Source organism: Acuticoccus mangrovi (assembly GCF_016411865.1).
Taxonomy (GTDB): Bacteria; Pseudomonadota; Alphaproteobacteria; order Rhizobiales; family Amorphaceae; genus Acuticoccus; species Acuticoccus mangrovi.
In genome coordinates this window covers 113,279-169,675 of record NZ_JAEKJA010000001.1, presented here as the reverse complement: position 1 = coordinate 169,675, position 56,397 = coordinate 113,279, and the positions used below count along the sequence as shown (strand labels likewise).

General features: G+C 69.2%; 52 protein-coding genes and 2 tRNA genes (1 of these 54 running past the window's edge). 35 read left to right on the top strand and 19 right to left on the bottom strand.

What is annotated here, in order from left to right; all coding sequences use genetic code 11:
* On the top strand, window positions 1–944 hold the 3' portion of the coding sequence (locus tag JCR33_RS00770) for an HlyC/CorC family transporter (protein ID WP_198880097.1). Its footprint begins 340 nt before the window's first position; the window shows 944 of its 1,284 coding nt (coding positions 341–1,284); its start codon lies off the left edge, out of view; it ends in the stop codon at window positions 942–944.
* A 57-nt stretch (window positions 945–1,001) separates the two neighbouring features.
* On the opposite strand, the gene JCR33_RS00765 is transcribed toward JCR33_RS00770, so the two are convergent.
* Window positions 1,002–1,892, bottom strand: coding sequence for a GNAT family N-acetyltransferase (locus tag JCR33_RS00765; RefSeq protein ID WP_408628745.1), 891 nt, complete (start codon window positions 1,890–1,892; stop codon window positions 1,002–1,004).
* Window positions 1,893–2,240: 348 nt separating this feature from the next.
* Between JCR33_RS00765 and JCR33_RS00760 the strand changes: the two genes are divergently transcribed.
* The 13 genes from JCR33_RS00760 (at window position 2,241) to JCR33_RS00705 (ending at window position 15,108) form a co-directional block, all read left to right on the top strand.
* Window positions 2,241–3,743 (top strand): YifB family Mg chelatase-like AAA ATPase, encoded by a 1,503-nt coding sequence (locus tag JCR33_RS00760; protein WP_198880540.1) that lies wholly within the window; start codon window positions 2,241–2,243, stop codon window positions 3,741–3,743.
* Window positions 3,744–3,802: 59 nt separating this feature from the next.
* Window positions 3,803–4,567 (top strand): SIR2 family NAD-dependent protein deacylase, encoded by a 765-nt coding sequence (locus tag JCR33_RS00755; RefSeq protein ID WP_232372054.1) that lies wholly within the window; start codon window positions 3,803–3,805, stop codon window positions 4,565–4,567.
* A 134-nt stretch (window positions 4,568–4,701) separates the two neighbouring features.
* The gene (locus JCR33_RS00750) at window positions 4,702–5,301 is read left to right on the top strand and encodes a cold-shock protein (RefSeq protein WP_332461087.1); all 600 of its coding nucleotides are present in this window, start codon (window positions 4,702–4,704) and stop codon (window positions 5,299–5,301) included.
* 2 nt (window positions 5,302–5,303) lie between these two features.
* Entirely contained in the window at window positions 5,304–5,795 is a 492-nt protein-coding gene (locus tag JCR33_RS00745) for a DUF192 domain-containing protein (protein ID WP_332461086.1), read from the top strand.
* A 66-nt stretch (window positions 5,796–5,861) separates the two neighbouring features.
* Window positions 5,862–5,938 (top strand) — tRNA-Pro (locus JCR33_RS00740).
* A gap of 225 nt (window positions 5,939–6,163) precedes the next feature.
* Window positions 6,164–6,469, top strand: a complete 306-nt coding sequence (locus JCR33_RS00735; protein WP_198880095.1) for an ETC complex I subunit — start codon at window positions 6,164–6,166, stop codon at window positions 6,467–6,469.
* A gap of 424 nt (window positions 6,470–6,893) precedes the next feature.
* Window positions 6,894–9,266, top strand: a complete 2,373-nt coding sequence (locus tag JCR33_RS00730) for an arylsulfatase (protein ID WP_198880094.1) — start codon at window positions 6,894–6,896, stop codon at window positions 9,264–9,266.
* A 941-nt stretch (window positions 9,267–10,207) separates the two neighbouring features.
* Entirely contained in the window at window positions 10,208–11,173 is a 966-nt protein-coding gene (locus JCR33_RS00725) for a nucleoside hydrolase (protein ID WP_198880093.1), read from the top strand.
* Complete coding sequence (locus JCR33_RS24695; RefSeq protein WP_211109985.1) at window positions 11,170–11,943, top strand: ABC transporter permease; 774 nt, start codon at window positions 11,170–11,172, stop codon at window positions 11,941–11,943. The genes JCR33_RS00725 and JCR33_RS24695 overlap by 4 nt, the downstream gene beginning before the upstream one ends.
* A gap of 49 nt (window positions 11,944–11,992) precedes the next feature.
* Window positions 11,993–12,745, top strand: a complete 753-nt coding sequence (locus JCR33_RS00720) for an ABC transporter ATP-binding protein (protein WP_211109984.1) — start codon at window positions 11,993–11,995, stop codon at window positions 12,743–12,745.
* Window positions 12,746–12,795: 50 nt separating this feature from the next.
* Window positions 12,796–13,596: an ABC transporter permease gene (locus JCR33_RS00715; protein ID WP_198880091.1), complete on the top strand. Its 801-nt coding sequence runs from the start codon at window positions 12,796–12,798 to the stop codon at window positions 13,594–13,596.
* A gap of 16 nt (window positions 13,597–13,612) precedes the next feature.
* Entirely contained in the window at window positions 13,613–14,680 is a 1,068-nt protein-coding gene (locus JCR33_RS00710) for an ABC transporter substrate-binding protein (protein ID WP_198880090.1), read from the top strand.
* Between the two features lie 351 nt (window positions 14,681–15,031).
* Window positions 15,032–15,108: transfer RNA gene (locus JCR33_RS00705), tRNA-Arg, on the top strand.
* Between the two features lie 89 nt (window positions 15,109–15,197).
* Here JCR33_RS00705 and JCR33_RS00700 read toward each other — a convergent pair.
* Window positions 15,198–16,331 carry a GGDEF domain-containing protein gene (locus tag JCR33_RS00700; RefSeq protein ID WP_198880089.1) on the bottom strand — a complete coding sequence of 378 codons (1,134 nt, stop codon included), beginning with the start codon at window positions 16,329–16,331 and terminating at the stop codon, window positions 15,198–15,200.
* A gap of 153 nt (window positions 16,332–16,484) precedes the next feature.
* Window positions 16,485–17,384, bottom strand: coding sequence for a LysR family transcriptional regulator (locus JCR33_RS00695; RefSeq protein WP_198880088.1), 900 nt, complete (start codon window positions 17,382–17,384; stop codon window positions 16,485–16,487).
* Between the two features lie 98 nt (window positions 17,385–17,482).
* On the opposite strand from JCR33_RS00695, the gene JCR33_RS00690 reads away from it, so the two are divergent.
* Window positions 17,483–18,484, top strand: a complete 1,002-nt coding sequence (locus JCR33_RS00690; RefSeq protein ID WP_198880087.1) for a YeiH family protein — start codon at window positions 17,483–17,485, stop codon at window positions 18,482–18,484.
* An 18-nt stretch (window positions 18,485–18,502) separates the two neighbouring features.
* On the opposite strand, the gene JCR33_RS00685 is transcribed toward JCR33_RS00690, so the two are convergent.
* Together JCR33_RS00685 and JCR33_RS00680 are read right to left on the bottom strand one after the other, a co-directional pair.
* Entirely contained in the window at window positions 18,503–19,036 is a 534-nt protein-coding gene (locus JCR33_RS00685; RefSeq protein WP_198880086.1) for a carboxymuconolactone decarboxylase family protein, read from the bottom strand.
* Window positions 19,037–19,136: 100 nt separating this feature from the next.
* Window positions 19,137–19,688: a peroxiredoxin gene (locus JCR33_RS00680; RefSeq protein ID WP_198880085.1), complete on the bottom strand. Its 552-nt coding sequence runs from the start codon at window positions 19,686–19,688 to the stop codon at window positions 19,137–19,139.
* Between the two features lie 143 nt (window positions 19,689–19,831).
* Between JCR33_RS00680 and JCR33_RS00675 the strand changes: the two genes are divergently transcribed.
* A complete protein-coding gene (locus JCR33_RS00675; protein WP_198880084.1) occupies window positions 19,832–20,746 on the top strand; it encodes a hydrogen peroxide-inducible genes activator in 915 nt (304 codons plus the stop codon).
* On the opposite strand, the gene JCR33_RS00670 is transcribed toward JCR33_RS00675, so the two are convergent.
* The gene (locus JCR33_RS00670; RefSeq protein WP_211110021.1) at window positions 20,740–22,035 is read right to left on the bottom strand and encodes a type I glutamate--ammonia ligase; all 1,296 of its coding nucleotides are present in this window, start codon (window positions 22,033–22,035) and stop codon (window positions 20,740–20,742) included. The two genes, JCR33_RS00675 and JCR33_RS00670, sit on opposite strands and share 7 nt — an antisense overlap.
* The gene (locus JCR33_RS00665) at window positions 22,035–22,898 is read right to left on the bottom strand and encodes a MurR/RpiR family transcriptional regulator (RefSeq protein WP_198880082.1); all 864 of its coding nucleotides are present in this window, start codon (window positions 22,896–22,898) and stop codon (window positions 22,035–22,037) included. The genes JCR33_RS00670 and JCR33_RS00665 overlap by 1 nt, the downstream gene beginning before the upstream one ends.
* A gap of 102 nt (window positions 22,899–23,000) precedes the next feature.
* On the opposite strand from JCR33_RS00665, the gene JCR33_RS00660 reads away from it, so the two are divergent.
* Both JCR33_RS00660 and JCR33_RS00655 read left to right on the top strand, forming a co-directional pair.
* The gene (locus JCR33_RS00660) at window positions 23,001–23,789 is read left to right on the top strand and encodes an N-formylglutamate amidohydrolase (RefSeq protein ID WP_198880081.1); all 789 of its coding nucleotides are present in this window, start codon (window positions 23,001–23,003) and stop codon (window positions 23,787–23,789) included.
* Window positions 23,786–24,451 carry an isochorismatase family cysteine hydrolase gene (locus JCR33_RS00655; RefSeq protein WP_198880080.1) on the top strand — a complete coding sequence of 222 codons (666 nt, stop codon included), beginning with the start codon at window positions 23,786–23,788 and terminating at the stop codon, window positions 24,449–24,451. Before JCR33_RS00660 ends, JCR33_RS00655 begins: the two co-directional genes overlap by 4 nt.
* 186 nt (window positions 24,452–24,637) lie before the next feature.
* Here the strand turns inward: JCR33_RS00655 and JCR33_RS00650 are convergent, their stop codons facing one another.
* From JCR33_RS00650 to JCR33_RS00620, 7 genes are all read right to left on the bottom strand, one after another.
* Entirely contained in the window at window positions 24,638–26,560 is a 1,923-nt protein-coding gene (locus JCR33_RS00650) for a hypothetical protein (protein ID WP_198880079.1), read from the bottom strand.
* Between the two features lie 11 nt (window positions 26,561–26,571).
* Entirely contained in the window at window positions 26,572–27,573 is a 1,002-nt protein-coding gene (locus tag JCR33_RS00645) for an ABC transporter permease (RefSeq protein WP_198880078.1), read from the bottom strand.
* Complete coding sequence (locus tag JCR33_RS00640; protein WP_198880077.1) at window positions 27,566–29,428, bottom strand: sugar ABC transporter ATP-binding protein; 1,863 nt, start codon at window positions 29,426–29,428, stop codon at window positions 27,566–27,568. Before JCR33_RS00640 ends, JCR33_RS00645 begins: the two co-directional genes overlap by 8 nt.
* Before the next feature lie 84 nt (window positions 29,429–29,512).
* Window positions 29,513–30,484, bottom strand: a complete 972-nt coding sequence (locus JCR33_RS00635; protein WP_198880076.1) for a substrate-binding domain-containing protein — start codon at window positions 30,482–30,484, stop codon at window positions 29,513–29,515.
* A gap of 80 nt (window positions 30,485–30,564) precedes the next feature.
* Window positions 30,565–31,320, bottom strand: coding sequence for a FadR/GntR family transcriptional regulator (locus JCR33_RS00630; protein WP_198880075.1), 756 nt, complete (start codon window positions 31,318–31,320; stop codon window positions 30,565–30,567).
* Window positions 31,321–31,503: 183 nt separating this feature from the next.
* Window positions 31,504–32,580 carry an alanine racemase gene (locus JCR33_RS00625; RefSeq protein WP_198880074.1) on the bottom strand — a complete coding sequence of 359 codons (1,077 nt, stop codon included), beginning with the start codon at window positions 32,578–32,580 and terminating at the stop codon, window positions 31,504–31,506.
* A gap of 75 nt (window positions 32,581–32,655) precedes the next feature.
* Window positions 32,656–33,864 (bottom strand): CaiB/BaiF CoA transferase family protein, encoded by a 1,209-nt coding sequence (locus tag JCR33_RS00620; protein WP_198880073.1) that lies wholly within the window; start codon window positions 33,862–33,864, stop codon window positions 32,656–32,658.
* 215 nt (window positions 33,865–34,079) lie between these two features.
* On the opposite strand from JCR33_RS00620, the gene JCR33_RS00615 reads away from it, so the two are divergent.
* From JCR33_RS00615 to JCR33_RS00580, 8 genes are all read left to right on the top strand, one after another.
* Window positions 34,080–34,847, top strand: a complete 768-nt coding sequence (locus tag JCR33_RS00615) for an IclR family transcriptional regulator (RefSeq protein WP_198880072.1) — start codon at window positions 34,080–34,082, stop codon at window positions 34,845–34,847.
* Between the two features lie 20 nt (window positions 34,848–34,867).
* Window positions 34,868–35,650 carry an IclR family transcriptional regulator gene (locus JCR33_RS00610; RefSeq protein WP_198880071.1) on the top strand — a complete coding sequence of 261 codons (783 nt, stop codon included), beginning with the start codon at window positions 34,868–34,870 and terminating at the stop codon, window positions 35,648–35,650.
* Between the two features lie 75 nt (window positions 35,651–35,725).
* Window positions 35,726–36,478 carry an SDR family NAD(P)-dependent oxidoreductase gene (locus JCR33_RS00605; RefSeq protein ID WP_198880070.1) on the top strand — a complete coding sequence of 251 codons (753 nt, stop codon included), beginning with the start codon at window positions 35,726–35,728 and terminating at the stop codon, window positions 36,476–36,478.
* Entirely contained in the window at window positions 36,475–38,190 is a 1,716-nt protein-coding gene (locus JCR33_RS00600) for an FAD-dependent oxidoreductase (RefSeq protein WP_198880069.1), read from the top strand. The genes JCR33_RS00605 and JCR33_RS00600 overlap by 4 nt, the downstream gene beginning before the upstream one ends.
* Window positions 38,187–39,137, top strand: a complete 951-nt coding sequence (locus JCR33_RS00595; RefSeq protein ID WP_198880068.1) for a DMT family transporter — start codon at window positions 38,187–38,189, stop codon at window positions 39,135–39,137. The genes JCR33_RS00600 and JCR33_RS00595 overlap by 4 nt, the downstream gene beginning before the upstream one ends.
* A 38-nt stretch (window positions 39,138–39,175) precedes the next feature.
* Window positions 39,176–40,210, top strand: coding sequence for a TRAP transporter substrate-binding protein (locus JCR33_RS00590; protein ID WP_198880067.1), 1,035 nt, complete (start codon window positions 39,176–39,178; stop codon window positions 40,208–40,210).
* An 80-nt stretch (window positions 40,211–40,290) separates the two neighbouring features.
* Entirely contained in the window at window positions 40,291–40,854 is a 564-nt protein-coding gene (locus JCR33_RS00585; RefSeq protein ID WP_198880066.1) for a TRAP transporter small permease subunit, read from the top strand.
* Window positions 40,851–42,188, top strand: coding sequence for a TRAP transporter large permease (locus JCR33_RS00580; RefSeq protein ID WP_198880065.1), 1,338 nt, complete (start codon window positions 40,851–40,853; stop codon window positions 42,186–42,188). Before JCR33_RS00585 ends, JCR33_RS00580 begins: the two co-directional genes overlap by 4 nt.
* Window positions 42,189–42,190: 2 nt before the next feature.
* Here the strand turns inward: JCR33_RS00580 and maiA are convergent, their stop codons facing one another.
* Window positions 42,191–42,817: a maleylacetoacetate isomerase gene (gene maiA, locus JCR33_RS00575; RefSeq protein ID WP_198880064.1), complete on the bottom strand. Its 627-nt coding sequence runs from the start codon at window positions 42,815–42,817 to the stop codon at window positions 42,191–42,193.
* Entirely contained in the window at window positions 42,814–43,254 is a 441-nt protein-coding gene (locus tag JCR33_RS00570) for a MarR family winged helix-turn-helix transcriptional regulator (RefSeq protein WP_198880063.1), read from the bottom strand. The genes maiA and JCR33_RS00570 overlap by 4 nt, the downstream gene beginning before the upstream one ends.
* A gap of 140 nt (window positions 43,255–43,394) precedes the next feature.
* Between JCR33_RS00570 and hmgA the strand changes: the two genes are divergently transcribed.
* The 5 genes from hmgA to JCR33_RS00545 all read left to right on the top strand — a co-directional run bounded on the left by hmgA (window position 43,395) and on the right by JCR33_RS00545 (window position 48,902).
* Window positions 43,395–44,756, top strand: coding sequence for a homogentisate 1,2-dioxygenase (gene hmgA / locus JCR33_RS00565; protein ID WP_198880062.1), 1,362 nt, complete (start codon window positions 43,395–43,397; stop codon window positions 44,754–44,756).
* A gap of 64 nt (window positions 44,757–44,820) precedes the next feature.
* Entirely contained in the window at window positions 44,821–46,074 is a 1,254-nt protein-coding gene (fahA, locus tag JCR33_RS00560) for a fumarylacetoacetase (RefSeq protein ID WP_198880061.1), read from the top strand.
* A 49-nt stretch (window positions 46,075–46,123) separates the two neighbouring features.
* Window positions 46,124–47,074 (top strand): MBL fold metallo-hydrolase, encoded by a 951-nt coding sequence (locus tag JCR33_RS00555; RefSeq protein WP_198880060.1) that lies wholly within the window; start codon window positions 46,124–46,126, stop codon window positions 47,072–47,074.
* A 68-nt stretch (window positions 47,075–47,142) separates the two neighbouring features.
* Entirely contained in the window at window positions 47,143–48,708 is a 1,566-nt protein-coding gene (locus tag JCR33_RS00550; RefSeq protein WP_198880059.1) for an FAD-dependent oxidoreductase, read from the top strand.
* Entirely contained in the window at window positions 48,708–48,902 is a 195-nt protein-coding gene (locus JCR33_RS00545) for a DUF2783 domain-containing protein (protein WP_198880058.1), read from the top strand. Before JCR33_RS00550 ends, JCR33_RS00545 begins: the two co-directional genes overlap by 1 nt.
* Window positions 48,903–49,004: 102 nt before the next feature.
* Here JCR33_RS00545 and rpmE read toward each other — a convergent pair whose 3' ends face one another.
* On the bottom strand, window positions 49,005–49,229 hold the full coding sequence (gene rpmE / locus JCR33_RS00540) for a 50S ribosomal protein L31 (RefSeq protein ID WP_198880057.1): 225 nt from the start codon (window positions 49,227–49,229) through the stop codon (window positions 49,005–49,007).
* A gap of 171 nt (window positions 49,230–49,400) precedes the next feature.
* Between rpmE and JCR33_RS00535 the strand changes: the two genes are divergently transcribed.
* From JCR33_RS00535 to JCR33_RS00525, 3 genes are all read left to right on the top strand, one after another.
* Window positions 49,401–51,233, top strand: a complete 1,833-nt coding sequence (locus JCR33_RS00535) for an ABC transporter transmembrane domain-containing protein (RefSeq protein ID WP_198880056.1) — start codon at window positions 49,401–49,403, stop codon at window positions 51,231–51,233.
* A gap of 49 nt (window positions 51,234–51,282) precedes the next feature.
* Window positions 51,283–51,618, top strand: a complete 336-nt coding sequence (locus JCR33_RS00530) for a DMT family transporter (RefSeq protein ID WP_198880055.1) — start codon at window positions 51,283–51,285, stop codon at window positions 51,616–51,618.
* 320 nt (window positions 51,619–51,938) lie between these two features.
* Window positions 51,939–53,312: a hypothetical protein gene (locus tag JCR33_RS00525; RefSeq protein ID WP_198880054.1), complete on the top strand. Its 1,374-nt coding sequence runs from the start codon at window positions 51,939–51,941 to the stop codon at window positions 53,310–53,312.
* A gap of 39 nt (window positions 53,313–53,351) precedes the next feature.
* Here the strand turns inward: JCR33_RS00525 and JCR33_RS00520 are convergent, their stop codons facing one another.
* Window positions 53,352–54,539, bottom strand: coding sequence for an amidohydrolase family protein (locus JCR33_RS00520; protein WP_198880053.1), 1,188 nt, complete (start codon window positions 54,537–54,539; stop codon window positions 53,352–53,354).
* Window positions 54,536–55,117 carry an amino acid synthesis family protein gene (locus JCR33_RS00515; RefSeq protein ID WP_198880052.1) on the bottom strand — a complete coding sequence of 194 codons (582 nt, stop codon included), beginning with the start codon at window positions 55,115–55,117 and terminating at the stop codon, window positions 54,536–54,538. The genes JCR33_RS00520 and JCR33_RS00515 overlap by 4 nt, the downstream gene beginning before the upstream one ends.
* A gap of 257 nt (window positions 55,118–55,374) precedes the next feature.
* Between JCR33_RS00515 and JCR33_RS00510 the strand changes: the two genes are divergently transcribed.
* Window positions 55,375–56,370, top strand: coding sequence for a TRAP transporter substrate-binding protein (locus JCR33_RS00510; protein WP_198880051.1), 996 nt, complete (start codon window positions 55,375–55,377; stop codon window positions 56,368–56,370).
* Window positions 56,371–56,397 lie beyond the last annotated feature (27 nt).

The following is a 56,397-nucleotide window of genomic DNA, read 5'->3' as shown; positions in this document are numbered from 1 at the left end:
AGACGCTCGCAATCCTGCGGCCCGAGCCCTTCGCCCTCGCCGTCGCCCCGCTCGTGCGGATCATCGTCTTCGTCTTCGCGCCGGTGACGGCGACGGTGCAGAAGATCGTCAGCCTCATCCTGGGCCTCTTCGGGGTGGAGGTGGACGCCGAGCTCGTCCAGTCGGCGCGCGAGGAGATCCGCGGGACGGTGGACCTGCAGCACGCCGAGGGCGGCCTTCACAAGGCCGAGCGCGACCGGCTCGGCGCCCTCCTCGACCTCGCCGACCTCGAGGTCTCCGACGTGATGATCCACCGCACGCGGATGCGGATGCTGAACGCCGACGACCCGCCCGAGACCATCGTCGCCGAAGCCCTCGCCTCCCCCTACACGCGGATGCCGATGTGGAAGGACACCACCGACAATCTGGTGGGCGTGCTCCATGCCAAGGATCTGTTGCGCGCGGTGCAGGCGGCGGGCGGCGACGTCTCCAAGGTGAACGTGCGGGCGATCGCCAAGCCGCCCTGGTTCGTGCCCGACACGACGCGCCTGCAGGACCAGCTCAACGCCTTCCTGAAGCGCAAGTCCCACTTCGCGCTGGTGGTGGACGAGTATGGCGAGGTGATGGGCCTCGTCACTCTGGAGGACATCCTGGAGGAGATCGTCGGCGAGATCGAGGACGAGTACGATGTGGAGGTCGAAGGCGTCATGCCGCAGCCGGACGGCTCGGTGCTCGTCGACGGGTCGGTGACGATCCGCGACCTCAACCGCGCGCTCGACTGGTCGCTGCCCGACGACGAGGCCACCACCGCGGCCGGTCTCGTCATCCACGAGGCGCAGATGATCCCGGAGGTGGATCAGGCCTTCACCTTCCACGGCGTGCGCTTCGAGGTGGCCGAGCGGGAGCGCAACCGCATCACCCGGCTACGCCTCACCCGGCCCGACGAGGACGCCGACGGCGATTGAGCCGCCGCCGACGTTGCCTCGCCGGCGGACGACGGCGAGGCAACGTCCCGCCGCGCCTCAGGCGTGGCGGGTGGCGTTCGCCCCGTAATAGTTGATGTAGCGGTGGGAGATGCCGGAGACGGGCAGCACGATCATCACGTCGGTGGTGCCGAACTGCTCGTCGACCACGGCGCCGTCGGCAATGAAGGCACCGAGCCGGAGATAGCCCTTGATGAGGGGCGGCAGCGCCCGCAGCGCCTTCTTGGGATCCACGGCGTCGGCCGGCAGCCGATCCATCGGCACGTAGCGCGAGGGGATCGCCCGCACCCGCCACTCCAGCGGGGCGAGGTGGTTGTGGTGGAGATAGGAGAGCTGCGTCGCGAGCTCGTCGGGATCGGTGCCCGCGAGCGAGGCGCAGCCGAACATCACCTCGATATTGTGGCGCAGCACGTAGGACCAGGCCCCGTGCCACAACAGCTCGACCGTGCGCTTGTCGCGGTAGGGCTTCAGCACGCAGGAGCGGCCGAGCTCCAGGAAGTTGAGGTCCGGGTGGCGCTCGATGAGACTGCCCACGTCGAACTCGGAGAAGGAGTAGAAGCCGCCATTCTGCTCGGCGATCTCCTGGCGCAGCATGCGGTAGGTGCCGACGATGCGCGGCTTCGGCTTGCGAAAGCGCCGCTGGGTGACGTTGTGGTCGAGCACCAGGAGGTGGTCGCAGACGTCGTCGAAGGCATCGCGATCACGCCGGGTGGCCATGGTGTAGGCGTCCGGCGTGGCGCTCATCTCCTCGTAGAAGACCTGATAGCGGACCTGCTGGGCCCGCTTCACCTCGCCGGCGGTACGCGCCAGGCGCACCTCGAGGGTGCCGAGCTGGCCGAAGGTCGGCGTCTTGCGATCGAGCGGCGTGTGGCGCTTGCCCTGAACGCGGGGCTGCGTGCCGAGCCACGGGCCGGTGGCCGTGTGGGGCACCCGGCTGCGCGGCACGAAACGTCGCATGACGGGCGACAAGGACCTCAGCCGCGCCATGCGCGTGCGGCGGCGGTGGGTCCGAGGCGGCGGGGGATCAATGATCAACGCGGCGCCCCCGAAGCGTCCACCCGTGCGGTGGCTCCCATGGTATTCTGCGTCCCTCTTTATGGCAGGCCGCGGTGCGCGGGCTCCGCCTGTTGTTCGCCAGATTATTGTTGCAGCTCTCCCTTCGCAACGTGGTGACGCAATTGGCACAGGCCAAGAGAGATCCGGCTGGATGTTTAGAGTTGCATGAATGCCGGAGACATGCGACCTTTGATTGAATTCGCAACCGGGAAATTCCTCGCCGTGCTGAGCCGGGTCACGACCATTGCGTTTTGCGGCATCGATGCCGTTCCGGTGGATGTCGAGGTGCAGATCGCCCCGGGGGCCGTGGCTTTTCTGATCGTGGGGCTGGGCGACAAGGCGGTGGCGGAGAGCCGCGAGCGGGTCCGCGCCGCGCTGACGGCGTCGGGCCTGTCGTTGCCGCCGAGACGCATCACCGTCAATCTCGCTCCGGCGGATCTTCCGAAGGCCGGCAGCCACTACGACCTGCCGATCGCGCTGGGACTTATGGCCGCGCTCGGCGCGGTGCCGGCCGAGGCGCTCGCGGAGCAGGTGGTGGTGGGCGAGCTGGGGCTCGACGGGCGTATCGTCGGCGTCGCCGGCGTGCTGCCGGCGGCCGTCGGCGCCAACGAGCTCGGCAAGGGCCTCATCTGCCCCGCCGCCGACGGCGCCGAGGCGGCCTGGGCGTCCGCCGACATGCCGCTGATCGCGCCGGCGAGCCTCGCCGCCCTCGTCAACCACTTCTCCGGCTCGCAGGTGCTGTCGCGTCCCGTCGCCCGCATCGCCCCTCCGGCGCGCCCCGGCAGCGACCTCTGCGACGTGAAGGGCCAGGAAAGCGCCAAGCGGGCGCTCGAGATCGCGGCGGCCGGCGGCCACAACCTCCTGATGGTCGGGCCGCCCGGAGCGGGCAAGTCGATGCTCGCGGAGCGCCTGCCCTCGATCCTGCCCACCATGGAGCCACAGACGCTGCTGGAGTCGGCGATGATCCGCTCCGTCGCCGGCCATCTCGACGGCGGCCGGCTCGACGCCTGCCCGCCCTACCGCGCGCCGCACCACTCCGCCTCCATGGCGGCGCTGATCGGCGGCGGGCCGCGGGCCCGACCCGGCGAGGTCTCGCTGTGCCACGGCGGCGTGCTCTTTCTCGACGAGCTGCCCGAATTCTCCCCCCAGGTGCTCGACGCGCTGCGCGAGCCGCTGGAGACGCGCCGGGCGATGATCGCCCGCGCCAGCCACCGGGTGAGCTATCCGGCCCGGTTCCAGCTCGTCGCCGCGATGAACCCGTGCCGCTGCGGCCACGCCGGCGAGCCCGGCCATTCCTGCAAGCGCGGCAAGGCGTGCGCCGACGACTATCGCGGTCGCCTCTCCGGCCCCCTCGTCGACCGCATCGACCTGTCGATCCGCGTCCCCGCGGTGATGCCGGAGGACCTGCGGGCGCCGCCCGGCGAAGCCTCGGCGGCGGTCGCCGACCGCGTGGCGGCGGCGCGCGACCTTCAGGCGCACCGCCTCGCCGGGCGCGGCGGCGGCCTCGTCAACGCCGAGTGCGGCGTCGACGATCTGGAGGCGACGGTGGCGGCGGACGAGGACGCTCTCGCCCTCGTCGACCGCGTGGCGACGGAGCGGCGCCTTTCCGCCCGCGCCTATCACCGCACGCTCAAGGTGGCGCGCACCATCGCCGATCTCGGCGGCAGCGCGGCGGTCCGCCGCGGCCACGTGGCGGAGGCGCTCGCCTATCGGATGGCGCTCTGATGTGGCGGCGCTTGTCGGAAGGGCCCGGCACGCGTCACTCTGCCATCATGCGCATGATCATGTCGAACACCGAGAAGGCGACGGCGGCCCTCGCGGACGCCTTCGCCGCCTCACGCCGGGCGGTGGTCTTCACCGGCGCCGGCATCTCCACCGAGTCGGGCATTCCCGACTTCCGCAGCGCCGGCGGCATCTGGAGCCGCATGGAGCCGATCCTCTACGACGCCTTCCTCACCTCCGAGGAGGCCCGGCTCACCGACTGGCGCCGCCGCTTCGACATGGCGGAGCGCTTCAGCGCGGCCGAGCCCAACGGTGCCCACCGGGCGATCGCCCACCTGACGCGGGCCGGGCCGGTCGACCTGGTGGTGACGCAGAATATCGACGGCCTCCACCAGCGCTCAGGCGTGCCGGCGGACCGACTCGTGACGCTGCACGGCTCCGGCGACCACGCTGTCTGTTTGTCGTGCGGCATGCGTCACGAGATCAGCTACGCGCAAGCCACCATTGAGAAAACCGGGAAGTCTCCGCGCTGCACGCGATGTGGCGGGCTGATCAAGGCCGCGATCATCTCGTTCGGCCAGCCGATGCCGGAGGACGCGCTGCACCAGGCGATGGAGGCCACCGTGGAGGCAGACCTATTCGTGGCTGCAGGCACCTCGCTGGTGGTCTACCCGGCCGCCGCGCTGCCGGCGATGGCGAAGGAGGCCGGCGCCACGCTGATCATCGCCTCCCGCGATCCGACCGATCAGGACGCGACCGCCGATCTCGTGATCCGCACGCCGCTCGCCGCAACGTTTGCGCCGCTCGAGAGCATGAAATTTGACTAAAATCCTGTGTCTCAACCGCAACACCGGCGGGGGAACGGGACAATTACCAGTCGCCGAAAGAGTGAATGAATGGTAACGTCTGATTCACGTTTCTGTTGGGTTGCAGTGGCAGTGGTAAAGCGGCGGGTATAGTGGTGAGCGACGATAAGCTGGTACGGTTCTACGAAGAATACTCTGCCGAGGATCGCGGCACCGCGCCAAACATCGACGGTTTGGAGGGTCTGACCGAGCTTTCCGGCAGCATCAAGTGGTTCGATGTCGGCAAGGGCTACGGCTTCATCGTGCCCGACGATGGAGGTGCCGATATTCTCCTCCATGTTACCTGCCTACGCCGCGATGGTTACCAGAGTGCTTACGAGGGCGCCCGCGTCGTTTGCGAAGTCGTCAGCGGTCCGAAGGGGCTGCAGGCGTTCCGCATCCTGTCGATGGACGAATCGAGCGCCGCCCACCCCTCGCAGCTCCCCCCCTCCCGCGCCCACATTCAGGTCACCCCGGAAGGACCGGCCGAGTTCGCCCGCGTGAAGTGGTTCAACCGCTCCAAGGGCTACGGCTTCCTGACCCGCGGTGAAGGCACCGCCGACATCTTCGTGCACATGGAGACGCTGCGGCGCTTCGGCATCACGGAGCTGCGCCCCAACCAGGTGGTGAAGGTGCGCTTCGGCAACGGCCCGAAGGGGCTGATGGCCGCCGAGATCCTGCCCGAGTCCGGCACCAACGTGCCGCAGTCGCACTGAGCGTGACCGCCCAGCGCTGTCGCGTCCTCCTCGTCCTCGCACTGGCCCTCGTCGCGGGCGTGCCGGCTGAGGCGACCGGGCCGGCCGCACCGCCGGCCGCACGCGTGGAGGTTCCGCCCCGTACCGCCGCCCTGCTCCTGACCGACAGCGGGTCCCACAGCTTCACCATCGAGATCGCCGACGATCCGATCGAGCGCTCTCGCGGGTTGATGTTCCGCAAGGAGATGGCGCGCGACCACGGCATGCTGTTCGACTTCGGCGGCGAGGGCGAGCGCACCTTCTGGATGAAGAACACGCCGCTGCCGCTCGACATCATCTTCATCCGCGCGGACGGAACGGTCGTCTCTATCGCCCACCACACCACGCCCTTTTCGACCGACGCCATCCCCTCCCACGGCAAGGCGCGCTTCGTCTTCGAGGTCAACGCCGGCGTCGCCGACGAGATCGGCCTCGAGCCCGGCGGGCGCCTGGTCCACGAACGCGTCGAGCGGTGAGAATCGCGCGCGCGTCTCCCGTTGCCGCCCCCTTCGGCAACGTGTAGGAGAGGGGCGCGAACGCTGCGGGGCATAGCTCAGCCTGGTAGAGCACCGGTTTTGGGAACCGGGGGTCGTAGGTTCGAATCCTGCTGCCCCGACCACGCGCAGAACGTTCGCTCCCCCTACGCTTCGCCAGCTCCCCCCACCCCCGACGACGCGTCGCTTGCCTTGGGGATGCGGCCGACGCCAACCCGGCGTGCGGATCGTTTGACACAATGGCGGAGGTGGTGGAAGGAACATTGGAGTGGCGGTTCGCTGGGACATCCGCACGTTGTGTGGCCGTCCTGCGGACGAGCGTGGCGCCGTCGGGGATGGTGGAGACAGGAATGCGAGCACGTATCTACAAGCCGTCGCGCACGGCGATGCAGTCCGGCAAGGGGCGCACCCGCCGCTGGCGGCTGGATTTCGAAGGCCTGCGTCCGCCGGAGATCGACCCGCTGATGGGCTGGACCGCGGGCACCGACACGCGCCGCCAGCTCCGTCTCGAGTTCCCCACCCGCGAGGACGCCATCGCCTACGCCGAGCGCCACGGCATCGAGTACCGCGTGGAAGAAGCAAAGTCCGCGGTCGAGAAGCAGATCGCCTACGCCGACAATTTCCGCGGCGACCGCGCCGCCCCCTGGACGCACTGAGCATCCCCCTTCCCCGTAGCTCAGCCCGATAAGAGCAACGGACGTCCGACCCCGCCACAGCCGTTGCAGATCAACGTCTTGGGCGAAATGAGCCGCCCGACCGGCCTGCGTCACTGAGTTAGGCCGGCTCGGAGGCGTTCCGCCCCTGCCACCGTGCGCCCCAATCGCGTCGGCCGGCTGCGGTCCAAAGCGGATCGGCGGTCGCCTCCGGCGGGTCCGTTAAATAGGCAAAGCGGAGGTTCGGGCGCGATCACGCAAAGGTGCTCCAAACCATCGCCCCGCGGCGTCAGGTCAACGCGTCACAGCATAGTTTTGCCGATCTAAGATAGTATTCTCCCCATGCACGGTCGTACCGCGTGTGCCTGGCAAGCGCCGGAACGCCCCGTGTCAATGAGGCCGCTAGGCCCGTATGAAGGGGGGTAGAATGACTGGACGGATTGCATTGGTGTCGGCGCTGGCGCTCTTGGCGGTCGGCGCATCGGGCGGCGTGCACGCTCAATCGAACGCACCGCCGATTGCGGCGCGCGACGGGCAGCCGGTGCTGCCCTATGCGGAGCAGAAGTTCCGCGGGACCATCGGGACAACCTACCTCAATTCCGATCCGCCGCAGTTTCCCGCGCCGGTGGCGGCACCCGAGGGTGCCCCCAACGTGCTCCTCATCCTTCTCGACGATGTCGGGTTCGGCCAGTTCGCCGTCACCGGCGGGGGCGTCCCCTCCCCGGCGATGGACAAGCTCGCCGAGGACGCGCTGCTCTATACCCGCTTCCACACCACGGCGCTCTGCTCGCCGACGCGCGCGGCGCTTCTGACCGGCCGCAACCACAACGTCTCGGGCACCGGCGTCATTACCGAGCTCGCCACAGGCTACGACGGCTACACCGGCATCATCCCCAAGGACACGGCGACCGTCGCCGAGATTCTGCGGCAGAACGGCTATGTCACCGCCTGGATCGGGAAGAACCACAACACGCCGATCTACGAGACCAGCGTCGTCGGCCCCTTCGACCATTGGCCGAACGGCTTGGGGTTCGATTACTTCTACGGCTTCATGGCCGGCGACACGAACCAGCTCCGACCCTATCTCTTCGAGAACCAAACGGCGCTCGGGACACCGGAGCGGGACGACTACTATCTGAGCGTCGATCTGGCGGACAAGACGATCGACTGGCTGAAGGCCCTCGAAGCGATCCAGCCCGACAAGCCATGGTTCGCCTATCTGGCACCCGCCGCGACCCATGCCCCGCACCAAGCCCCGAAGGCGCTGATCGAGAAGTATGCGGGTCGGTTCAGCATGGGGTGGGACGCCTATCGCGAGGAGACCTTTCAGCATCAGAAGGAGCGCGGGATCATTCCGCAGAACGCCACGCTGACGCCGCGTCCGGACAGCTTGCCGGCTTGGGACAGCCTCGACGACGACCAAAAGCGGCTCTACGAGCGGATGATGGAGGCCTTCGCCGCATTCGGCGAGCAGGTGGATGCCGAAGTCGGCCGGGTGCTCGACTACGTCGCGTCGTTGCCCGATGCCGACAACACGCTGATCATCTACATCATCGGCGACAATGGGGCGTCGGCCGAGGGTGGCTTCGACGGGACCTTGAACGAAAACGCCTTCTTCAACGCCTATCTGATGACGGTCGACGACATGCTCTCCCGCATCGACGAGATCGGGACGGAGCTGCACTTCAATCACTTCCCTGCCGGATGGGCCTGGGGGGTGGATAGTCCCTTCCAGTGGACCAAGCAGGTCGCCAGTCATCTCGGCGGCGTGCGCAACCCGATGATCGTCAAGTGGCCGGCCCGCTACGCCGCGCACGGCGAGACGCGCACGCAGTTTCTGCACGTGATCGACATCGCGCCGACGATCCTCGACGCGGCGGGCATCGCCGAGCCGCGCAGCGTCGACGGCACCGCGCAAACCCCGATCCAGGGCACCAGCTTTCTCGGCACTCTCGCCGATCCGGCCGCGGACGAGGTCCGCACCAGCCAATATTTCGAGATGTTCGTGAACCGCGGGATGTACAAGGACGGCTGGTGGGCGGCGTCCCTCGCCTTCGAGCCGTGGGACCCCGTTCGCGGCGACTTCAATCCGCTCGAGGCCGCCTGGGAGCTCTACAACCTCGACGAAGACTTCACCCAGGCGCACGACGTTGCGGCGGACAATCCCGCCAAGCTGGAGGAGCTGAAGGCCCTGTGGTGGGCGGAGGCGTCCAAGAACAAGGCGCTCCCGCTCGACTGGCGCGGCGCCGAGCGGTTCAGTGCCGAGCTTACCGGCAAGCCGAACCTTGCGGGCGATCGCACGCTGTTCACCTATCCGGGCCCGCTCGCCGGCCTGCCCGAAGCGTCCGCCCCCGACCTCAAGAACAAGTCGTTTCGCGTTGTCGCCACCGTGGAGATCGGCGACGCGGCGAGCGGCATGATCTTCACGCAAGGCGGCAATACAGGAGGCTGGGCCTTCTACCTGAAGGACGGCAAGCTGAAGGCGGCCCACAACTATATCGACGTCGAGACCTATCTGGTGGAGAGCGAGGGCACGGTTCCCGCCGGCGCGCGCGAGCTCGCGATGGACTTCACCTACGAGGGCGGAGATCAGATGGGCGGGAGTGGGACCGTGGTTCTCTCCGTCGACGGCGCCGAGGTGGGTCGCGGCGCGATCGCCCGCACGACGCCGTTCAAATACTCGCTCTCCGAGAATCAGGACATCGGGTCGGACACCGGCACGCCGGTCAGCGGCGACTACCGCGCCCCGCTGGTGTTCCAGGGCAAGCTCGATGAAGTCGTCGTCGACTTGACGAACTGAGGAAGCGCCCGGGCGCGGTTCGCCACCCCGCCCGGGCGTCATTGCGCCGTGGCGGCAACCGCCCGACGGCGGCGACCGGCGCCGACTTCGCGTTGGGCCGCTCACCCCTCCCCCGTTGAGACAAGTTCGCTCATTTGGAGCACGCTCAGCGGCGCCGCCGACATCGGCAGCCGGGCCCGGCCCGGCGTCCGGTTCGGGGCCAGGCGTCTCTCGGCCCCTGCAAGGGCGCCCCCTCGAGCGTCGCCGTCGCGGCGTGGGCCGGATTTCGGGGGCGAACGGGCGAGATCGTGCCGCTCACACCGTTCCCACGGGCATCCGCCCGGCAAGCTGCTTCCCCACCCAACCCGCTCTCGACCCGACCTTGGACGCGATAAAATGAGCACATTGCGCGTATTTGTTCGTACTTTTGCCTAACAATTCATCTGTTCTTATTATTGACTAATAGTTGGATATATGATCTCATTTTATGGAATTACTCAATAGATACAACATGATAATAAAGCTCTCCGGCGGCCTGGCGGCGATGCGTCTTACGCCAAGAGCGATGTTCCCTTTCGCGCGACACCTGTCGTCTCAACACATTGATCCGGACAATCAGTCTCGCACGGCACGGACAGGACCTATGCAAAGCGTTGGCATCGTCTGCGATCTCGTCGGCCTTGTCCGTGGTCCCTCCGGGGAGTTCGGCACCTGCTCGCGAGGGTCGATCGCGGATCCCGATGTCGAAGCCGCACCGCCGGCTGGCGGCAGACCGCGCCGGCGCCGCATCGCGTCGTTGGCCCACCGCCGCGCCCTGCAAGCACGCCCATCTCGGCATGGTGAGCCGCCCCTGAGGCCTCTCGCCGGCTCCGACACCGGGACACGCGATCCGCACCACGCCCGGCCGCAGCCCACGACACCGTCACCACTCGGTTCGACACCAGCGGCAAGGCGCTAGACGCATGGAGCCAACCCGTCTCATCATCGACTGCGACCCCGGTGTCGATGACGCATTCGCCCTCGCCCTCGCGATGGCGGCCCCCGAAGCCATCGAGATCCTCGGCATCACCTGCGTTGCCGGCAACCGTGGCCTCGAGCATACCGAGCGCAACACTCGCCGCCTGTGCACCCTCCTCGGTCGCACCGATATTCCGGTCTACCGAGGCTGCCCTCGGCCGATCATGTTTCCCGAGCCGACGGAGACCAAGGTTCACGGCGTCGACGGCTTCGGCGACGTCACCTCGCTTCCCGAGCCGACCTTCGAGGCCGCCCCCGGCCACGCCGTCACCTTCCTCATCGACACGCTGATGCGCGAGCCGTCCGGCTCCGTCACCGTCTGCACCATGGGGCCGATGACGAACCTCGCCGTCGCGATCGTGCAGGAGCCGCGCATCGTGCCGCGCATCAAGGAGCTCGTCTTCATGGGCGGCGCCGCCTTCCGCTCCGCCCGCGTGCGCATCGCCGATCTCAATTTCTACGGCGACCCGCACGCCGCCCACATCGTCGTCACCGCCGGTATCCCGCAGACGATGTTCGGCATCGACGTCACGCTGGAGTGCGACCTCACCGAGGCGGAAGTGGAGCGGCTCGAAGCGGTCGGGTCTCCCGCTTGCCGCATCCTTGCCGAGATGTTCCGCGCCTACGCGGTCGGCGATCGCTGCGTCCACGACATCTGCCCGATCGCCTGGCTGCTCGACCCGACCCTATTTGCCACCGTCGAAGGTCACATCGACGTCGAGCACGGGTCGGTGCTGACACGCGGCATCACCGTCGCGCGCATTCATCCACGCAAGCTCGAGGGGTTCACCCCGAACGCGACCATCGCCACCGAGGTCGAGCGGGATCGCCTCGTCGCCCTGCTCATCACCCGACTCGCGGCGCTTCCGACGGCCGACCCCGCCCCGCCATCCGCCCGGAGGACGGCATGACGCGCTCGCCCCTGATGCGGCAGCTTCTGGCAGCCGTCATCCCGCCGGTTGTGTTCTTCATCCTCGTCCTCGTCGCGTGGGACGTCGTCACCCAGCTCGGCCTCGTCGACCCGCTGATGCTGCCCTCGCCGCGGGACGTCGCGAGCCAGCTCGCCTACGGTCTCGGCAGCGGCATCTACCTGCCGCACATCGTGACGACGCTCACCGAAACGCTCCTCGCCCTTGCGATCGCCATCGTCACCGGCATCACCACCGCGGCGCTCGTCGCCCAGTCTGAAGCGACGCAACGGTTGGCGAACCCCATCCTCATCGCGTTCGAGGCCTTTCCCAAGATCGCGCTCGCGCCGCTTTTCATCACCTGGTTCGGCTACGGGATCGGCTCCAAGGTCGCGCTGGCGGCGGCGATCGCCTACTTCCCCGTCTTGATCGCCACCCTCGCCGGGCTCGCCTCCACGCCGGCGGGTCAGCTCGACGTCTTCACCACCCTCGGAGCGAGCCCGCGCCAGACGCTCCTGTCGCTGCGCATTCCCTACGCCGTTCCCTACATCCTGTCCGGCGTCAACATCGCCGTGATCGCCGCGCTGATCGGCTCGATCGTCGGCGAGTTCGCCGGCGCCAAGGCGGGCCTCGGCACGTTGATCCTCCATGCCAACGAGCTGCTCGCGACCGACCGCGTGTTCTCGATCCTCCTCGTCCTCGCGGTGGTCGGCATCACCCTGCACTTCGCGACCCAGTTCGCCCGGCACAAGCTCGTGTCGTGGTCGCCCTAGTCCCCATCGCGAGAGACAGCCGCCCGCAACCCTCCCAACGGCCCTTATCATGATCACGACCGACGCTCTCACCAAGACCTACGTGACCCGTGGCGGAGAGAGCGTCCTTGCGCTCGACCGCGTCTCGATGGTCATCGGCGACGGCGAGTTCGTGTCCATCGTCGGCCCGTCGGGCTGCGGCAAGACGACGATCCTGCGCATTCTCGCGGGCCTCATTCCGGACTTCGAAGGTCGCGTCGAGGTCGAGAACAGCCCGGTCAAAGGGCCGAGCCCCGCGGTCGCGGTCGCCTTCCAGGACGCCAATCTGTTGCCCTGGCGGACGGTGCTCGACAACATCCTGCTGCCGATCGAGATCCGTCGGCTCGGCAAGGCGAAGTATCGCGCCCGCGCTGCCGAGCTGATCGAGATGGTCGGCCTGACCGGTTTTGAGGGGAAGCTTCCCTCCGAGCTCTCCGGTGGCATGCGCCAGCGCGTGTCGATCGCCCGAGCGCTGATCCAGGACCCGAAGATCCTCCTCCTCGACGAGCCGTTCGGCGCCCTCGACGCCATGACGCGCGACGTCCTCAATCTCGAGCTCAGCCGCATCGCCACCGCCACGGGAAAGACGGTGCTGCTCATCACCCACTCGATCACCGAAGCGGTGTTCCTCAGCGATCGTGTCGTCGTCATGTCGCCCCGGCCCGGCCGGATCACCGAGACGATCGACGTCCACTTCCCCCGGCCGCGCGGGATCGATCTCACCTCCACGGCTGAGTTCGGAAAGTATACCGGAAATATTCGCAAGATCTTGAACTACGTCTAATGCCGCATCGACGGCACACCACACGGACTCGGGGAGGATGACGCGCACCGATGAATGACATCGCATCTCGACGCGGCACGCGGTGGGCGTCTCAGCGCATTCCCGTCCCGAAGACCCTTCTCAGCGTCGTCGGCTGCCTCGTCCTCGCCGCGGTCGTGCTCGAGATCGCGATCCGCGCCGGCGCCATCAGCGCCTATCTGGTGCCGCGCCCGTCGGACGTCCTCGTCGCCTTCGTCGACGGGCTTGCGAGTGGCGTGCTGCTCTATCATGGCGGCATCACGGCCTTCGAAGCCCTGACGGGCTTCGCGATCGCCACGCTGCTGGGCCTCACCCTCGCGGTATTCGTCGCCGAGATCCGCCTGGTGGAGAGCGCGGTCTATCCGTGGATGGTCGCCGTGCAGGCGACGCCCAAGATCGCGCTCGCGCCGCTTCTCATCATCTGGTTCGGCTTCGGCCTCTCGTCGAAGATCGCGGTCGCCACGATCATCTGCCTGTTCCCGGTGATGGTCACCACCATCACCGGGCTCAAGTCCACCAACGCCGGCTTCCTCGACCTCGCCTGCTCGATGGGCGCGAGCCGCTGGCAGATCCTCTGGAAGATCAAGTTCCCCGCGGCTCTGCCCCACGTCTTCGCCGGCCTGTCGCTCGCCTCGGTGTTCGCCTTTACCGGCGCCATCGTCGGCGAGTTCGTGGGCGCCAGCGCCGGGCTCGGTCATCTCGTGATCGACGCCAACTCGAAGATCATGCTTGCCGAAGCTTTTGCCGCCCTGATTGCCGTCGCTCTACTTGGTCTGACGTTCTTCTATGCGATGCAAGCGGCGTCTCATCGCGTTCTGTACTGGAAACACTAAAACACGGAGTGTCATGATGATCACACGTCGCACGTTCGTCGCGGGAAGTCTCGGAGCCGCCTCGCTCACCGGGCTCAAGATGCCCGCTCTCGCGCAGAGCATGACCAAGCTGCGCTTCGGCCCCACCACCACCGCCATCTCCACCGGGCACGCCGCCCACTCGTCCCTGCCGGTCGCGCTCGGCTACTGGGCCGACGAGGGCCTCGACGTCGAAGTCTTCGGTGTCGCCGGCCCCGCCCCGGGGCTGCAGATGATCACCTCCGGCCAGATGGAGTTCGTCACCATCACCGCGGAGGAAATCCTCTACGCCCGCACCAACGGCATGCCGGTGAAGACCGGCTACATGCACTCCCGCCACCCGATCGGCCGCGTCGTCACCCCCAAGTCGGCGAACATCACCAACCTCGCCGACCTCAAGGGCAAGACGATCGGCAGCCCGGTGCTGCAGACCAACGTCTACGCCTCCGGAATCTTCGCCGAGGCCGGCGTCGACCTGAACAAGGACATCGACCTCGTCGCAACCGGAACCGGCGCGCCGGCCGCTCTCGCCCTGCGTCGCGGCGACATCCTCGGCTGGGTTTCGTGGGACACGGCCGTCGCCGGCGTCGAAAATCTCGGGATCGAGTTCGATTATCACTATCCGAGCTACTACGACATGCTGCTCGGCAACTTCGTGACGGGCGCCGAGTCGACGATCGACGCCAACCCCGAGGTCTATGTCAAACTCTGCCGCGGCATCGCCAAAGCGGTTCACTTCGGCCTCACCAATCCCGAGGCGGCCATTCGCATTCACTGGGAGGTCTATCCCCAGACGCGTCCCCAGGGCGGCGGCACTCCGGAGGAGATGGCCGCGGCAAAGCGCGTCTTCATGGCCCGTTTCGACGGCTATGCGCTCCAGGACGGCGAACTCTATGGCGAGGTTCGTCCCGAACAATGGGCGCGCGTGATCTCGGAGATGGCCGGCGCGGGCCTGATCGATGCCGACTATGACATCAGCTTCGCCTTCGACCCATCGTGGCTCGAGGAGATCAACGCCTTCGACCGCGAGGAAGTCGCCGCGCAGGCCCGCAACTGGGCACCGTGAGCGCGACGGCCGCCAACCCGTCGTCGCCCGCAAGCCGCCCCCGGCTCTGAGAGGACACTCCCGCCGGCCTCATCGAGACAGAGCCCGTCGCACGCGATGAGGCCATTCTTCATGGCCTCCAGCGACCCGTAGCGCCCGGCTCCCCGGGCCGGCGCGAGGCCGCGCGGGATCACCGCGACGGCAGGTCGCCGGCGATGGTCGAACGCTGCACGCGCGGCGCCGATGAGCGCCGTCTTGCCGCCGCCTCGATCGACATGCTACCGGACATGGTGCGAACATCGAGTGCCAAACCGGCACGGGACCTGCCGAACCGTGCCAGGTCGAGGCCAGAAACGCCTTGAGAATCAATGTGGCCCCGTAGCTCAGCCGGATAGAGCAACGGACTTCTAATCCGTAGGTCGTAGGTTCGAATCCTACCGGGGTCGCCATTCCTGCCGGGACCATCGTGTAGCGCAGCCCGCCCGCTGTGACCCGTCCGCTCGGGCGAGGCCGCTACGCCCATGGGTCGGGCGGCGTCTCAGCTCTTCGGTTGCGCCATGGCGATGGCGGCGCCCATGCCGATCGAAGTCGATGTCGCCCCCCTCGCCCGGCCGACCGGCTCGCCACCCCCCTCCTTCGCGACGATGACGCGATTGCGGCCACCCCGCTTGGCGTCGTAGAGGGCCGTGTCGGCGCTCGATAGCAGCTCCTGCACGTTTTCCCGATGCGCCGTCGACAGGCTCACGCCGACGCTGATCGTGAAGCCGATCGTCGTCCCGTCCACCACCACCCTCTCCCGCTCGACGTTGCGGCGCAGCCGCTCCGCCATCACCGCGGCGTCGCGCGGGTCGGTGTTGGGCACGAGAATGGCGAACTCCTCGCCACCGATGCGCGCCGGAACGTCGGTCGCCCGCCCCACGTCGCGCATCAGCGTGGCAAGGCGACGGATCACATCGTCGCCCGCCGGATGACCGAAGCGATCGTTGATGCTTTTGAAGCTGTCGATGTCCACCATCATGATGCTGAAGGGATGATGATAGCGGCACCAGCGCTGCCACTCGGCCTCGAGCTGGCGATAGAAGGCGCGCCGATTGGCGAGCCCGCTCAATTCGTCGACGAACGCCAGGCGCCGCACTTCCGTCTCGGCCGCCGTCCGCTTCTGCTCGTTGAGCATCAGCCAGCCGAGGAACACGATGCTGACCGCCCGCACCACGCCGAGCGGCAGGAAGGCCTCCTTGAAGAGGTCGCGCGCCATATCCATCGGCAACAGGAAGATGGTCACAGACAGGATCGGCGAAAGGCCTGCGAGGAGCAAGAGACATCCGAGGCCGATCGGCCGCCCGCGCCTCAGATAGACGAACCGCACCGCAGAGCCGACGACCGCCGCCATTACCATGCCCGCAATGCCGGGCGTCGCGCCGATGCCGCCGAGGTGAAAGCGGAACGCCGCCGAAATCCCGCAGGAGATCACCGCGGCGACCGGCCCGCCGAAGAGACCGCTCAGAAGGAGGGGTGTCGTTCGCGCGTCAACGAGCACGCCCGGCGCGACTTCGGAAGGGTCGAGCATGGCGAGCACCGCCGCCCCGCCCAGCAGGACCCCCAGTGCCACCTGCGCCGCGGAGCCACTCAGACGGACGACGGTCAACCCGTAGAGGAGGGCGACAAACGCCATCACGCCTACGCTCTGAAGCAGTGATAGACCGAGTGCGACCATCCCAAACCCATACTGTGTGCCCGGCAGTGCGACGCTAGAAGCGCGGCCCCACGGGCGGCAGCAGCAATATGTTCTTATTTTAGAAATGATGTAAGGCCAGCGAGAATATCGTCACACCGAGTGGCATGATGGCGCAGCGCAGATCTCCGCCAGGCGGCGGACGGCGGGCGACATGTGGCGCTCGCGGTGCCGCAGCAGCGTGAAGTGCCGTGGCGGCAGCGGCAGGCGCAGGGCCGCGAGCGCTCCCGACGCCAGAAACGGCGCCACCACGGCCTTCGACAGGGCCGCCGCACAGCCGCCCATCCGCACCGCCGTCAGCACCGCCTCGTTGGACGGCAGCTCCATCGCCACCGGCAGCACCGCCGGATCGATGCCGAGATTGCGCAGCCCCGCCTCGAACTCCGAGCGCGTGCCGGAACCCGCCTCGCGCACCGCCCAGCGGATCGTAGACAGCATCTGCGCATCGAGCGGCTCGTCCCTGCGGGCGAGCGCATGGTCGGACGGCGCGACCACCACGATCACGTCCTCCCCCACCTTCTCCTGCGACAGCGCCGGCTCGTCGATGGTGCCCTCGATCACCCCGAGCTCGGCACGCCCCTCGAGTACCGCATCGGTCACGGTGCGCGTGTTGCCGATGGTGAGGCGGAGCTCGATCGTCGGATGGCGCTCGTGAAAATCCATCAGGCGAGGCGGCAGCCAGTAGTTGGCGATGGTCTGGCTCGCGTGGAGATCGACGGCGCCGCGCGACAGGCCGCCGAGCTCGCCGAGCACCATTTCCGCCGCCCGCACCCGCGCCAGCGTCTCGCGCGCCTCGGGGAGGAAGGCGCGCCCCTCCCCCGTCAGCTCGATGCGACGCCCGACCCTCTCGAAAAGCCGCACCCCGTAATAGGCCTCCAGCGTCTTGATCGACGCGCTCACCGCCGACGGCGTCAGGCGCAGCGCCCTCGCAGCCCGCGTGAGGTGCTCGCGCTCGGCCACGGCGACGAAGATGGTGAGCTGCTCGAGGGTCATCGATCCATCCAATTCAACCGAACGGATCATACGATACAATTCGATGGATATGAACGATCGAACCCGTCATCTCTCCGTCATCGTCTGGAGAGAGGCTTATGTTGCGCCGCCGCATCCATACCATCGGGCCGGGTCTGATCTTGACCGGCGCCGTCTCGGGCCTCGCTCTCCTTCTCGGACATCTCCAGGCCATGCTCTTCGGGCGCGTCGTGGTGGACGGGCTGGTGCTCGCGATCCTCATCGGCACGCTGGTGCACACGCTGGTGGGGCTCGGACCCCGCTTCCATCCCGGCGTGCGCTTTTCGGCGAAGACGCTGCTCGAGATCGCCATCGTGCTCCTCGGCGCCTCGATCAGCGTCGCGGCGATCCGGGAGACCGGCGTCGCGATGGCGGCGACCGTCGCCGTGGTCGTCGTCGCGGCGATCGGGGTGAGCTACGCGATCAGCCGCGGTCTGGGCCTCGCCCCCTGCCTTGCCGCGCTCGTCGCCTGCGGCAATTCCATCTGCGGCAACTCCGCCATCGTGGCGGCGGCGCCGGTCATCGACGCGAGCGAGGAGGACGTCGCCTCCGCCATCGCCTTCACGGCGGCGCTCGGCATCCTCGTCGTCACGCTGCTGCCCGCGCTCGCCGCGCTCGGGCTGGAGGAGCGGCGCTACGGGATCATGGTGGGGATGACCGTCTATGCGGTGCCGCAGGTGCTCGCGGCGACGGTGCCGGTGGGCGTCCTCAGCACTCAGATCGGCACCATCGTGAAGCTGATGCGGGTGATGATGCTGGGGCCCGTGGTGCTCGCCCTCGGCCTCGGCTGGCGTCGGGGCGGGCCGCGGCCGCCGCTCTCGCGCCTGGTGCCGTGGTTCGTGCTGGGCTTCCTCGGCCTGATCGTCGCCCGCTCGGTCGGGCTCGTGCCCGACGCGGCGGTGGGGCCGCTCGACACCACCTCGCGCGTCCTCACCACCCTCGCGATGGCCGCGCTCGGGCTCACGGTGAACCTCAAGGGGGTCCTCGCCGCCGGTGGGCGGGTGCTCGCGGCGGGGGCGCTGTCGATCCTCGCCCTCGCCACGATGGCGGCCGTCGCGCTGACGGTCCTGCCGACCGCCTGAGCGTCCCGCGTTCGCCGATCAGGCGGCGACTTCGGCCTCGGCCTCCAGCGCGATCGCCGCGGACTGGATGATCGCGGCGTAGCGCACCGCGGTCTGGATCGTCTCGTTGGAGACGTTCGCGTGCCGCAGCACGTCCTCGTGGGCGTTGATGCACTTGCCGCAGCCGTTGATCGCCGACACGGCGAGCGACCACAGCTCGAACACCGTCTTGTCGACGCCCGGCTTGCCGATCACGCTCATGCGCAGCTTGGCCGGCATGTTCGCGAATTCCTTGTTCCCCGACAGGTGGGTGAACCGATAGTAGATGTTGTTCATCCCCATGATGGCGGCCGCGGCCTTGGCTGCGTTCATCGTCGTCTCGTCGATGTGGGGCTTGGCTTCGTCGATCATCGCCTGGCGCACGGCGGCGTTGCGGCTCGCAATGCCGCAGGCAACCATCAGGCCGTACTTCTCCACCGGCGACAGCGAGTCGTCGCTCGCCATGGAGGAAAGGTTGAGGCGGACGTCTTTGGCGAAGTCGGGGATCGCCGCCTTCAAGGTGTCGATGGACATCGGTGTCTCTCTCGAATGTGCGGGCGTCATGACGCAGATGGGCGGCCCGCGCGACACGCGGACCGCCCCTGTCTCGATGAAGCCGGTAGCCTCGCGCGGATCAGGCCGCGAGCGTCAGGCCGCCGACCTCGCGGTTGCAGGGGCAGAGCTCGTCGGTCTGCAGCGCGTCGAGAACGCGCAGCGTGTCCTTCGGGGCGCGGCCCACGTTGAGGTTGGTGGCGTAGACGTGCTGGATCACGTTGTCCGGGTCGACGACGAAGGTGTAGCGGAAGGCCACGCCGTCGGGCGAGCGGACGCCGAGGCCGTCGACGAGCGAGCCGTTGGTGTCGGCGAACGACCAGATCGGCAGCTTGTCGAGGTCGGGGTGCGACCGGCGCCAGGCGAGCTTCACGAACTCGTTGTCGGTGGAACCGCCCATGACGACCGCGTCACGATCCTCGAACTCACCGTTCAGACGCGCAAACTCGGCGATCTCCGTCGGGCACACGAAGGTGAAGTCCTTCGGGTAGAAGAAGATGATCTTCCACTTTCCCTCGAAGCTCTTGTCGGTGATTTCCTGGAAGGCGGACTCACCATTCTCTTCATGGTTGTTGAAGCCGGGCTTCACGCCGGTGACCGTGAATTCAGGCAGGGTATCGCCGATGCCGAGCATGGAATCCTCTTGATGGTTGAATGCGATAGGGACCAGGGCGCGACTCTGGAGCCGCGCTGTGCTCCGAGTTAACGAGCGATGTTGCATCGCGTCAAACCGATAATATCAAATGCTCTGATCGGCTTTTCCGATAGGGTCCCGAAATGATCAATTTGAACATCCGCCACCTCTACTATTTCATCATTCTGGTCGAATCGGGGTCATTCTCGAAGGCGGCTGCACACATCGGCATCGGTCAGTCGACCCTGAGTGGCGCGATTCAAGGCCTCGAAGCGACCATCGGCGGACCGCTTCTCGACCGCACCGGGCGCGAATTGGTGCTTCTTCCGCTCGGCGAGGCGGTGTTGCGGCGGGCCCGCGACATCATGGCTCAGATCGGCGAGCTGCCGGACCTCGCCGCCCGCTCCGCCCGCCCCCTCTCCTCGCGCCTGCGGCTCGGCCTGATCCCGTCGATCGCGCCCTTCCTGCTGCCGCGCATGCTGAAGAGCCTCAAGCGCGCCTTCCCCGAGCTCGACCTCTATGTACGCGAGGGCATGACCCACACCCTCCTCAGCGAGGTGCGCACCGGCCGGCTCGACGTCGCCCTCATCGCCGACATCAACGGGGCGGAGGATTTCGACATCGCCGAGATCGGGCGCGACCCGCTTCTCTTGGTCGTGCCTACCGATCACCCCCTCGCCGGTCGCAACGCGGCGGGACCGGAGGACATCGAGGGCGAGCAGCTCCTCCTGCTCGACAAGGGCCACTGCCTGCGCCAGCACGTGCTCACCGCCGTCGGCGCCGACCACGTGACGGAGGCGGCGGCGGTCAGCGCCTTCACCATCCCGACGCTGATGCACATGGTGGAGGCGCACATCGGCATCACCCTGATCCCCGAGGTCGCGGTGCGGGCGGGGGCGGCGAGCCAGTCCGACGTGCGCACGGTGCGCTTCGATTCCCCGCACGCCTGGCGCACCCTGGGGCTCGCCTCGCGCCCCCGCGCCGCCCGCTCCGCCGATTTCGACGCCCTCGCCGAGCACCTGCGCGCGGAGGGGCTGATCGGCATCGGGCCTCAGTAGACGCGATCGTAGGCGGCGTGGAGGGCTTCGGCGTCGAGCCCCTCGACGTGGGCGATCTCACCGCGCTTGTGGGCGAGGTAGATCGGCACGAACTCCGGCGCGAACCAGCCGCGCACCGTGGCGCAGCCCTCGAGGCGATCGAGCGCCGCCGCAAGGCTCGTCGGCAGCCGGACCAGACCGCGCGCGGCGAGCGAATCGGACGTGGCGGCGGCAAGGTCCTCCTCGGTCGCCGCCGGTGCCTCGAGCCCCTCCTCGATCCCCTGCACGCCCGCGTGCACGATCGCCGCGAGCGCGAGGTGGGGAGCCGCGGCGCAGTCGCCGGCGCGGAATTCGGCGTGAAACTGGCGGGCGATCCGGTCGGGCTCCGTCGTCGCGACCGGACAGATGCGCACCGCCGCCTCCCGGTCGCGAAAGCCGAGATTGTTGTAGGCCGCGCTCCAGCGATGCGGCGTCAGGCGCTGATAGGAGATCACCGAGGGCGCGGTGAAGGCGACGATGCGGTCGAGATATTTAAGGATTCCGGCGATGAAGGCGCCGAACACCGCCGACATCCCGTGCCGCCCGGCGGGATCGTAGTTCACCGACTTGCCGTCCGCATCGAGCAGGGTGAAGTGGATGTGCGCGCCGTTGCCCACCGAGGCGGGGTCGCGGATGGGGGTGAAGGTGGCGCGGTCGCCCTTGCGCGCCGCGAGCGCCTGGGTCAGCTCGCGCACGATGGTCGCGGCGTCGGCGATCCGCACGCCCCGCTCCGGCCCCACCGTCACCTCGAACTGGTTGGGGCCGTACTCCTTCATGATGGTGTCCGGCGTCAGCCTGGCGGCACCGATCGCGGCCATCAGCTCCTCGCAGAAGTCCGCCTCGGCCCGAAAGCCGGCAAGCGAGTAGCCGCCCGTCGGCAACGGCGGCTCGTTGGTGAGCTGGAATTCGTGCTCGAAGGCGCCCATCAGCGTCACCCCCGCGACGCGCTGCAGCCGCTCCAGCGCCCCCTTCAGGATCGAGCGCGTGCAGCAGCTCCAGGGCGCGCCCTCGAGAGTGGTGATGTCGGCGATCATGAAACGCTCGGCGGCCCGGTCGTCGACGGGGCAGAGCTCCACCCGCGTCTCGGGATCAGGCACCAGCAAGAGGTCGCCGAGCGCGCCGAACGGGCTCGGCGCGATGGCGTCGAAGCAGGTGATCTGCACGTTGGTGGGTGTCCACCCCACCGTGCCGCGACGTCCCCCCTCGAAGTCACCGGCCGGGAAGGCCTTGCCGCGGGTGCGCCCGGCGATGTCATGGATGGCAACGAACATCAACGGCTCGCGCATTCGGCGTCCTCCTCGATCCTCAGCGCATCCCACTCCCGAATGCGCGTATCGGTGATCGTCCAATCGTCCTCGCCGATCCAGGCGATCAGCGCCTCGAACAGCGCCACGACGGGCGCATAGGTGTCCCAGGCGGTGCCGCTCTCGGTGCCGATGGCGATCACCTCGTTGGCGTGGCGTGCGGCGGGGGAGAGCCAGCGATCGGTCACCACCACGACCGTTGCCCCCTCCTCGCGCGCCTTGGCGGCAAGCGCCACGAAACGCGGCTGATAGCGCCGCACGTCGAGGATGACGAAGACGTCGCGGGGGCGAGCGTCGAGAAGATGCTGCGGCCACGTCTCCGGGTCGCTCGCCATGTGGACGACGCCCGGTCGGATCCGCGCCAGATGGCGGGCGAAGAGACCGGCCACCGTGTCGGTGACGCGCCCGCCGATGAGGTGGACCGTGCGCCGCCGATCGGCGAGGAGATCGGCGACGCGCTCGAACGCGGCTTCCGGCACGGCCTCGGCAGCCGCCGCGACGCCGTGGGCGACGCGCGTCAGATAGGCGCCGAGGAAGCCGTTCCGCCGCAGTCCGACATCGCCCCTCAGGTCCGCCGGCGAGAGGCGGCCGTCGCGCAGCTCCTGGATGAGATGGCGTTGGAAGTCGGCGTAGCCGGCGCAGTCGAGCTTGTGGACGAAGCGGCTGATCGAGGCCGGCGACACGCCGGTGCGCTCGCCGAGCCGCTGGATCGTCTCGAGGCCCGCGTAGGGATAGTCGCGCAACAGCGCCGCCGCGAGCTTGCGCTCCGCCTGGGTGAGGCTGTCGGCAAGGGCGCCGATGCGGTCGCGGATGATGAGTGTGTCGGCCACACGGGCGATCGTCGCCTTATGAAAAATATCCGTCAAGCAACCTTCAGGATTTGACAGTGAAAAGAATGGACCGCACTCTCGGCGGAGATTGACGAGGCGACGATGGCCGCGAGCGCTCCCCTCTTGCCGAGGGCGGAGGATGCTCCGCTCCTCTCACCCGGCGACCCTCTGCCGGTGGAGGTCGTGCGGCCAGACGCACCGAACACAGTTCTCCTCACCTGCGAGCACGCCGGTCTCGCCATCCCCTCCTGCCTCGGCGATCTCGGCGTCGCGGACGCCGACCTTCGCGACCACGTGGGGTGGGACATCGGCGCGGCACAGGTGTGCCGGCGCATGGCCCGGCGGCTCGACGCGGCGGCGGTGCTCCAGCCCTATAGCCGCCTCGTGGTCGACTGCAATCGGCCGCCTGAAGCCGTCGATTTCGTCCCCGCCCTCTCCCACGGCGTGGCGGTGCCGGCGAACGAGGGAATCAGCGGACGCGACCGGGCCCGCCGGCTCGAGATCTTCGTGCCCTACCAGTCGGAGATTTCATGCCGCATCGCGCGGCCGAGGGTGCGCATCGCGCTGTCGATCCACAGCTTCACCCCGGTGCTCTCCCGGCGGACCCGCCCGTGGGACGTCGGCTTCCTCTTCCGCAAGGACACGGCGACGTCGGCCTATCTCGCCGAGACCCTCGCCGCCCTCGCCCCGGGAGCCACCATCGGCCTCAACGAGCCCTATTCGATCGACGACGCCTCCGACTGGTTCGTCCCGCGCCATGGCGAGCCCTCGGGGGTGCCCCACGCCCTCGTCGAGATCCGCAACGACCACCTGCGCAAGCCCGAAGGCTGTGCCCTTTGGGCCGACCTTCTGGCAGAATGCGTGATCTGCTTCCTGGAGACCCGAAGATGACGCTCACCCGTGAGGTTCCCCTCGTCCCGCACCAGTCGGCGCTCCTCTTCATCGACGTGCAGAACTTTTCCACCAAGCGGGAAGGCGGCGAGTTCGCCCACCTGCCGGACGCCGAGTTCGAGGCGACGCACCGCCCCTTCATCGACCGCATCCATGCCGAGACGATCCCCAATATGCAGCGCCTCCAGGCGGCCTGCCGGGCCGCCGGCATCGAGGTGATGTACACCAACATCGAAAGCCTCACGAAGGACGGGCGCGACCGCAGCCTCGACTACAAGATCACCGGCTTCCACGTGCCGAAGGGCTCATGGGACGCGCAGACCATCGACGAGATCGCCCCGGGCGAGGACGAGATGGTGTTTCCCAAGACCTCCTCGTCGGTCTTCGTCTCCACCCACATCGACTACATCCTGCGCAATCTCGGCGTGAAGCAGCTGGTGCTGTCGGGCCTTCTCACCGACCAGTGCGTCGAGAGCGCGATACGCGACGCCTGCGACCTCGGCTATCTCGTGACCCAGGTGACCGACGCCTGCGCCACCATCACGCCGGAGCGTCAGGAAAACTCGCTGCGCGCCATCAAGGGCTATTGCCGCCAGCTCACCACCGACGCCCTCCTCGCCGAGCTCGCCGCCCTCACCCCCGCCGCCGAAGCCGCGGAGTAGAGGTCGGAATCTCCCGCCCTCATCGCGCCAAGAAGCCTCTTTTCCCTCCCCACGACGCGGCGATTCTCCTCTCCTCCGCGACGACGCGGATGCTCTCGTCTACCCCGCGACGACGCGGGCACTCTCCTCTACCCCGCGACGACGCGGGCACTCTCCTCTACCCCGCGACGACGCGGGCACTCTCCTCTACCCCGCGACGACGCGGGCGATGGCGTAGGGCTCGAGGCGCAGTTTGCGGCCGCCGGTGAGAAGGAGGAGGCGGTCGAGATAGGCGGGGTCCGTGCTCGCCTCGACGAAGCTCTCCTCGTCGAGCACCGCGGCATGGCCTGAGAAGGGCAAGGCGACCGTCACCGTCTCGGGCGTGAGGTTCGCCACCAGGAGCTCGCGCGCCGCTTCGTCGCCCGCCGCCACCGCCTGGATCCGGTTCGGCGCGCCGAGGGCGAGCGCGTGGGTGTTGCGGCCGGCAAGCCCCGCGAGCGCCCGCACCGCGTGGTAGATCGGATAAAGGCTGCCCGCGCTATGGAAGGGCACGTCGCCACCGCCGTGGACGAGCCCGCGCTCGCCCGTCGTGCCGCCGAAAGTCAGCGCCACGGCGCCGCCGGCGGCAAGGCGGGCGGCGTGGCCGATCGCCCAGGCCGCCCCCATCAGCCCGCGCTGGCGCGGGTCGGCGGCGTTCATCGCCTGACGGATGTTGTCGGGGTTCTCCATCGGCGCGGCGCCGTAGGGGTTGAGGCGCATGCCGATGGCGCTCGGGCCGACGGCGACGGGCGTGCCCTTGGCGATCGCCGCCGCCGACGCCGCGACGGCGGAGAGGGCTTCGAGATTTTCCATCACCGTCACGTCGTCCCCGGCGTGGACGAGGGCGGAGGTGGTGAAGGAGACGAGATCGAGCCCTTCCGTCGGCGGCCGCTTGCGGTTGAGTTCGGTGAAGAAGGCGAACATGCCGCCGCCGATCCGGGCGCCGGGAAAGGCGGCACGGGTCGCAGCGTAGAGGGCGGCGGCATCGGGTGCGGCCGGCCATGGGCTGCCGGGGAGCGTGCCTTTCATGTCCGCCGCGGGCGAGACGAGCACCGTGGTGAACGGATCGCCGAGCGCTGCCACCCGCTCGCCGAGCGCCTTCACCTCGGCGGCGAAGTCGTCGACGTCGACCACCACCGCCTCGAGCCAGGCCTCCGCCCCCATCGCCGCCACGAGGCGGGCGGCTTCGGCAAGACTTTCCGCGTCGTCGCCGCGGCGCGGATCGTGGTGGCACACGACATGGCAGAGGCCGAGCGCCGCGAGCGGCTCGACATGGGTCGCCGTCGCGGCATGCTCCTCGCTCGCGAGCCCCGTCCCGACCGCCGGGAAGGGATGGCCGACGCCGCCGAGAAGGATGTCGGCCGCCACCCCACCCGCGTCCGCCGCCGCTTCGCCCGAGACGCTGACGGTGACCTGCTGGCGAAGGGTCTCGCCCCGCTTCAGCGTGTAGGGCCAGGGGAGTGCCAGCGGTCTGACGTAGGTCTTGTAGGACGCGTCGGTCCAGTTGCGCTGGTCCTCCATCTCGTAGGTGTCACCCTCCATGCGGCACTCCACGAGGAGACCCGCGGCGGGGCGATGGGTGAGCGCGCGCAACTCCATCATCGGCTGATAGGGATCGACAAGCTCGGGAAAGCGCCCCTCCTCCACGCGGCCGTCGACGCGCTCGATGGTGACGGGCGCCCCCGCCACCCCGTCGATCGGATGGAGCACCACGAAGCCGGTGCGGTTGGTGGAGAAGTCGGTGACGCCCTCCCCCTCGCCCGCGAAGCGGATCGCCTCGGGCGTACCCTCGATGCGGGCGCGATAGGCGAAGGTCTGGGTGCCGTCGCCGGCCTCGGCGCTGTAGGTCACGGTGAAGCCCGTCGCGCTCTCCCGCACGTCGAGGTCGCGGATCACCGGGTTGTAGGTGCCCCAGTCGGGATCGCGCACGATGAAGCTGACGGCGCGGATCAGCTCGACGCCGCCATAGCGGATGTGACGCAGATTGCCGGCGTCGAGCTCCGCGGTGAGCGGTCCGGCCCTGAGGAGACGCGGCGCGGCGGCGGGCTCCTCGGTGCCGGTGAGGATGACGGCGGTCGATGGCGTGGACATTCTCGGCCCCCTCAGCGTGCCGCGCGGGTGGAGACGAGCCGCTCCACCAGCAACGCGAAGATGATGATCCCGCCGATCGCCGAGCCCTGCCAGAAGGGCGAGACGCCGAGGAGGTTCAGCCCGTTGCGGATCATCACCATGATCAGGACGCCGATCAGCGTGCCGATGATCGAGCCGCGCCCGCCATAAAGGCTCGCCCCGCCGATCACAACGGCGGCGATGGCGTCGAGCTCCATCAGGTTGCCCGCGAGCGGATCGGCCGACAGGAGCTGGGCGATGGAGAAGGTGATGGCGACCGCCGCGAAGGCGCCCGAGATCACGTAGGGCAGCACCGAATAGAAGAGGACGTTGAGGCCCGCCGCCCGTGCCGCCTCGCGGTTGGAGCCGACGGCGTAGATCGTCCGCCCGCCCTTCGTGTAGGTGAGGTAGAGGAAGGCGAGGAGATACATCGCGGCGAGGAAGATGACGTTCGTCGGCACCCCGAGCACCGTCGTGTAGACGATGTTGGAAAGGTCCGACGGGATGCTCGAGATCGCCGTCTGGCCGGACAGGATGTAGGAGAGGCTCCGGCCGATCGCCATCACGCCGAGCGTCACCACGAAGGCGGCGAGGCCGAAATAGCCGACGAGGATGCCGGAGAAGAGGCCGATCAGCCCGCCCACCCCGACGGCGCCGAGGATCGCGAGCGGGATCGGCACCTCCTTGAGGAGGAGGCCGAGCACGATGCCGGTGAGGCCCGCCACCGAGCCCACCGACAGATCGATGCCGCCGGTCAGGATGACGAACGTCATGCCGATGGCGACGAGGCCGATCACCACCGACTGGTCGAGGATGTTGAAGACGTTCGTCCAGGTGAGGAAGTAGGGCGACATCACCGACAGCGCCGCGGCGATGATCAGCGCCAGGACCAGCATGCGCACCTCGAGCCGCCGCGCGAGGCGGCCGCCCATGCCGGCGATCGGCCCCGCCGGCCGTCGCTCCATCCGCGCGTCGGCGATCGTGTGGTCAGCCATGATAAGCCTCAATGCGTGCGGTGATCGTCTCGGCCGGCGGCGTCTCACCGCGCACGGTGAGGCCGACCCAGCCGAGGTCGTGGTTGCGTCGATTGCGGATCGGGACGAGGAGGGTCGCAAGGCCCCCGTCGTCGGCGGTGAAGCTCGCCTCGCGCGCGGCGAGCCCGTTCGGAATGCGCGTCTTCTCTAGCCGCCTCACCTCGCCGGGGGCAAAGCCCGGCGAGGCCGCCTCCCCCGCCACCACGGCGTTGAGGCAGATCAGCTCGTCGCCGTCGATCAGCGCCCAGAAGGCGGCGCCGCCGGAGCGCGCCGCAAGGTCCTCCAGAAGCTCGGTGTTCTTCTGCATGGAGGTGCGCGGGGCGGCGAGCAGCGTCAGCTTCTCCTCGTCGAGCGCGGCGCTCGGCAGGTCGGCCACCGTCATCCCGTCGCTCATCACCACGATGCGGGTGGACACGCCCAACAGCTCCTCGAAGTCGGAGGAGATGACGACCACGGCGACCCCCTCGTCGGCGATCTGGCGCAGGATCGCGTAGATCGCCTGGCGGGTGCCGATGTCGACGCCCTTGGTGGGCTCGTCGAGGATCAGCACCTCGGGGTCGAGCAGCAGCCAGCGGGCGATGACGATCTTCTGCTGCATGCCGCCGGAGAAGTTCAGCATCGAGGCGTCGGCGAGGCGATGGGAGGGCAGGTCGAGGCGGGCCATCAGCTCCTCGACGCGGGCGGCGCGGCGGGCATAGCCGCGGCCGAAGCCCTGGTGGTCGCCGAGATGGGCGAGGAGGAGATTTTCCTTCACCGAGAGGTCGGGCACGATGTTCTGGCGCCGCCGGTCCTCCGGCACGAAGCCCACCTTGGCCCGCACCCATTGGCGGGGATGGCGGTAGTTGACCGGCCGGCCGTTGAGGGTCAGCGTGCCGGCGGCGCGCGGGCGCAGGCCGAAGATCGCCTCCGCGCTCTCCGACCGCCCGGCGCCGACGAGGCCGCCGAGGCCGAGGATCTCGCCCTTGCGCACGGCGAAGGAGACGTCGCGCACCGCCGGCGGCGCGGCGAGGCCGGCGACGGAGAACACCACCGGCCCGGCCGCCGCCTCGCCGAGGCCGGGGGTGGCGTAGATGGCGCCGATCTCGCGCCCCACCATGTGGCGGATGATGTCGGCCTGGGTCAGCTCGGTGGTGTCGATCGGGCCGGCCACCGTGCGCCCCTCCCGCATGATCGTCACGCGGTCGGTGACGGCGAACACCTCCTCCAGCCGATGGGACACGAAGATCAGCGAGCGGCCGGAGGCTTTGAGGCGCGCCATCACGTCGAACAGCATCTCCACCTCGCCGGGGCTCAGCGAGGCGGTCGGCTCGTCGAAGATGATCACGTCGGCATCGAGGGCGAGCGCCTTGGCGATCTCCACGAGCTGCCGCTCGGCGGCCGACAGGCGCGCCACCTCGCGCGACAGGTCGAGCACGTGCTCGCGCCCGAGATCGGCGAGGATCGCTCCCGCCCGCCGGCGCATCGACCCGTAGGAGAGGCGGCCGGGGCGGCCGAGCTCGGGCAGGAAGATGTTTTCGAGCACCGAGAGGTCGGGCGCGAGCGAGGTCTCCTGCATCACGATGGCGATGCCGGCCTCCAGTGCCTCGCGGGTGGAGCGTAGCTGCAGCGGCGCCCCCTTGTAGGTGACGGCGCCCGCATCGAGCCGCACGTGGCCGGAGATGACCTTCGACAGCGTCGACTTGCCGGCGCCGTTGGCGCCGAGCAGGGCGTGGATCTCGCCTTCCCGCAGCGAGAAGGACGCGCCGTCGAGGGCGCGGGTGCGGTCGAAGGTCTTCTCGGCCCGCTCGACCGTCAGGATGGAGGCGTCTTCGCTCATCGGCGTTCCCGTGCACGCGGAGGGAGCAGCGCCGGGATCGCCGGCGCCGCAATCGAGGTGGAAAGGCGGCCTAGCCGCCCCGGCTCACTCGACCTCGTTGGCGAACACGGTTTCCTTCACCGTCGGCAGCACCTCCTCGATGTTCTCGGACGTCACGACGAGGATCGGCACGACGATCTCCTTGTCGGGCTCGCCGCCGTTGAGGTGCTCCATCATCGCCTCGGCGGACCGCACGCCCATGAGGTAGGGCTGCTGCATGCCGGAGGCGACGATGTCGCCCGACTTCAGAAGGTCGACGAACTCCGGGATGCCGTCGAAGGCAGCGACGAGCACCTGGCCCTGGCGGCGGGCGGCGCGGATCGCCCGCAGCGCGCCGATCGCGGGCTGATCGGTCTGCACGAAGAGGCCGCGCATGTCGGGGTTCGCCGTCAGCATGTCCTGGGTGTAGCGGAAGGTCTCGTCGGCGGTGTAGGCCTGCATCTGCTGAAGCCCCGCCTCGGCGCCGGTGAAGCCGCCGGCCTTCAGCCCGTCGCGGAAGCCTTTGGTGCGGGCCTGGCCGTTCTTGCGCGCCTGCGAGATCGTCACGAGGCCGACCTTGTCGCCGCCCCAGCCCTTGGCCTCCAGCGCCTTGGCGAGCGCTTCGCCGACGCCCTTCGCCCCCTCGTAGTTGTCGGAGATGATGAAGGAGACGTAGTCGCCGGAGTTGGTGCCGATGTCGGCGATCACCACCGGCACGCCCTTCTCGGCGGCGAGGGAGAGGATGCTCGGCGCGGTGGACGAATCGGTCGGCGACAGCACGATGCCGGCGACGTCGCGGGCGATGGCGTCCTGCGCGTTCTGGAGCTGCGTCTGGGCGCTGTTGCGCGAATCGAGCGCCTGGAAGCCGTAGCCGCTGTCCTTGGCGACCTTCTCGACCCCCTTCGACAGGTAACGCCAGAAGGGCAAGTCGAGGCCCGGCGTCATGTAGACGATCTCCTTCTGCTGCGCCGCCGCGGGGGCGGCCAGCGCGGCAGCGAGGATCGCGCCGGCGATCGTCGTGGCGATGGTTCTTCTCATGGTGTCTTCTCCCTTGGTCGTCGCCCTTCGTGGGGCGATCATTGGTTGTGCGCGGGGCCTTCTTGCGGGCCTCCGCGCGGTCAGTTCACGGCGGGCGGTCCTCCCGATCGGGCGAGGATCGCCATCGTGGTCTCGTAGATGTGGCGGATGTGGACGTCGAAGGCGGCGACGGTGTGGGCACGGTCGCGCGCTTTGAGGGCCGCGAGGATCGCCTCGTGGTCCTCGAACGAGCGACGGATCGCGTCCGGCTCGGCCATCGCACGGAAGCGATGGGGCATCATGTAGGCGTAGAGATCGGAGACGAAGTCCGCCAGGACCGGGTTCGCGCACACCCGGTAGATCGCGAGGTGAAACTCGCGGTCGACGATGAGGAAGCGCACCGGGTCCTCGAAGGCGGCGCGATGCTGGACGAGGAGATCCTCGAGGATGTCGAGAACGCCCTCGTCGATCCGCTCGGCCGCGTCGGCCACCACCGGGCGCTCCACGGCGAGGCGGGCGGCATGCACGTCCTCGAGCGAGTAGGAGTTGATGAGGCTCGGCCGGGTGCCGACGAGGTCGGCGTCCACCCGGTCCGACAGCACCTTGGTGCGGGTGCCATGGGCGACGGCGACGACCCCCATGGTGGCGAGGATCTGCACCCCGCCGCGCACCGATTCGCGGCTGACGCGCAGCGCCGTCGCGAGCGCCCGCTCCGGCGGCAGGTCGTCGCCGGGCTTCAGAATGCCGGAGGCGATCAGCCACGCGATCTTCCCCGCCACCACCTCGCGCAGGCTGCGGCGCCCGATGCCATCGCGCAGCTCCGGCACGGTTTCGAGGATGAAGGCGTCGAGCGTCATCGCGTCCTGGCGTCGAAAAAAGACCAGCCTGGTCAACTGGTCCGGTCACCATACCTCAACGCCGAAACCCCACCGCGTCAAGGGGCTTGCCGTCGGCCCGATCGGCGTCGGCACGCCGCTGCATGGGGGCGTATGCGGCAGACGGACGCCTCGCCCACCGCAGGAATAGGGGCGTGCCGCGATCTAGCGGGCCGAGCCGAGCTGGCGGCGCACCTCCCACTCTCCGGTGGCGGTGAAGACGGCGGCGCGGTCGTAGAGGTAGGCCGTGGTGCAGGCGTGCCGCGGCAACAGGAGGCGGCGGGTGCCGATGGCGGCGTCCCCCTCCACCACCGTGTGCTCCTCGCTCATCAGGAGGATGCGCCCGTCGCTGCGAAAGCGCTCGCCGAGGGGCTTGTCGGGCGAGATCGCCTTGGCCCCGGCGTCGAGGGTGAAGGTGCCGTTGCGGCGCGACACCACCGTCGCCAGCACGAAGGCGGCCGGCACCCAGCCGAGGTGGGTGAGCTCGGCATCGTGCTGGTCGCTCGAATAGGTGAAGCTGCCCGGCGACACGTAGGCGGCGACCTCCGGCCACAGGTCGAAGGTGTAGCTGCCGCCGGCCACGGTGTCGGCGACGATCCCCTCGGCCGCGAGCGCGTCGGTCAACCCGGCGACGCGCTCGGCATTCGTCATCACCTCGTCGCGGCGCACCTCGAGCTCTCCGGCGATGTGCCCGTCATAGGCGTGCCAGCCGGCGAAGCGGCCCGCGGCGGCAACGCGCCGGGCAAGGCTCAGAGCCATGGAGCCGAGCGCGACCCCGGTCCGCCCCATGCCGACGTCGAGATCGACGCGCAGCGTCACCGCGTCGTCGGGGGCGAGCATCTCCTCCCATACGGCGAGCACGTTGGCGTCCTCCACCAGTGCTTCGAGCCGCACGTCGGGATGGGCGCGGGCGATCGCGACGAAGCGGGCGATCGCGGCCCGGCTCGCCGACGGGTAGGCCCACAAGACGTGCCTGGCCCCGGCCGCCACCGCCATCTCGACCTCCGCCACGGTGGCCGCCTTGAACGCCTCGACGCCCTCCTCCAGGAACATCCGCACGATCCAGGGAGCCCGATGGGTCTTCAGGTGGGGCATCAGCCGGCTCATCCCGCCGGCGGCCGCCGCGCTCCTTGCCAGATTGTGGCGCACCCCGTCCTCCCACACCACGAAGGCGGGGCTGGCGATCTCTTCGGGTGGCATCAGATCGAAGCGCGCCAGCGCATCGTGAGAGGTCAGGTCCATCGCTCTCTCCTCAAGGCTCGGGGCGAAGCATGGACTGTCGCCAACCCGCAAGGCCGGCGCAAGGGATGCGCCGCCTCAGCCGATCACGCCGGCGGCCCGAAGCCGCTCCCGCTCGGCGGCGTCGATGCCGGCGGCGGCGAGCACCTCGTCGGTGTGGGCGCCCACCGCCGGGCCCGTCCAGGCGACCTCGCCCGGGGCCTCCACCACCTCCGGCACGATGCCGGCGTGGAGCGTCGGCCCGATCAGCGGGTCGTCCACGTCCCGCACCATGCCGCGGTAGCGGAACTGCGGATCGGCGACGCAATCCTCCACCGAGTAGACGGAGCTCGAGGGAATGTCCGCCTCCTCGAGGCGGGCGAGCGCCTCGCCCGCCGTGTGCCGCCGCGTCCAGCCGGCGATGATCTCGTCGAGCTCGTCCATGTTCTGGACCCGCAGCCGGTTGTCGAGGAACCGGGGATCCTGGGCGAGCTCGGGCCGGCCGATCAGCGCGCACAGCTTGGCGAAGAGATTGTTGGAGTTGCCGCCGATCAGGATCCAGCGGCCTTCCTTGGTCGGATAGGCGTTGGAGGGGGCGGCGGTGGGGATCGTCGAGCCCGTCGGCCGGCGCACGGTGCCGAGGCGCCCATATTCGGGCAGCATCCCTTCCATCAGCGACAGGACCGCATCGGCGAGGGCGACGTCGAGGGTGAGGCCGTCGTTGCCCCGGGTGCGTCCGAGGAGGGCCGACACGATGCCGAGCGCGGCGTAGAGGCCGGCGATGGAATCGCCGATGCTGACCCCCGTGCGCACCGGCGGCAGATCGGACTTGCCGGGCGGATGGTCGGTCAGATAGCGCAGGCCCCCCACCGCCTCGCCGATCACGCCGAACGCCGCCCGGTCCCGCGCCGGCCCGGACATGCCGTAGCCCGACACGTGGGCGATGACGAGATCGGGGCGCACCGCGCGCAGCACGTCGTCGCCGAGGCCGAGCTTGGCGAGCTGGCCGGGGCGCAGATTCTCCACGAGCGCGTCGCAGTCGGCGACGAGCCGCTTGACGATCGCGACACCCTCCGGCGCCTTGAGGTTGAGACAGATCGAGCGCTTGTTGCGGCCGTGCTGCGACCACCACACCGAATGGCCGTCGACGGCGGCGCCCCAGGTGCGCACCGGATCGCCACCGGGCGGCTCGATCTTGAGGATGTCGGCCCCGAGATCGGCGAGCACGCGGGCGGCGAAGGGCGCGGCGATGAAGTGGCCGATCTCGAGGATGCGAACCCCGGCGAGCGGACCCTTGCGTTGTGTCATGGGAGGGCGACCATTCCTTGCGGCAGCATCGGAGCGCGTGGGCCCCGCCCCTCCGAACAAAGCGCATGCGGCGGCACGGGTCCATCCGCAACCGGCACGACCGCCGCGCCGAGTGCGCTTTCCCACCGGCCCGACCTCGCGCTAAGAGTGCAGCTCACACAGAACGCGCGCGGGCAGCGAGGTTGCGCACGGACCGCGCGGCAAGGGGAGATTCGGTGGGAAGACAGCCACGCGGCATCCAGTCGCTCGAGGTGGGGGGGCGGCTCCTCGCGGCGCTCGTCGCAGGGCCTGCGGACATGTCGTTGAAGGAGTTGTCGACGGCGGCCGGGATGGCGCCGGCCCAGGCGCACGGCTATCTCGCGAGCTACCGCCGCACCGGCCTCGTGGAGCAGGACGCCGCCACCGGCCACTACCGCCTCGGCCCGTTCGCGACACGCCTCGCGATGGCGCGGCTGCGCACCCAGCCCGCCCTCGCCGCCGCGGTCGCCGCCACCACGCGCGTCGCCGACACCGCCGGCATCATGGCGACGCTCGCCGTCTGGGGACCGCACGGCCCCACGGTGATCCACCGCACCGACGGCGAGGAGGTGCTCAACGTCAACATCCGCGTCGGCACCATGTTCGCCCTCGCCGCGACCTCGCCGGCGATCGTCTTCGCCGCATTCGGCGATCCGGAGCGCACGGTGGAGGTGCGCGGCGCCGGCGGCGTGCGCGAGCGCCTCGCCTTGGGCGACCTCCTCACCCGCGACACCGCCATCGGCGAGGCGGCGACCGCGGTGCGCGCCGCCGGCCACGCGATCCTGCGCAACACGCCGGTGCCGGGGGTCAACGCCCTCGCCGCCCCCCTGATCGACGCCGAGGGCGACCTCACGGCGGCGATCATCGTGATGGGCTCGCCCGCCCGCCTCGACGTCGCCGCCCCCGACGGGGTCCTAGAGACGCTCACCGCGACCACCAGCGGGCTCGCGACGGCCGCAGCCTGAGCCCCCCCGGAGAGAATGAGATGAACAGAAAGGAAGGGCGCGGCGTGCGCTCCGTGGAGGTGAGCGCGGAGCTTCTCGAGGCGCTCGCGGCGAGCTGCACACCGATGATGCTGCGCGATCTCGCCTCGACCGCCGGCATGGCCCCGGCTCAGGCGCACGCCTATCTCACGAGCCTGCGCACCCTCGGCCTGGTGGAGCAGGAGCCGGGATCGGCCCGCTACCGGCTCGGCCCGGCCGCGCTCGATCTCGGCATCGTCCGGATGCGCAGCGTCGACCCGATCCGCGTCGGCCAGGAGGCGGCCGCCGCACTCTCGGCGCAAACCGGCTTCAGCATCGCGATCGTGGTGTGGGGCTCGTTCGGCCCCACCGTGATCCAGGTCCACGAGGGCCCCGACCAGATCCACATCAACACCAAGGCCGGCACGGTCTATTCGATCACCGGCACGGCGAGCGGGCGCGTGTTCGCCGCCTTCGGGCCCGACCGGATGGTCGGCAAGGCGCTCGCCGCCGAACGCCGCTCCGGCGCGCCCGGGCGTGTCGGCAACACGGCCACCCTCACCGCCGAGGACATCGCCGTCATCCGCCGGGAGGGTTACGCCACCGTCTCCCCGCCCCCGGTCCCCGGGGTGAACGCCCTGTCGGTGCCGGTCTTCGACCTCTCCGGCGTCATGCAGTTCGCCATCACCATGATTGGCGCCGCCGCCCTCCTCGACACCACGCCCGCCTCACCCTTCCTGCCCCCCCTCAAGGCGGCCGCTGCCCACGTCAGCCAGGAGCTCGGCGCCGATCAGGGACTCGACTGACGCCCCCGTTGCGGTGACTTGCGATTTGATATAGTCAAACGCATTCATTAGTCACGAACAACAAGAGCGGTCGGGATGGAAGGCGTTAGGGGGTCGGTGGCCGTCGTCACCGGCGCGGGCCAGGGCAACGGGCGCGCCATCGCGCTCGGTCTCGCACGGGCCGGCGCACACGTGGCCGTGGCCGACATCGACGGCGAGACGGCACGGAAAACGGCAGACGAGATCGTCGCGGCGGGCGGACATGCCATCGCCGTGGCGGTGGACGTTGCGGACAAGGCGGCCTGTGCCGCCGTCGCCGAGACGGTGAAGGCGGAGCTCGGCGAGGCCGCGATCCTCGTCAACAACGCCGGCATCATCCGCCGCGAGCCGTTCGTGGCGGAGGGCTTCGACGAGGGGTGGGACCGGATCTTTCGCGTCAACGTCGACGGGTCGCGCAACATGGTGCGCGCCTTCCTGCCCCAGCTCACGGCGACCAAGGGGCGCATCGTCAATCTCGGATCGATCATGTCGGTGATCGCCGGCCCCAACATCTCCGCCTACGCGGCGAGCAAGGGGGCGATCCTGCAGTTCACCCGCGCCCTCGCCGCCGAGCTCGCCGACGTCGGCATCCGCGTCAACGCCATCGCGCCCGGCGTGATCGCGACGCCGATGACCGAGACCACCCGCGCCAACCCCACCGCCATCGGCCGCTTCATGGACCACACGCCCATGAAGCGCGTCGGCGAAGCGGAGGAGCTCGTCGGCCCGGTCCTCTTCCTCGCTTCCAAGATGTCCAGCTACGTCACCGGCGCCCTGCTGCCCGTCGATGGAGGGTACCTCGTCCAATGAACGCACCCATCAAGCCGCGTCGTCACGAATGCGACGTCCTCGTCGTCGGCTCCGGCGCCGGCGGTCTCTCCGCGGCCGTGTCGGCCGCCCACCGCGGTCTCGACGTGCTCGTGGTGGAGAAGGAGCCGGTCTTCGGCGGCACCACGGCCCGCTCCGGCGGCTGGCTCTGGGTGCCGTGCAACGCGCCGGCCCGTCGCGCCGGCGTCGAGGACAGCGCCGCCGCCGCCCGCACCTATCTCAAGGGCCAGACCGGCGACCACTTCGACCCCGCCCGCGTCGACGCCTACCTCGACACCGCGCCCCGCGCCGTGGAGTTCTTCGAGGAGAACACCGCGCTCCAATTCGACCTCGGCCCGATCTTCGCCGACTACCACCCCGACGCTCCGGGCGGGATGCCCGGCGGGCGCTCCATCGTCGCCCGCCCGTTCGACGGGCGCGAGCTCGGACCGGAAATCGCCCGGCTGCGCCCGCCGCTTGCGGAAATCACCTTCCTCGGCATGATGATCGGGTCCGGCAAGGAGCTCCTCCATTTCTTCCGCGTCACCCGCTCACCGATCTCGGCCCTGTTCGTCTCGAAGCTGTTTGCGAAGTTCATGCGTGACAAGCTGTTCTACGGGCGCGCCATGCGCCTCATGAACGGCAACGCGCTCGTCGCCCGGCTCGCCAAGTCGGCGTTCGATCGAAACGTGCCGATCTGGACCAACGCGCCGGTGCGCAAGCTGCGCATCCTGGAGGAGCGCGTGATCGGCGCTCTCGTCGACACCCCGGAGGGGCCGGTGGAGGTGACGGCGCGCAAGGGCGTGGTGCTCGCCTGCGGCGGCTTTCCGCAGGACGCGGTGCGGCGCAAGGCCCTCTTCCCCCACTCGCCCTCCGGCTACGAGCACGCCTCCCCCGCCCCGCCGGGCAATACCGGCGACGGGCTGCGGCTCGGTGAAGCGGTCGGGGCCTACGTCGACGACACGCTCCCCAATGCGGCCGCCTGGGTGCCGATCTCCCGCCCCGTGCGGCCCGACGGCACGCTCGGTACCTTCCCCCACTTCGTCGACCGCTCCAAGCCCGGCATCATCGCCGTGACGCGCTCCGGCCGCCGCTTCGTCAACGAGGCGGATTCCTACCACGTCTTCTGCCAGGCGATGGTGGCCCGCTGCGGCGAGGAAGGGGGCGAGATTTGCGCCTATTTCATCGCCGACCATCCCACCTTCCGCAAATACGGGCTCGGCTACGCCAAGCCCGCCCCCGTCCCCTACGGCCGCGAGGTGGCGACGGGCTATCTGATCGTCGGCAAGACGCTCGCCGAGCTCGCCGAGAAGATCGGCGCCGACCCGGCGGAGCTGCAGCGGACCGTCGAGCGCTTCAACGGCCCCGCCCGACGCGGCGAGGACCCGGAGTTCCACAAGGGCAGCACCGCCTACAACCGCTCCCTCGGCGACCCGGAGCACACCCCCAACCCCTGCGTCGCGCCCGTCGAGAAGGGCCCGTTCTATGCGGTGAAGCTCGTCGTCGGCGACCTCGGCACCTTCGTCGGCCTCGCCACCGACGAGAACGCCCGCGTGCTCGACGAGCACCGCCAGCCCATCGAGGGCCTCTACGCCGCCGGCAACGACGCGGCGAGCATCATGGGTGGCGCCTACCCCGGCGGCGGCATCACCCTCGGCCCCGCCGTGACGTTCGGCTACATCGCCGCCCGCCACATGGCCCGAGCCAACGATTGAGACCCGGCGGCGCCACCCTGCGCGGCACCCTCTGCGGAGCCGGCGCCGCCATCGCCTGGGCGATCTACAATGTCGGCGTCGACATCGGCCGCTCGTCGGGCTTCACCGGCGCCGACCTCGTCATCCTGCGCTACGCGGTGCCGGCGCTGCTCGTCCTGCCCTACGCGCTGACGCGGTCGCGGCGGCTCGTCCGCGTCGGGTTGGGGCGAGCGCTGGTGCTCACCATCGGCATCGGGCCGCCCTTCTCCTACCTGATCAATCTCGGCTTCGGCATGGCCCCGCTCGCCCACGCCGTGGTCATCGGACCGGCGATGACGATGATCGTCGCGAACACCCTCTCCCTCGTCGTGGAGCGCCGCGCGATTCCGCCGCAGCGACTCCTCGGCATGGCGATCCTCATCGTCGGCCTCGCGCTGGTGGGGTTCGACCAGCCCGAGCACAAGAGCCTCACCCACGCGCCCTGGGTCGGCGATCTCTGCTTCATGGGCTCCGGCTTCCTGTGGGGCTCCTTCACCTATCTCCTCGGCCGCTGGCGGCTCGATCCCGTCGACACCACCGCCACCGTCGCGCTGATCTCCACGGTGCTGTTCGGCCCGATTTACGTGGCGTTCTTCTCGCCGAGCCATCAACCCGTCGTCGCGTGGGTGATGCAGGCGATCTATCAGGGCGTCCTCGGCGGGCTGCTCGCCATCATCGCCTTCGCCGCGGCGATCTCGCTGCTCGGCTCCGGCCGCGCCGCGCTCTTCACCGCCCTGGTGCCGCCGCTCGCCGCCTTTCTCGCGGTCCCGATGTCGGGGAGCGTGCCGAGCCTCCTGCAGTGGGCGGCGCTCCTCCTCGCCAGCCTCGGGCTCATTGTTTCGCTCGATCTAACAAACCGTCGACGCGGGGCGAGTGTTCCAGTTGATCCCCCCTCTAAATTTGTATATGACAAATGCGATCAGCCATAACGAACAACCGGCAATGATCCGGGCTCGTGGGAGGAACAATGAGAAAGACCATCACGGTGGCGATGCTCGCTGCCATGGCCGGGGCTGCGTCGCCCGCCGCTGCCGAGAGCTTCGACCTTCAGAGCGTCTTCGGCCTGCAGGTGCCCTCGATCGGGCCGAGCCCGCAGCTCTGGGCCGACCGCGTCGCGCTGATGACCGACGGCGACATCGAGATCGACGTTCACGGCGCCGGTGAGTTCGTCCCGCCGTTCGAGGTGTTCGGCGCCGTCTCTTCCGGCGCGATCCCGATGGGCTTCGACTGGATCGGCTACTGGGCGGAGACGATTCCCGTCGCCAACCTCATCGGCTCGATGCCGTTCGGCCCGACGCCCGACGTCGCCCTCTCCTGGATGTTCGAAGGCGGCGGCCTCGAGATCATCCAGAAGGCCTACGACGCGCACAATGTGAAGGTGATCCCCTGCCACCTGGTGGTTCCCGAAGCCGGCGGCTGGTTCAACAAGGAGATCAACACGCCGGAGGACTTCAAGGGCCTCAACATGCGCATCGCCGGCCTCGGCGGCAAAGCGCTCGCCCGCCTCGGCGCCAACACCCAGCTCGTCCCCGCCGGCGAGATCTACGTGTCGCTCGAGACCGGCCGCATCGACGCCACCGAGTTCTCCGCGCCGCAGCTCGACATCGGCTTCGGCTTCCAGAAGATCGTCAAGAACTACTACTTCCCCGGCTGGCATCAGCCCTCGAGCTGGGACTCCATCATCATCAACATGGACGTCTGGAACGGCTTCGACGAGGAGACCCAGGCGATCATGGTGGAGGCCTGCAAGGCGAACATCACCTACAACCTCGCCGACCAGCTGCGCGCCCAGAGCGAGGCGATCGCCAAGATCCGCGAGGCCGGGGTGACGGTGCGGCGCTTCCCCGACGAGGTGCTCGCGGCGCTGCGCGAAGCCTCCACCGAGGTGATGGAGGAAGAGGCGGAGAAGGACGCGATCTTCAAGGAGGCCTACGAGTCCCTCGTCAACTACATCGACAAGGTCGGCGAGTGGGATACGCTCCAGGCGCTGCCGCGTCACTGACGATCCACCGTCCGAGGTTCGGACCACAGCGACTCTGACCAGGGGACCGGCGCGACGCCGATCCCCCTTCGCCGGACGCCATGATCAAGACCTGCCGCATCATCGTCGACCTGACCGCCTTCCTCGGCAAGGCCGTGTCGTGGCTCATCCTGCCCCTCATCGTCTTCGTGGTGACGGCGGTGGTGGCCGGGCAGGTCGGCGTCAACCGCATCGCCGGGTGGGAGGGCGACGTGCCCTTCCTCGGCTCCGCCGTCACGGTGAACACCCTCACCGACCTGCAATGGACGATCTTCGCCCTTCTCGTCCTCTTCGGCGGCGTCTATGCGCTGCGCGACGACGCGCACGTCAACGTGGACTTCCTGTCGGCCGCCTTCCCGCCGCGCGTGCGGCAGGTGGTCGAGGTGATCGGCGACCTCATCTTCCTGCTGCCGCTCTGCATCATCATCACCTGGTTCGGCGTGAAATTCGCCCTCACCTCCTGGACGAGCGGCGAAGCCTCCACCTACGGCGGCCTCACCGACAGGTGGTTCCTCAAGGCCTGCATCCCGCTCGCCTTCGGCCTTCTCGCCATCGCCGGCCTGGCGCGGGCGGTCGGCACCCTGGCCGCCCTCATTTCCGGTCGCGACGCGGACGAGGACCAATGAACGAGTTTGTCTGGCCGACCATCATGCTCGTGGCGCTGATGATCGGGATCTTCGTCGGCTATCCGGTGGCGTTCGTGCTCGGGGGCGTCGGCATCCTGACGGCGCTCGTCGCCGACGTGCCGATCATCTTCCTGTCGACCTCGGTGTCGCGGATCTATTCGGGGATCCTCACCAACTGGCTCCTCATCGCGATCCCCCTCTTCGTCTTCATGGGGCTGATGCTGGAGCGGTCGGGCATCGCGGAGCGGCTGTTGCGCTCGCTGGCGGCGACCTTTCGCGGGGTGCCCGGCGGCTACGCCTTCGCCGTCACGGTGATCGGCATCGTCATGGCCGCGTCCACCGGCATCATCGGCGCCTCGGTGGTGCTGATGGGCATGATGGCGCTGCCGACGATGATGAAGAACGGCTACGATCCGAAGATCTCCACCGGCCTCATCGCCGCCTCCGGCACCCTCGGCATCCTCATCCCGCCGTCGATCATGCTGATCGTCCTCGGCGATCAGATGCGCGTCTCGGTGGGCGACCTCTTCATGGGCGCCGTCGGGCCCGGCCTCCTCCTCGGCGGCCTCTATCTCGTCTACATCGCATTCATCGCGATCTTCGCGCCGCATCGCATGCCCGCCGCCGAGCACGAGCGCGCGGCGAACCGCCTCGCCGCCATCGGCCGGCTGGTGGTGGACCTCCTCGCTCCGGTGGTGCTCATCCTCGCCGTGCTCGGCACCATCGTCGCCGGCGTCGCGACCCCCACCGAATCGGCCGCCATCGGCGCCCTGGGCGCGATGCTCCTCGCCCTCTTCTCCGGCCGCCTGTCGTTCTCGACCCTCGCCACCTCGCTGCGCGACACCACCAAGACCACGGCGATGATCATCTTCGTGATGATCGGCGCCACCATCTTCAGCGTCGTCTTCCGCAAGCTCGGCGGCGACGACATGATCGAAGACCTCTTCGCCGTGCACGAGGGGAGCCCCTATCTGGTGCTCGCGATGATCCTCGGCCTCGTCTTCGTGCTGGGCTTCTTCCTGGAGTGGGTCGAGATCACCCTCGTCGTGGTGCCGATCGTGGCGCCGGTGGTGGGCGGGCTCGACTTCGGCCTCTCGCCCGACGACACGATGATCTGGTTCGCGATCCTCCTCGCCGTCAACCTCCAGACCTCCTTCCTCACCCCGCCCTTCGGCTACGCCCTCTTCTATCTGCGCGGCGTCGCGCCGCCGGGGGTGGGGATCGGCGTCATCTATCGCGGCATCATCCCCTTCGTGCTCCTCCAGCTCGCCGCCCTTCTCGCGGTGGCGATGATGCCGCGCATCGTCCTATGGCTGCCCAGCCTCTCCGGCTGACCTCAGCCCGGCCGCGCGCGGTCGGGGTGGGCGGCGGCGACGGCCGGCAGCGCCGCCATCTCCGCGTCGATCGCGAGGGTGTGGGGCATTGCCGAAAGGTCGACCTCCCAGCGGCGGGCGTTGTAGACTTGCGGCACCAGGCAGATGTCGGCGATCCCCGGCCGGTCGCCGTGGACGAAGCGGCCGGTGCGCGAGCGGTCGAGCATCTCTTCCACCGCGAGCATGCGCGGGCCGATGAAGGTGTGCATCCAGTCCTTCATCCCGATCGCCCCGTTGGACGCCTTCACCGCCGCCTGCGCCACCGAGAGGTTGCAGATCGGGTGGAGGTCCATCGCGATGGCGTAGGCGATGGCGCGCACTTTCGCCCGCTCCACCGGCTCGGCGGGACGGAAGCCCGCGGAACGCGTCTCGTCGAGATATTCGATGATGGCGAGCGACTGGGTCATCATCACCCCGTCGATCTCGAGCGCCGGCACGAGGCCCTGCGGGTTGCGGGCAAGGTGCGCCGCCGAGCGCTGCTCGCCCGCGGTCAGATCCACCGGCACGAGCTCGTACTTCATGTCGAGCAGGTTGAGCGCGATGCGGACCCGGTAGGCCGCCGATGAACGCCAATAGTCGTAGAGAATCATTTCGAAGCCTCCAGCGCCTCCATCACCAATCGCTGGAACGCGCGGCCGTCGCCGTCGGCGAAGCGAGCGAGGAAGTCGGCCTCGAAGCGGCGCGCGATGGGGGCGATCTCCGCCATCATATCGCGCCCCTTCTGGGTGAGGCTCATCTCCACCAGGCGGCGGTCGACGGCGCTCTGGCGCTTCTCGATGAGACCGTTCGCCTCAAGCCGCTGCGCCGCACGGCTGATCTTCGCCTTGTCGAGATCGACACGTGCGAACACTTCCCGCGTCGACACCTTGTCGGCGGCGGACAGGTGAGCAACCACGCGCCACTCGGCAAGGCTCAGGCCGAACCGACGTCCGTAGATCTCGGCGAATTCGGCACTGACCCGGCTCGACAGAATGGCGAGCTGGTAGGGCAAAAAGGCGTCGAGCTCGAAGTTCGCGCTTTGACTCATTTCATTTCCAACGATATATTTCAAGCGTATCCGCTGCCCTGTCGCGGCGCAAGCGCGCCGCCCGCGAGACGGCGGAACGAACAACGGCGGGCACGGGTGCCGAACGGCACCGTCCGGGAGCCGCATTGGAGAGAAGCGCCATGAACAAGCACGTCGACATGACGAAGCTCGCCCGCGCCACGACGGGCGCCGGCACGGTGGACGGCTATATGCCCGGCTTCGGCAACGATTTCGAGACCGAGGCGCTGCCGGGCGCCCTGCCCCAGGGCCAGAACTCGCCGCAGAAGTGCGAGTACGGCCTCTATGCCGAGCAGCTGTCCGGCACCCCCTTCACCGCCCCGCGCGGCCAGAACGAGCGGACCTGGTGCTACCGCATCCGCCCCTCGGTGAAGCACGTCACGCGCTTTTCCAAGATCGACGTTCCGTACTGGAAGTCGGCGCCGCACGTCGACGACGCCATCATCAGCCTCGGCCAGTATCGCTGGGACCCGGTGCCGATGACGTCGGAGCGGCTGACCTTCGTCACCGGCATGCGCACGATGACCACCGCCGGCGACGTGAACACCCAGGTGGGTATGGCCGCCCACATCTACCTCGCGACGGCGGACATGGAGGACGAGTGGTTCTACTCCGCCGATTCGGAGCTCCTGATCGTGCCGCAGGACGGGGCGCTGATCATCGAGACCGAGCTCGGCGTGATGGCGGTGGAGCCGCTCGAGATCGCCATCCTGCCGCGCGGCATGCTGTTCGCGGTGAAGCTCGCCGGCGGTCCCGCCCGCGGCTTCGTGTGCGAGAACTACGGGGCGAAGTTCGCCCTGCCCGGCCGCGGCCCCATCGGCGCCAACTGCCTCGCCAACTCGCGCGACTTCAAGACCCCCGTCGCCGCCTTCGAGGACCGCGCCTGCGAGGGTCGCGTGATCATCAAGTGGTGCGGCCAGTTCCACGAGACACCGATCGGCCACTCGCCGCTCGACGTCGTTGCCTGGCACGGCAACTACGCGCCGGCGAAGTACGACCTGCGCGCCTTCTCCCCCGTCGGCGCGATCCTCTTCGATCACCCCGACCCGTCGATCTTCACCGTGCTGACGGCGCCCTCGGGCGTGGAGGGCACCGCCAACATCGACTTCGTGATCTTCCCCGAACGCTGGCTGCCGGCCGAGCACACCTTCCGCCCGCCTTGGTACCACAAGAACATCATGTCGGAGCTCATGGGCAACATCTACGGCGTCTACGACGCGAAGCCCGAAGGGTTCGTGCCCGGCGGCATGAGCCTGCACAACATGATGCTGCCCCACGGGCCCGATCACGACGCCTTCGAGAAGGCGTCCAACGAGCCGATGGTGCCGGTGAAGCTGAAGGACACCATGTCGTTCATGTTCGAGACGCGCTTTCCCCAGCACCTCACCCGCTTCGCCGCGGAGGAGGCCCCGCTCCAGGACAACTATGTCGACTGCTGGGAAGGGCTTGAGAAGAAGTTCGACGGCACCCCCGGCATCAAGTGAGCATGGATCGCTCCCCCGGCGCGCTCCGGCGCGCCGCCCCTTCCGACGCACATCGAGCCTGCCCATGCCTTTGATCGCGAGCCGCATCGCGAGCGCCAACAGCGCCACCAGCGACTTCCCGCTCAACAACCTGCCCTTCGGGGTGATCTCCACCGCCGGATCGCCGCCGCGCTGCGCGGTGGCGATCGGTGATTTCGCGCTCGACCTCGCCGCGCTCGAGGCCGACGGCCGGCTCGACGCGGGCGCGCCGGTGTTCGCGGCCGACCGCCTCAACCCGTTCATGGCGCTCGGGCCAGCGGCCTGGGCACGGGTGCGCGAGCAGCTCACCACCCTCCTCGCCGAGGGCGCCGAGACGCCCATCGACGACGCCCTGGTGCCGCTCGACGCGGTCACCCACCACCTCCCCTTCGCGGTGAGCGAATACACCGACTTCTACGCCTCCAAGATGCACGCCTCCAACGTCGGCACGATGTTTCGCGGGCCGGAGAACGCGCTTCCGCCCAACTGGCTGCACATTCCGATCGGCTACAACGGGCGCGCCTCCTCGGTGGTGGTGTCGGGCACCGACATCCATCGCCCGCTCGGCCAGCGCAAGCCACCCGACGCGGCCGCGCCCACCTTCGGCCCGTCGCTGCGGATGGACATCGAACTGGAGCTCGGCGCCGTGGTGGGCGTCGCCTCGCCCTGGGGCGCGCCGATCACCGTCGAAGAGGCCGACGCGATGATCTTCGGCTACGTCCTCCTCAACGACTGGTCGAGCCGGGACATCCAAGCCTGGGAGTACGTGCCGCTCGGCCCCTTCCAGGGCAAGGCGTTCGGCACCACCATCAGCCCGTGGGTGGTGACGCGGGCGGCGCTCGAGCCGTTCCGCGCCCCGCTGCCGCCGCGCGAGGTGCCGGAGCTGCCTTATCTCCACCAGGCGGCACCCGGCCTCTACGACATCCACCTCGAAGTGGCGATGGAGCCTCCCGGCGCCGATCGCGAGACCATCATCAGCCGCACCAACTATCGCGAGATGTACTATTCGTCCGCCCAGCAGCTCGCCCACCACGCGGTCGGCGGATGCGGCATGCGCGTGGGCGATCTCCTCGGCTCCGGCACCATCTCCGGCCCGACGCGCGGCGAGCACGGCTCGCTCCTCGAGATCTCGTGGGGCGGCAAGGAGCCCTTCGCCCTCGACACCGGCGAGACGCGCTCCTTCATCGAGGACGGCGACCGCCTGACCCTGCGCGGCCACTGCGAGGGCGAGGGCTACCGCATCGGCTTCGGCGAGGCGACCGGCCGCATTCTGCCCGCGGTGGCCAACCGCTGGGCCTGACACCTCCGCCGCGGCGCCTCCGCCGCGGCGACACCTTAGGGAGAAGACAATGGCGAAGTCCTTCGCATCGGCGGGCGACCTGACGGAAAAGAAGGTCAGTTTCACCGAGATCGGCCCGGATCTGTGGGCCTTCACCGCCGAGGGCGATCCCAACACCGGCGTCATCATCGGCGACGACAGCGTGATGGTGATGGATGCGCAGGCGACACCGCGCCTCGCCAACATGGTGGTGGAGAAGATCCGCACGGTGACGGACAAGCCGATCAAGTACGTGACGCTGTCGCACTATCACGCCGTGCGCGTGCTCGGCGCCTCGGCCTACGGCGCGTCCGAGATCATCGCCTCCGACGTCTGCCGCTCGATGGTCGCCGAGCGCGGCAAGGAGGACTGGGACTCCGAGTTCGGCCGCTTCCCGCGCCTCTTCGAGGGGCACGAGAGCATTCCCGGCCTCACCTGGCCCACCATGACCTTCGCCACTGCGATGAGCGTCTATCTCGGCAAGCGCCGCGTCGACCTGATGCACGTCGGCCGGGCGCACACGGCGGGCGACATCGTCGCCTGGGTGCCGGATGCCGGCGTGCTCTTCACCGGCGACATCGTGGAGTACAAGTCCGCCTGCTATTGCGGCGACGCCCACTTCCGCGACTGGGGCGGCACGCTCGACAACGTGAAGGCGTTCCGCCCGGCGGCCATCGCCCCCGGCCGCGGCGACGCCCTCGTCGGCGACGCGGTTGTCGAGGAGGCGATCGAGAACACGCGCGACTTCGTCGACAGCCACTATCGCGCGGTCTCGCAGGTCGCCGCCCGCGGCGGCTCGCTGAAGGAGGCGGGCGAGGCGGTGCGCGCCGTGTGCGACCCGAAGTTCGGCGACTACGCCATCTACGAGCACTGCTTCCCCTTCAACGTCGCCCGCGCCTACGACGAGGCGCTCGGCATCGACACGCCGCGGGTGTGGACCGCCGAGCGGGACCGGGAGATCTGGGCCGCGCTCCAGGGCTGATCCCCGCCCCGAACGAACCGATCCCGCCGCCGATGGAGCGGCGGGACGCTGACATCAGGGAGAACGCCATGCCGCGCTACACGTATCGGCCGTTCGACTACGTCGCGCCGCCGGAGCTGACGGGAGGCCCGGTGCGGGACGCGCCCGTCGTCATCGTCGGCGCCGGCCCCATCGGCCTCGCCGCCGCCATCGATCTCGCGCTCCACGGGGTCGCGAGCGTCGTCGTCGACGAGAGCGACGTCGTCTCCGTCGGCTCGCGCGCGATCTGCTGGGCCAAGCGGACGCTCGAGATCTTCGACCGCCTCGGCGTCGGCGAGCGCATGGTGGAAAAGGGGGTGACGTGGAAGGTCGGCCGCCTCTTCCACGGCGAGCGCGAGGTCTATTCCTTCGACCTCCTGCCGGAGGACGGGCACAAAATGCCCGCCTTCATCAACCTCCAGCAATATTATGTCGAAGAGTATCTCGTCGATCGCGCCCGCGACTTTCCCGAGCTGATCGACCTGCGCTGGAAGAGCCGCCTCGTCGGCCTGGCGCAAACCGAAGCGGGCGTCACCGCCACCATCGAGACGCCGGACGGGCGCTACGATCTCGCCGGCCGCTACCTGATCGCCGCCGATGGCTCGCGCTCCACCATTCGGCACCTGATGGGGCTGGAGTTCGAGGGGACCACCTTCGAGGACCGCTTCCTCATCGCCGACGTGGAGATGACGGCCGACTTCCCCTCCGAGCGCTGGTTCTGGTTCGAGCCGCCCTTCCACCCCGGCCAGACCGCCCTCCTCCACAAGCAGCCGGACGACATCTACCGCATCGACCTGCAGCTCGACGCGAGCGCCGACCCGGAGGTGGAGAAGCGGCCCGAGAACGTGATTCCCCGCATCGAGAAGGCCGTCGGCGGCCGCCCCTTCACCCTCGACTGGGTCTCGCTCTACACGTTCCGCTGCGTCCGCCTCGCCCGCTTCGTCCACGGGCGGGTGATTTTCGCCGGCGACAGCGCCCACGTGGTGAGCCCGTTCGGTGCCCGCGGCGGCAACGGCGGCATCCAGGACGTCGACAATCTCGCCTGGAAGCTCGCCGCCGTGGTGAAGGGCGAGGCCGATGCGGCGCTGCTCGAGACCTACGATCGCGAGCGCGTCCACGCGACGGACGAGAACATCACGAACTCGTCCCGCTCCACCAACTTCATGTCGCCGCGCACGCCGATGGAGCGCCTCTTCCGCGACCAGCTCCTGGCGCTCGCGGAGGACCATCCCTTCGCCCGGCCGATGATCAACTCCGGCCGCCTCTCCCGCCCCGCATCACTGCGCGGGCACGTTGCCGCCGCCCCCGACGGTGGCGGCGGACCGGTTCATCCCGGTGACCCGTGCCCCGACGCCCCGCTCGACGGCGGCTTCCTGCTCGAGCGTCTCGGCGGGCGCTTTTCGCTGCTCGCGATCGGCACGGCGGCGCCGGCGACCTTACTCCCCGTGCTGACGCTCGGTTCCGAGAGCCTTGCCGCCGAACGCTACGGACGCGGCCTCTTCCTGGTGCGGCCCGACCAGCATATCGCCGCGAGCTGGGCGCCGGGCGAGGCCGGCACCGCCGAGATCGACGCCGCCGTGGAGGCCGCCTCGGCCCGCACCAAGGAGCTCGCCTGATGGACAGCGCCACCTACCGTCTCGGCCTCGACGGCGACGAGATCTACGCCGAGCTCCTCGCCCTCCACGAGGGCCTGTCCGAGGCGGAGAGCGCGGCGCTCAACGCGCGCCTGGTGCTCCTCCTCGTCAACGCGGTGGGCGAGCGCTCGCGCGTCGAGGCCGCGTTCGCGGCGGCCCGGCGACCGAAGGGCTGAGCCCGCACCGGCCGCACGCCGGACGCGCGAAAACGCCGCCGCAGGGTGCGACGGCGTTTCGGGATCCGCAAAACAGTGGCGCGACGCGACGTCGCGCCGGCATCACATGCCGGGGATGCCCTTGAACTTGTTGTTGAAGCGCGAAATGCGGCCGCCACGGTCGAGCAGCGTCTGCTGACCGCCCGTCCACGCCGGATGGGTGCGCGGGTCGATGTCGAGGCGGATGGTGTCGCCCGCCTGGCCGGAGCAGGAGCGGGTCATATACTCGGTGCCGTCGGTCATCACGACGGTGACCGCGTGATAGTCCGGGTGGATGTCCTTCTTCATGGCGGATCCTCAGAGCCTTCGTCGGTGTCGGCAGGCCTCGCCGGCGAAAAAACCGCAGTATCGAAGGCCATGCGATATGGGAACCCGTGGCATCTAGCCCTTCGCGAGGCCGGGCGCAAGTTGCAGAATGTTGCACATTGACATTAGTCGCGTGCGGGAGTTGGGAGAGGCATGCGATTTGGTCGAAAGAAAGTGGCGCCCGCCGCCGACCCCTCATCCCGCGGCGGACGGCGCGAGCGCGTGCCGCTGAAGCCGCTCGGCTTCCTCGCCCCCTACGCGCTGCGCTATCGGGGCCGCCTCACCCTCGCGGTGCTCGCCATGCTCGCGGCGACCATCGCCACCCTCGCCGTCCCGCTCGCCGTGCGCCGGGTCATCGACTTCGGCTTCGGCACCGACAACGCGGATTTCGTCGACGCCTATTTCGGCATGCTCATCGTGGTGGCGGCGGCACTCGCGGTGGCTTCCTCCATGCGCTACTACCTCGTGACCACGCTCGGCGAGCGCGTCGTCGCCGACCTGCGGTCCGACGTGTTCGCGCGTGTGATGTCGCTCTCCCCGGCCTTCTTCGACCGCACCCTCTCCGGCGAGATCGTCTCGCGCCTCACCGCCGACACCACCCAGATCAAGGCGGCCGTGGGGGCGAGCGCCTCGGTGGCGCTGCGCAACTTCCTGATGTTCGTCGGCGCCATCGCCATGATGGTGATCACGAGCCCCACCCTGTCGGGCGTGGCGCTGCTCGCGATCCCGCTCCTGGTGCTGCCCCTCGTGGCGCTCGGCCGCATGGTGCGCCGCAAGTCGCGCGCCGCACAGGATACGCTCGCCGGCATCTCCGCCTACGCCACGGAGGCGATCGGCGCGGTGCGCACGCTCCAGTCCTTCGTCGCCGAAGGGCGCGTCGCCGAGCGCTATCGAGCCGGGGCGCTCGAGGCGTTCGAGAGCGCGCGCGGAGCCACGGCGGCGCGCGCCGCGCTCACCGCCATCGTCATCTTCATCGTGTTCTCCGCCATCGTCGGCGTGCTGTGGCTCGGCGCGCAGCACGTGTTGTCGGGCGAGTTGACGGCCGGCGCGCTCGGCCAGTTCGTGCTCTATGCGGTGTTCGCGGCGGGGGCCCTGTCGGAACTCAGCCAGGTGTGGGGCGAAGTGGAGCAGACGGCCGGCGCCGCCGAGCGTCTCGCCCATCTCGCCGCCGAAGTGCCCGACATCGAGAGCCCGACGCATCCGGTGGCGCTTCCCGAACCGGCCCAGGGCGCCGTCACCTTCGAGAATGTGCGCTTCGCCTATCCCGCCGACCCGACCCGCCCCATCCTCAACGGCATCGACCTCAAGGTCGCGCCGGGCGAGACGGTGGCGCTCGTCGGTCCCTCCGGCGCCGGCAAGACCACCCTCTTCCAGCTCATCGCGCGCAGCTACGACGTCGCGGGCGGGCGCGTCCGCGTCGACGGTGTCGACGTGCGCGAGGCCGACCTCACGGCGCTGCGCTCGCGCGTCGCGGTGGTGCCCCAGGATACGATGGTCCTCGCCGCCTCGATCGCCGAGAACATCCGCATCGGCCGCCCGAGCGCCACCGACGCGGAGGTGAAGGCCGCCGCCGAGGCCGCCCGCGTCGCCCCCTTCGTCGCGAAGCTTCCGGACGGCTACGACACGATCGTGGGCGAGCGGGGCGTCACCCTCTCGGGCGGACAGCGGCAGCGCATCGCCATCGCCCGCGCGCTCCTCAAGGACGAGCCGATCCTGCTTCTCGACGAGGCGACCTCCAGCCTCGACGCCGAGAGCGAAGCGCTGATCCAGGAGGCGCTGGAGCGGCTGATGGTCGACCGCACCACCCTCGTCATCGCCCACCGCCTCGCCACGGTGGTGAACGCCGACCGCATCGTGGTCCTCGACGAAGGGCGCATCGTGGAGACCGGCACCCACGCCGAGCTGACGCGCCGCGACGGTGTCTACGCCCGCCTCGCCACCCTCCAGTTCGGCGAACATCAGCGCGAGACCATCGACGCCGTGTAGCGCGGCCGCCGCTCCCTGCGGACAAATCGGCCCCAGCGAGAGACCCGCCGTGAACGCCACGCACCTTCTCCTCGGCACCGCGATCGTGCTCGAGGTCATCGCCACGATGGCGCTGTCGCGCTCGGCGGGCTTCACGCGCCTGGTGCCGAGCCTCATCACCATCCTCGGCTACGCCCTCGCCCTGTGGCTCCTCACCTTTCCCATGCGCACGATGCCGACGGGCGTCGTCTACGCCATCTGGGGCGGCCTCGGGGTGGTCCTCGTCACGGCGATCGGCTGGTTCCGCTACGGCGAGGCGCTCGACGCGCCGGCGATGATGGGCATCGGTCTCATCATCGCGGGCGTCGTCGTCATCAACCTCTTCTCCTCCACCGTCGGCCACTGACGCGGCGGGTGGCCGGCGGAGGGGCCATCCCTCGCGTCCGCGATGGCGCACCGCAGCGCGGGATTCGGCAGCCACACCGCCGTGGCGGCGCCCGCCCTCTCCACCGATCTCGCAGGTGCAGCAGTAGCGGTCGCCGAACGGATCGGCTATCCCATGATCATGATCGCCCCCGTCCCCGACGACGCTCACAGGTTCGGACATCGTCCGCGCGTCCGCCCGCGCCTTCCCCGGCGAGACCGGGACGGGACGAGGGCCGTCGCCTCCGACCGCCGCGGTCGCGCACGCCGGCCGGCGCCTCACCCGCGCGTCGGCCGCGCCTGATGCGGCCGGGGGTCCCCACCCGACGCCGCGACGACGTCGTCGCCCTCGGGGTGCTGACGCTGATCGTGTGCGCGTCGGCGATGACGTCCGGCGCCCCGCGCTCGCTCGCGATCGTCTCGGCGCTCGCGGTGGTGGTGCTCGTCGTGCTCGCCGGCCGACGCATGCCGCGCCGCCTCGCGCTGATGACGATCGGCATGGCGACGGCGGCGATCGTCCTCCTCCCGGTCACGCCCGCGCCCCGCGCCTCCGTCGGCCAGGGCCTCGCGATCGGCGGGGTGTTCATCTCGCTGATGTCGAGCGTGTCGCTCCTCGTCGCGGTGGCGCGCCGCAGCCGCCTCTTCTCCTCGATCTCCGCGGCTCTCTTCCGGCCCGACCTCGTGGCACCCAACGTGTTCGTCACCGGCGTCGCCCACCTCTTCCCCGCCCTCCTCAACATCGGCGGCTCGGTGCTCTTGTGCGAGATGACGAGCGCCACGCGAAAGGTCGACGAGGAGCCGCCCATGGCGGTGCTCGCGGTGATCCATCGCGGCTTCCTGGCGGCCTGCTGCTGGAGCCCGATCTTCGGCAACATGGCGCTGATCCTGCTCGTCTATCCCGAGCTCGAGTGGCCGGACGTCGCGCCCTACGGGCTCGGCCTCGGCCTCTTCGCCTCGCTCGTATCGCTCGCCGTCGGCCCGTCCGTCGCGAGCAAGACGACGGCGAAGCGGGGCGGCGCCGGCGCGCTCATTCGCGCCCTCCTGCCGCTCATCGGGCTGATGGCGGTGTTCCTCGCCTCCAGCCTCCTCCTCCACGCCGTGACGGGGATGCCGACGGCGATCGTCATCGTCGTCCAGACACCGGTCTACGCCTTCATCTGTCACCGCCTCCTCGCCGGCGACATCCGCACCGCCGCGACCGAGCTCGTGGGCGACGCGCGGCGCATCCTGCCGAGCGTCGCGCCCGAGGCGCTGTTCTTCGCCGCCGGCGGAACGATGATGATGGTTCTCTCCGGCGCCATCCCGCCCGCCGCCGTCGCCACCATCGGGGGATGGGTGTCGGGCTCGGCGCCGTTGTCGATCCTCACCCTCCTGGGGCTCGCGCTCGCCTTCTCGGCGACCGGCGTCCACCCTTTCCTCGCCGCCGTGTTCCTCGCGCACACGCTGCCGCCGCAGATGCTCGGGCTCGCCCCGCTCCCCCACTTCGCCACCGTGCTGCTCGCCTCGGCGCTGTCGTTCGGCAGCAGCCCCTACACGCTGCTGTCGCTGGTGGTGTCGCGCTACTCGCGCCGCTCGCCCTTCGCGCTCGTCTACGGCCTCAACGGCCCCTTCCTCGCCGTGTCCCTCGGCGGCGGCGTCCTCATCCTGTGGACCATCGCCGCGCTGACCGGCCCCTGAGCCGGCCGGCGACCGCGCCCACCCGCCGACGCCGCGGACCTAGTGCGCCGCGCCGTCGAACCTCTCCACCACATTGCTGTGGGCGACGCGGACCGTGCGCTGGGTCTGCGGGGTGTTGCGGCTGCGGCCCACGAAGCGCGGGACGCCCGCGGTGACGACGGCGCCGACGGCCGGAATGTCGCCGTTGCGCAGCCCCGACAGCGCGTCGTCCTGCGAGCCGCCGGCACAGGCGTCGATCAGCACCAGGTCGGCATCGCGCCCCGGCGCCAGGATGCCGCTGTTCAGCCGATAGACGCGGGCGTTGTTGCCGGTCGCCGCAGCGACCGCGATCTCGGGCGCCATGCCGCCCAGGGAGACGAGGTGGCTGATGGTGTAGAAGATGCCGAGGGGCATGATGCCGCTGCCCGTCGGCGTGTCGGTGGCGATCAGGAGGCGTTCCAGCGCCCCGGCCCCGGTGAGGAGCTCTGCCGTGAGCAGCGTGGTGCGCAGATTGCCGGCGGTACAGACCTGCAAGGCGATCTCGGACTCCTCGACGAGGCGGGCAAACCCCGCCTCCGGCATCGCCGTCGGCCCGCCGTTGACGTGGTAGGAGACGTCCGGCCGGATCGCGAGGAGGTTCTCCGCCCAGATCCCGCTCGAGCCGGGGATCGACGAGCCGCCGGTGTGGACCATGGAGACCATGCCGTGCGCCCGCGCCATGGCGACGAAGGGGGCGTACTCGTCGGGATCGGTGAAGTCGCCGAAGCCCGCCTTCACCATCCAGACGCCGAGGGCGGCGAGCTCGGCGAAGTCGGCCTCGGTCAAGCCCGGCTCCAGGATGAGCGAGCCGGCGTGGACCCGCATGCCGCCGGGGCGGTACTCGGCGAACGACTTCATCGCCGCGACGGCGAGCGCCTTGACACCGGCGGGGTCGCGCGGCCGTCCGGGCACGTGGACCTCCGAGGCGGAGATCGCGGTGGTCACGCCGCCGTGCACGTAGCTTTCCAGAAACCCCACGGTGCGCTGGCGTGGAGTGTAGTCCCCGAAGGTGATGTGAACGTGGCTGTCGATCAGCCCCGGCATCGCGACCGTTCCGGCGGCGTCGATCACCACGTCGCAGTCGGGCGGGCAATCGGTGCCGATCGTCTCGATCCTACCCTCGTTCATGACGATGACGTCGCCCGCGGCGAACGGTGCCGCGAGATCGCCCGTCAGGATGCTGCCGATGTTGACGACGGCGACTTTCATTTGCCGGCCGCCTCGCGGGCCATCACCTCGTCGTGGGTGAGGCCGCCGACGCGCGCGTTGAGCCGCCCGCCGGTGGCAAAGCACACGATGACGGCGATCTCGTCCGGCATCGGCGCGTCGGGCAGCACCAGCGACATGCCGTCATAGTGGGAGCGGACGTAGACGTCGTCCTTGTGGTTCATCGGAATGTCGATCAGCGTGCCCGGCGCGGCGACCTTCGTCATCGACGAGATCCACGCCTTGCCGCCGCCGATCGCCTCGCGCACGGGGTCGGCGAAGCGCGTGGTCAGCAGCGCGTTGGCGTGCTCCTGCTCGCCGGCGAGGCCGACGATGCCGCCCTTGCCGTAGCTCTGCACCTCGCCGGGGGCGAAGTGGCGGCGGGCGGTGTCGCCGATCATCTCGCCGAGTTCCACCGAAGCGGCGATGGCGGGGCCGAGGTCGGCGACATATTCGCCGAGCCACGCATTCTCCACCACCACGGCGACGGCGAGCTTGCGCAGCGGCGTCGCCGCGGCGATGCCCGCCTCCTCCCGTTTGATGGTCTCGAACGTGTATGTTCGTCGGATACTCAGCGCCATTGTCATGCTCCACCCACGGGACATTGCGACATTAGACCGCCCGAGTGGCGAGTCAATTTGTGTCAACAGGCCGCAATTGACGCATACCGAAACCGCGAGAACGGCGCCGCCCCTGGGCTTTCGACCCCATCCACTCGCCAGCGAGGGCGAACACGAAATAGGCATCCGGCGAAAATTGCTGCAATCAATGCCACAAAAAAGTCATTGCAATTATCGGCCGAGGTAGGATGCTTTGGTGAAAATGGAGGAGTAGATCAATGCAGCGACGCACCTTCCTCAAGGGCATTCGATCCGCGGCCGTCATCGCCGCGATGGCCGGCTCGGCCGCACTCGCCCCCGCAGAGGCGCAAGAGATCGTCTTCAAGCTGGCGCATGAAGCCCCCGCCACCGCCATCAAGGGCCGCACGGCGGACCTCTTCGCCGAGCTCGTCGCGAAGTACACCGACGGCTCGGTCAAGATCGAAGTCTATCCCGGCGGCCAGCTCGTCCCGACCGTGGAGGAGATCCGCGCCGCCGCCCGCGGGCAGGTGGACATCATCGCCCCCTACACGAGCTACTATTCCTCCATCGACCCGCTGTGGGACATCTTCTATCAGCCGATGCTGTTCTCCTCGCCCAAGCAGGCGATGGAGGTGTTCTCCGGCGAGATCGGACAGAAGCTCCTCGCAAACCTCGAGTCGCGACGCCTCAAGGGCCTCGCCATCTGGCACGACGGACCGGTCTACACCTTCACCACCGACAAGCCGGCCACGACGCCCGACGTCCTGAGCGGCATGAAGGTCCGCGTCGCCCCCTCCAAGCCGCTGGAATCGATGCTCTCCAAGGCCGGCGCCGCACCGATCTCGATGCCCGCCACCGAGGTCTATCTGGCGCTGCAGCAGGGCACCGTCGACGGCGTCGTCACCACCCCGACCTATGCCGCCCCCGCGCGCTGGGGCGAGGTCTTGAAGACCATGACGCGCGCGCTCTGGGGCGTCGGCGGCTACGGCGTCGCGATGAACGCCAAGAGCTTCGCCTCGATGTCGGCCGAGCAGCAGGAAGGCTTCCTGCGCGCCATGAAGGAAGCGACGGAGTGGAATCAGGCGCAGACTCTTGAGAACATCGCGAAGTCCGAATCGATGCTCAAGGAGAGCGGCATGACCATCGTCGACCTGACGGACGAGCAGAAGGCCGCCTGGATGCCCCTCGCCGAGGCGGTGTGGGCCGAGCAGAGCGACGACATCAAGGCGATGATCGACACCATCCGCCAATAGTCCCGCGCGCAATGCGAGCCCTCCGCT

Bases quoted from the DNA above. Each gene is read 5' to 3' on its own strand.
- JCR33_RS00755 (WP_232372054.1), top strand. From the start codon at position 3,803: ATGTCGAACACCGAGAAGGCGACGGCGGCCCTCGCGGACGCCTTCGCC.
- JCR33_RS00735 (WP_198880095.1), top strand. From the start codon at position 6,164: ATGCGAGCACGTATCTACAAGCCGTCGCGCACGGCGATGCAGTCCGGC.
- JCR33_RS00730 (WP_198880094.1), top strand. From the start codon at position 6,894: ATGACTGGACGGATTGCATTGGTGTCGGCGCTGGCGCTCTTGGCGGTC.
- JCR33_RS00725 (WP_198880093.1), top strand. From the start codon at position 10,208: ATGGAGCCAACCCGTCTCATCATCGACTGCGACCCCGGTGTCGATGAC.
- JCR33_RS24695 (WP_211109985.1), top strand. From the start codon at position 11,170: ATGACGCGCTCGCCCCTGATGCGGCAGCTTCTGGCAGCCGTCATCCCG.
- JCR33_RS00720 (WP_211109984.1), top strand. From the start codon at position 11,993: ATGATCACGACCGACGCTCTCACCAAGACCTACGTGACCCGTGGCGGA.
- JCR33_RS00715 (WP_198880091.1), top strand. From the start codon at position 12,796: ATGAATGACATCGCATCTCGACGCGGCACGCGGTGGGCGTCTCAGCGC.
- JCR33_RS00710 (WP_198880090.1), top strand. From the start codon at position 13,613: ATGATCACACGTCGCACGTTCGTCGCGGGAAGTCTCGGAGCCGCCTCG.
- JCR33_RS00700 (WP_198880089.1), bottom strand. From the start codon at position 16,331: ATGGCGTTTGTCGCCCTCCTCTACGGGTTGACCGTCGTCCGTCTGAGT.
- JCR33_RS00695 (WP_198880088.1), bottom strand. From the start codon at position 17,384: ATGACCCTCGAGCAGCTCACCATCTTCGTCGCCGTGGCCGAGCGCGAG.
- JCR33_RS00690 (WP_198880087.1), top strand. From the start codon at position 17,483: ATGTTGCGCCGCCGCATCCATACCATCGGGCCGGGTCTGATCTTGACC.
- JCR33_RS00685 (WP_198880086.1), bottom strand. From the start codon at position 19,036: ATGTCCATCGACACCTTGAAGGCGGCGATCCCCGACTTCGCCAAAGAC.
- JCR33_RS00680 (WP_198880085.1), bottom strand. From the start codon at position 19,688: ATGCTCGGCATCGGCGATACCCTGCCTGAATTCACGGTCACCGGCGTG.
- JCR33_RS00675 (WP_198880084.1), top strand. From the start codon at position 19,832: ATGATCAATTTGAACATCCGCCACCTCTACTATTTCATCATTCTGGTC.
- JCR33_RS00670 (WP_211110021.1), bottom strand. From the start codon at position 22,035: ATGTTCGTTGCCATCCATGACATCGCCGGGCGCACCCGCGGCAAGGCC.
- JCR33_RS00660 (WP_198880081.1), top strand. From the start codon at position 23,001: ATGGCCGCGAGCGCTCCCCTCTTGCCGAGGGCGGAGGATGCTCCGCTC.
- JCR33_RS00655 (WP_198880080.1), top strand. From the start codon at position 23,786: ATGACGCTCACCCGTGAGGTTCCCCTCGTCCCGCACCAGTCGGCGCTC.
- JCR33_RS00650 (WP_198880079.1), bottom strand. From the start codon at position 26,560: ATGTCCACGCCATCGACCGCCGTCATCCTCACCGGCACCGAGGAGCCC.
- JCR33_RS00645 (WP_198880078.1), bottom strand. From the start codon at position 27,573: ATGGCTGACCACACGATCGCCGACGCGCGGATGGAGCGACGGCCGGCG.
- JCR33_RS00640 (WP_198880077.1), bottom strand. From the start codon at position 29,428: ATGAGCGAAGACGCCTCCATCCTGACGGTCGAGCGGGCCGAGAAGACC.
- JCR33_RS00635 (WP_198880076.1), bottom strand. From the start codon at position 30,484: ATGAGAAGAACCATCGCCACGACGATCGCCGGCGCGATCCTCGCTGCC.
- JCR33_RS00630 (WP_198880075.1), bottom strand. From the start codon at position 31,320: ATGACGCTCGACGCCTTCATCCTCGAAACCGTGCCGGAGCTGCGCGAT.
- JCR33_RS00625 (WP_198880074.1), bottom strand. From the start codon at position 32,580: ATGGACCTGACCTCTCACGATGCGCTGGCGCGCTTCGATCTGATGCCA.
- JCR33_RS00620 (WP_198880073.1), bottom strand. From the start codon at position 33,864: ATGACACAACGCAAGGGTCCGCTCGCCGGGGTTCGCATCCTCGAGATC.
- JCR33_RS00610 (WP_198880071.1), top strand. From the start codon at position 34,868: ATGAACAGAAAGGAAGGGCGCGGCGTGCGCTCCGTGGAGGTGAGCGCG.
- JCR33_RS00605 (WP_198880070.1), top strand. From the start codon at position 35,726: ATGGAAGGCGTTAGGGGGTCGGTGGCCGTCGTCACCGGCGCGGGCCAG.
- JCR33_RS00600 (WP_198880069.1), top strand. From the start codon at position 36,475: ATGAACGCACCCATCAAGCCGCGTCGTCACGAATGCGACGTCCTCGTC.
- JCR33_RS00590 (WP_198880067.1), top strand. From the start codon at position 39,176: ATGAGAAAGACCATCACGGTGGCGATGCTCGCTGCCATGGCCGGGGCT.
- JCR33_RS00585 (WP_198880066.1), top strand. From the start codon at position 40,291: ATGATCAAGACCTGCCGCATCATCGTCGACCTGACCGCCTTCCTCGGC.
- JCR33_RS00580 (WP_198880065.1), top strand. From the start codon at position 40,851: ATGAACGAGTTTGTCTGGCCGACCATCATGCTCGTGGCGCTGATGATC.
- maiA (WP_198880064.1), bottom strand. From the start codon at position 42,817: ATGATTCTCTACGACTATTGGCGTTCATCGGCGGCCTACCGGGTCCGC.
- JCR33_RS00570 (WP_198880063.1), bottom strand. From the start codon at position 43,254: ATGAGTCAAAGCGCGAACTTCGAGCTCGACGCCTTTTTGCCCTACCAG.
- hmgA (WP_198880062.1), top strand. From the start codon at position 43,395: ATGAACAAGCACGTCGACATGACGAAGCTCGCCCGCGCCACGACGGGC.
- fahA (WP_198880061.1), top strand. From the start codon at position 44,821: ATGCCTTTGATCGCGAGCCGCATCGCGAGCGCCAACAGCGCCACCAGC.
- JCR33_RS00555 (WP_198880060.1), top strand. From the start codon at position 46,124: ATGGCGAAGTCCTTCGCATCGGCGGGCGACCTGACGGAAAAGAAGGTC.
- JCR33_RS00550 (WP_198880059.1), top strand. From the start codon at position 47,143: ATGCCGCGCTACACGTATCGGCCGTTCGACTACGTCGCGCCGCCGGAG.
- JCR33_RS00545 (WP_198880058.1), top strand. From the start codon at position 48,708: ATGGACAGCGCCACCTACCGTCTCGGCCTCGACGGCGACGAGATCTAC.
- rpmE (WP_198880057.1), bottom strand. From the start codon at position 49,229: ATGAAGAAGGACATCCACCCGGACTATCACGCGGTCACCGTCGTGATG.
- JCR33_RS00535 (WP_198880056.1), top strand. From the start codon at position 49,401: ATGCGATTTGGTCGAAAGAAAGTGGCGCCCGCCGCCGACCCCTCATCC.
- JCR33_RS00525 (WP_198880054.1), top strand. From the start codon at position 51,939: ATGCGGCCGGGGGTCCCCACCCGACGCCGCGACGACGTCGTCGCCCTC.
- JCR33_RS00520 (WP_198880053.1), bottom strand. From the start codon at position 54,539: ATGAAAGTCGCCGTCGTCAACATCGGCAGCATCCTGACGGGCGATCTC.
- JCR33_RS00515 (WP_198880052.1), bottom strand. From the start codon at position 55,117: ATGGCGCTGAGTATCCGACGAACATACACGTTCGAGACCATCAAACGG.
- JCR33_RS00510 (WP_198880051.1), top strand. From the start codon at position 55,375: ATGCAGCGACGCACCTTCCTCAAGGGCATTCGATCCGCGGCCGTCATC.